Source organism: uncultured Aquabacterium sp. (assembly GCF_947366995.1).
Taxonomy (GTDB): Bacteria; Pseudomonadota; Gammaproteobacteria; order Burkholderiales; family Burkholderiaceae_C; genus Aquabacterium.
In genome coordinates this window covers 1-56,513 of record NZ_CANBCC010000019.1, presented here as the reverse complement: position 1 = coordinate 56,513, position 56,513 = coordinate 1, and the positions used below count along the sequence as shown (strand labels likewise).

49 protein-coding genes and 1 pseudogene (1 of these 50 running past the window's edge) are annotated in these 56,513 nt (G+C 67.9%); 25 read left to right on the top strand and 25 right to left on the bottom strand.

The features are described from left to right. On the top strand, nt 1-1,008 hold the 3' portion of the coding sequence (locus Q0Z44_RS07525) for a methyl-accepting chemotaxis protein (protein ID WP_298011535.1). 564 nt of this gene lie to the left of the window's left edge; only the last 1,008 of its 1,572 coding nucleotides appear in the window; its start codon lies off the left edge, out of view; it ends in the stop codon at nt 1,006-1,008. Here the strand turns inward: Q0Z44_RS07525 and Q0Z44_RS07520 are convergent. Beyond that, entirely contained in the window at nt 999-2,204 is a 1,206-nt protein-coding gene (locus Q0Z44_RS07520; RefSeq protein ID WP_298011534.1) for a nucleotide sugar dehydrogenase, read from the bottom strand. The two genes, Q0Z44_RS07525 and Q0Z44_RS07520, sit on opposite strands and share 10 nt — an antisense overlap. A gap of 148 nt (nt 2,205-2,352) precedes the next feature. Here Q0Z44_RS07520 and dapF point away from each other — a divergent pair, with 148 nt between their 5' ends. The 7 genes from dapF to Q0Z44_RS07485 all read left to right on the top strand — a co-directional run bounded on the left by dapF (nt 2,353) and on the right by Q0Z44_RS07485 (nt 10,471). After that, nucleotides 2,353-3,216: a diaminopimelate epimerase gene (gene dapF / locus Q0Z44_RS07515; RefSeq protein WP_298011533.1), complete on the top strand. Its 864-nt coding sequence runs from the start codon at nt 2,353-2,355 to the stop codon at nt 3,214-3,216. Nucleotides 3,217-3,229: 13 nt separating this feature from the next. Then, on the top strand, nt 3,230-3,922 hold the full coding sequence (locus tag Q0Z44_RS07510) for a DUF484 family protein (RefSeq protein WP_298011531.1): 693 nt from the start codon (nt 3,230-3,232) through the stop codon (nt 3,920-3,922). 2 nt (nt 3,923-3,924) lie between these two features. Then, nucleotides 3,925-4,905, top strand: a complete 981-nt coding sequence (locus Q0Z44_RS07505) for a tyrosine recombinase XerC (protein WP_298011530.1) — start codon at nt 3,925-3,927, stop codon at nt 4,903-4,905. Nucleotides 4,906-4,965: 60 nt separating this feature from the next. After that, nucleotides 4,966-6,168: a class I SAM-dependent methyltransferase gene (locus tag Q0Z44_RS07500; protein ID WP_298011528.1), complete on the top strand. Its 1,203-nt coding sequence runs from the start codon at nt 4,966-4,968 to the stop codon at nt 6,166-6,168. A 103-nt stretch (nt 6,169-6,271) separates the two neighbouring features. Next, on the top strand, nt 6,272-7,363 hold the full coding sequence (locus Q0Z44_RS07495; RefSeq protein ID WP_298011527.1) for an AraC family transcriptional regulator: 1,092 nt from the start codon (nt 6,272-6,274) through the stop codon (nt 7,361-7,363). Between the two features lie 131 nt (nt 7,364-7,494). Further along, nucleotides 7,495-8,322 (top strand): HDOD domain-containing protein, encoded by an 828-nt coding sequence (locus Q0Z44_RS07490; protein ID WP_298011526.1) that lies wholly within the window; start codon nt 7,495-7,497, stop codon nt 8,320-8,322. Between the two features lie 223 nt (nt 8,323-8,545). Beyond that, nucleotides 8,546-10,471, top strand: a complete 1,926-nt coding sequence (locus Q0Z44_RS07485) for an ATP-binding protein (RefSeq protein WP_298011525.1) — start codon at nt 8,546-8,548, stop codon at nt 10,469-10,471. On the opposite strand, the gene Q0Z44_RS07480 is transcribed toward Q0Z44_RS07485, so the two are convergent. The 3 genes from Q0Z44_RS07480 to Q0Z44_RS07470 form a co-directional block, all read right to left on the bottom strand. Then, a complete protein-coding gene (locus Q0Z44_RS07480; protein ID WP_298011524.1) occupies nt 10,461-11,036 on the bottom strand; it encodes a YceI family protein in 576 nt (191 codons plus the stop codon). The two genes, Q0Z44_RS07485 and Q0Z44_RS07480, sit on opposite strands and share 11 nt — an antisense overlap. A 79-nt stretch (nt 11,037-11,115) precedes the next feature. Beyond that, on the bottom strand, nt 11,116-11,718 hold the full coding sequence (locus tag Q0Z44_RS07475; RefSeq protein WP_298011523.1) for a YceI family protein: 603 nt from the start codon (nt 11,716-11,718) through the stop codon (nt 11,116-11,118). A gap of 24 nt (nt 11,719-11,742) precedes the next feature. Continuing rightward, complete coding sequence (locus tag Q0Z44_RS07470; RefSeq protein ID WP_298011522.1) at nt 11,743-12,294, bottom strand: cytochrome b; 552 nt, start codon at nt 12,292-12,294, stop codon at nt 11,743-11,745. Nucleotides 12,295-12,506: 212 nt separating this feature from the next. Here Q0Z44_RS07470 and Q0Z44_RS07465 point away from each other — a divergent pair, with 212 nt between their 5' ends. The 3 genes from Q0Z44_RS07465 (at nt 12,507) to Q0Z44_RS07455 (ending at nt 16,525) form a co-directional block, all read left to right on the top strand. Continuing rightward, the gene (locus Q0Z44_RS07465; RefSeq protein WP_298011520.1) at nt 12,507-13,652 is read left to right on the top strand and encodes a diguanylate cyclase; all 1,146 of its coding nucleotides are present in this window, start codon (nt 12,507-12,509) and stop codon (nt 13,650-13,652) included. A 5-nt stretch (nt 13,653-13,657) separates the two neighbouring features. Then, nucleotides 13,658-14,812 carry a diguanylate cyclase gene (locus tag Q0Z44_RS07460; RefSeq protein ID WP_298011519.1) on the top strand — a complete coding sequence of 385 codons (1,155 nt, stop codon included), beginning with the start codon at nt 13,658-13,660 and terminating at the stop codon, nt 14,810-14,812. 126 nt (nt 14,813-14,938) lie between these two features. Further along, on the top strand, nt 14,939-16,525 hold the full coding sequence (locus Q0Z44_RS07455; protein ID WP_298011518.1) for a PAS domain-containing hybrid sensor histidine kinase/response regulator: 1,587 nt from the start codon (nt 14,939-14,941) through the stop codon (nt 16,523-16,525). A gap of 18 nt (nt 16,526-16,543) precedes the next feature. Here Q0Z44_RS07455 and Q0Z44_RS07450 read toward each other — a convergent pair whose 3' ends face one another. Genes Q0Z44_RS07450 through Q0Z44_RS07435 form a run of 4 tightly spaced genes read right to left on the bottom strand, consistent with a single transcriptional unit; the run spans nt 16,544 to nt 19,691 of the window. After that, nucleotides 16,544-17,065, bottom strand: a complete 522-nt coding sequence (locus Q0Z44_RS07450; RefSeq protein ID WP_109038090.1) for a flavin reductase family protein — start codon at nt 17,063-17,065, stop codon at nt 16,544-16,546. A gap of 47 nt (nt 17,066-17,112) precedes the next feature. After that, on the bottom strand, nt 17,113-17,928 hold the full coding sequence (locus Q0Z44_RS07445) for a class I SAM-dependent methyltransferase (protein WP_298011517.1): 816 nt from the start codon (nt 17,926-17,928) through the stop codon (nt 17,113-17,115). Nucleotides 17,929-17,947: 19 nt separating this feature from the next. After that, nucleotides 17,948-18,859 carry a ParB/RepB/Spo0J family partition protein gene (locus tag Q0Z44_RS07440; RefSeq protein WP_298011516.1) on the bottom strand — a complete coding sequence of 304 codons (912 nt, stop codon included), beginning with the start codon at nt 18,857-18,859 and terminating at the stop codon, nt 17,948-17,950. Between the two features lie 46 nt (nt 18,860-18,905). Beyond that, nucleotides 18,906-19,691, bottom strand: coding sequence for a ParA family protein (locus Q0Z44_RS07435; RefSeq protein WP_298011515.1), 786 nt, complete (start codon nt 19,689-19,691; stop codon nt 18,906-18,908). 146 nt (nt 19,692-19,837) lie between these two features. Between Q0Z44_RS07435 and Q0Z44_RS07430 the strand changes: the two genes are divergently transcribed. Continuing rightward, nucleotides 19,838-21,397: a choice-of-anchor I family protein gene (locus Q0Z44_RS07430; protein ID WP_298011513.1), complete on the top strand. Its 1,560-nt coding sequence runs from the start codon at nt 19,838-19,840 to the stop codon at nt 21,395-21,397. Nucleotides 21,398-21,448: 51 nt separating this feature from the next. Here Q0Z44_RS07430 and Q0Z44_RS07425 read toward each other — a convergent pair whose 3' ends face one another. From Q0Z44_RS07425 to mnmG, 3 genes are all read right to left on the bottom strand, one after another. After that, on the bottom strand, nt 21,449-22,108 hold the full coding sequence (locus Q0Z44_RS07425) for a hypothetical protein (RefSeq protein WP_298011512.1): 660 nt from the start codon (nt 22,106-22,108) through the stop codon (nt 21,449-21,451). A gap of 157 nt (nt 22,109-22,265) precedes the next feature. Beyond that, entirely contained in the window at nt 22,266-22,907 is a 642-nt protein-coding gene (gene rsmG, locus Q0Z44_RS07420; RefSeq protein ID WP_298011511.1) for a 16S rRNA (guanine(527)-N(7))-methyltransferase RsmG, read from the bottom strand. Nucleotides 22,908-23,152: 245 nt separating this feature from the next. Continuing rightward, a complete protein-coding gene (gene mnmG / locus Q0Z44_RS07415) occupies nt 23,153-25,225 on the bottom strand; it encodes a tRNA uridine-5-carboxymethylaminomethyl(34) synthesis enzyme MnmG (protein ID WP_298011510.1) in 2,073 nt (690 codons plus the stop codon). Nucleotides 25,226-25,484: 259 nt separating this feature from the next. On the opposite strand from mnmG, the gene Q0Z44_RS07410 reads away from it, so the two are divergent. Next, nucleotides 25,485-25,775: a YkgJ family cysteine cluster protein gene (locus Q0Z44_RS07410; protein WP_298011509.1), complete on the top strand. Its 291-nt coding sequence runs from the start codon at nt 25,485-25,487 to the stop codon at nt 25,773-25,775. Here the strand turns inward: Q0Z44_RS07410 and Q0Z44_RS07405 are convergent. The 3 genes from Q0Z44_RS07405 to Q0Z44_RS07395 form a co-directional block, all read right to left on the bottom strand. After that, the gene (locus tag Q0Z44_RS07405) at nt 25,744-26,775 is read right to left on the bottom strand and encodes a sterol desaturase family protein (protein ID WP_298011508.1); all 1,032 of its coding nucleotides are present in this window, start codon (nt 26,773-26,775) and stop codon (nt 25,744-25,746) included. The genes Q0Z44_RS07410 and Q0Z44_RS07405 overlap by 32 nt on opposite strands. Nucleotides 26,776-26,895: 120 nt before the next feature. After that, nucleotides 26,896-27,315 carry a YchJ family metal-binding protein gene (locus Q0Z44_RS07400; protein WP_298011507.1) on the bottom strand — a complete coding sequence of 140 codons (420 nt, stop codon included), beginning with the start codon at nt 27,313-27,315 and terminating at the stop codon, nt 26,896-26,898. A 51-nt stretch (nt 27,316-27,366) separates the two neighbouring features. Then, nucleotides 27,367-28,347, bottom strand: a complete 981-nt coding sequence (locus Q0Z44_RS07395) for a hypothetical protein (protein WP_298011505.1) — start codon at nt 28,345-28,347, stop codon at nt 27,367-27,369. Between the two features lie 264 nt (nt 28,348-28,611). On the opposite strand from Q0Z44_RS07395, the gene Q0Z44_RS07390 reads away from it, so the two are divergent. Continuing rightward, on the top strand, nt 28,612-29,070 hold the full coding sequence (locus tag Q0Z44_RS07390; protein WP_298011503.1) for an RNA-binding protein: 459 nt from the start codon (nt 28,612-28,614) through the stop codon (nt 29,068-29,070). Nucleotides 29,071-29,262: 192 nt separating this feature from the next. Continuing rightward, nucleotides 29,263-29,688 carry a hypothetical protein gene (locus tag Q0Z44_RS07385; RefSeq protein WP_298011502.1) on the top strand — a complete coding sequence of 142 codons (426 nt, stop codon included), beginning with the start codon at nt 29,263-29,265 and terminating at the stop codon, nt 29,686-29,688. On the opposite strand, the gene Q0Z44_RS07380 is transcribed toward Q0Z44_RS07385, so the two are convergent. From Q0Z44_RS07380 to Q0Z44_RS07365, 4 genes are read right to left on the bottom strand one after another with little or no spacing between them, the layout of a single operon-like run. Then, nucleotides 29,682-30,473, bottom strand: coding sequence for an SDR family oxidoreductase (locus Q0Z44_RS07380; RefSeq protein ID WP_298011501.1), 792 nt, complete (start codon nt 30,471-30,473; stop codon nt 29,682-29,684). The genes Q0Z44_RS07385 and Q0Z44_RS07380 overlap by 7 nt on opposite strands. Further along, nucleotides 30,470-31,099 carry an LPS export ABC transporter periplasmic protein LptC gene (gene lptC, locus Q0Z44_RS07375; RefSeq protein ID WP_298011500.1) on the bottom strand — a complete coding sequence of 210 codons (630 nt, stop codon included), beginning with the start codon at nt 31,097-31,099 and terminating at the stop codon, nt 30,470-30,472. Before lptC ends, Q0Z44_RS07380 begins: the two co-directional genes overlap by 4 nt. Continuing rightward, a complete protein-coding gene (locus tag Q0Z44_RS07370; RefSeq protein ID WP_298011499.1) occupies nt 31,096-31,683 on the bottom strand; it encodes an HAD hydrolase family protein in 588 nt (195 codons plus the stop codon). Before Q0Z44_RS07370 ends, lptC begins: the two co-directional genes overlap by 4 nt. A 1-nt stretch (nt 31,684) precedes the next feature. Then, nucleotides 31,685-32,680, bottom strand: coding sequence for a KpsF/GutQ family sugar-phosphate isomerase (locus tag Q0Z44_RS07365; RefSeq protein WP_298011498.1), 996 nt, complete (start codon nt 32,678-32,680; stop codon nt 31,685-31,687). A gap of 84 nt (nt 32,681-32,764) precedes the next feature. On the opposite strand from Q0Z44_RS07365, the gene Q0Z44_RS07360 reads away from it, so the two are divergent. Beyond that, nucleotides 32,765-34,780 carry a monovalent cation:proton antiporter family protein gene (locus Q0Z44_RS07360; protein ID WP_298011497.1) on the top strand — a complete coding sequence of 672 codons (2,016 nt, stop codon included), beginning with the start codon at nt 32,765-32,767 and terminating at the stop codon, nt 34,778-34,780. Nucleotides 34,781-34,894: 114 nt separating this feature from the next. Beyond that, nucleotides 34,895-38,935, top strand: a complete 4,041-nt coding sequence (locus tag Q0Z44_RS07355) for a response regulator (RefSeq protein WP_298011496.1) — start codon at nt 34,895-34,897, stop codon at nt 38,933-38,935. A gap of 35 nt (nt 38,936-38,970) precedes the next feature. On the opposite strand, the gene Q0Z44_RS07350 is transcribed toward Q0Z44_RS07355, so the two are convergent. The 3 genes from Q0Z44_RS07350 to mnmE all read right to left on the bottom strand — a co-directional run bounded on the left by Q0Z44_RS07350 (nt 38,971) and on the right by mnmE (nt 42,101). After that, nucleotides 38,971-40,032: a two-component system response regulator gene (locus tag Q0Z44_RS07350; protein ID WP_298011495.1), complete on the bottom strand. Its 1,062-nt coding sequence runs from the start codon at nt 40,030-40,032 to the stop codon at nt 38,971-38,973. Between the two features lie 92 nt (nt 40,033-40,124). After that, nucleotides 40,125-40,628: a cyclic nucleotide-binding domain-containing protein gene (locus Q0Z44_RS07345; protein ID WP_298011494.1), complete on the bottom strand. Its 504-nt coding sequence runs from the start codon at nt 40,626-40,628 to the stop codon at nt 40,125-40,127. Nucleotides 40,629-40,652: 24 nt separating this feature from the next. Next, on the bottom strand, nt 40,653-42,101 hold the full coding sequence (gene mnmE, locus Q0Z44_RS07340; protein ID WP_298011492.1) for a tRNA uridine-5-carboxymethylaminomethyl(34) synthesis GTPase MnmE: 1,449 nt from the start codon (nt 42,099-42,101) through the stop codon (nt 40,653-40,655). A 155-nt stretch (nt 42,102-42,256) separates the two neighbouring features. Between mnmE and Q0Z44_RS07335 the strand changes: the two genes are divergently transcribed. Then, entirely contained in the window at nt 42,257-43,243 is a 987-nt protein-coding gene (locus Q0Z44_RS07335; RefSeq protein ID WP_298011491.1) for a sterol desaturase family protein, read from the top strand. 120 nt (nt 43,244-43,363) lie between these two features. Next, complete coding sequence (locus tag Q0Z44_RS07330; protein WP_281262557.1) at nt 43,364-43,492, top strand: hypothetical protein; 129 nt, start codon at nt 43,364-43,366, stop codon at nt 43,490-43,492. 96 nt (nt 43,493-43,588) lie between these two features. On the opposite strand, the gene yidC is transcribed toward Q0Z44_RS07330, so the two are convergent. The 4 genes from yidC to rpmH all read right to left on the bottom strand — a co-directional run bounded on the left by yidC (nt 43,589) and on the right by rpmH (nt 46,391). Further along, nucleotides 43,589-45,274, bottom strand: a complete 1,686-nt coding sequence (yidC, locus tag Q0Z44_RS07325; protein WP_298011489.1) for a membrane protein insertase YidC — start codon at nt 45,272-45,274, stop codon at nt 43,589-43,591. Beyond that, on the bottom strand, nt 45,271-45,606 hold the full coding sequence (gene yidD, locus Q0Z44_RS07320) for a membrane protein insertion efficiency factor YidD (protein WP_298011487.1): 336 nt from the start codon (nt 45,604-45,606) through the stop codon (nt 45,271-45,273). The genes yidC and yidD overlap by 4 nt, the downstream gene beginning before the upstream one ends. Further along, nucleotides 45,603-46,115 carry a ribonuclease P protein component gene (locus tag Q0Z44_RS07315; RefSeq protein WP_298011486.1) on the bottom strand — a complete coding sequence of 171 codons (513 nt, stop codon included), beginning with the start codon at nt 46,113-46,115 and terminating at the stop codon, nt 45,603-45,605. Before Q0Z44_RS07315 ends, yidD begins: the two co-directional genes overlap by 4 nt. Before the next feature lie 141 nt (nt 46,116-46,256). Further along, nucleotides 46,257-46,391: a 50S ribosomal protein L34 gene (rpmH, locus tag Q0Z44_RS07310; RefSeq protein ID WP_109038111.1), complete on the bottom strand. Its 135-nt coding sequence runs from the start codon at nt 46,389-46,391 to the stop codon at nt 46,257-46,259. Nucleotides 46,392-46,841: 450 nt separating this feature from the next. On the opposite strand from rpmH, the gene dnaA reads away from it, so the two are divergent. From dnaA to Q0Z44_RS07280, 6 genes and pseudogenes are all read left to right on the top strand, one after another. After that, nucleotides 46,842-48,356 carry a chromosomal replication initiator protein DnaA gene (gene dnaA / locus Q0Z44_RS07305; protein WP_298011538.1) on the top strand — a complete coding sequence of 505 codons (1,515 nt, stop codon included), beginning with the start codon at nt 46,842-46,844 and terminating at the stop codon, nt 48,354-48,356. Nucleotides 48,357-48,950: 594 nt separating this feature from the next. Beyond that, nucleotides 48,951-50,093 carry a DNA polymerase III subunit beta gene (dnaN, locus tag Q0Z44_RS07300; RefSeq protein WP_298011485.1) on the top strand — a complete coding sequence of 381 codons (1,143 nt, stop codon included), beginning with the start codon at nt 48,951-48,953 and terminating at the stop codon, nt 50,091-50,093. Between the two features lie 141 nt (nt 50,094-50,234). Then, on the top strand, nt 50,235-51,170 hold the full coding sequence (locus Q0Z44_RS07295; RefSeq protein WP_298011484.1) for a PEP-CTERM sorting domain-containing protein: 936 nt from the start codon (nt 50,235-50,237) through the stop codon (nt 51,168-51,170). Between the two features lie 145 nt (nt 51,171-51,315). Then, nucleotides 51,316-53,787: pseudogene (gene gyrB / locus Q0Z44_RS07290) on the top strand (DNA topoisomerase (ATP-hydrolyzing) subunit B); the annotation flags it as partial. 153 nt (nt 53,788-53,940) lie between these two features. Continuing rightward, entirely contained in the window at nt 53,941-56,079 is a 2,139-nt protein-coding gene (locus Q0Z44_RS07285; protein ID WP_298011482.1) for a class I SAM-dependent DNA methyltransferase, read from the top strand. Further along, entirely contained in the window at nt 56,076-56,492 is a 417-nt protein-coding gene (locus Q0Z44_RS07280; RefSeq protein WP_298011481.1) for a hypothetical protein, read from the top strand. Before Q0Z44_RS07285 ends, Q0Z44_RS07280 begins: the two co-directional genes overlap by 4 nt. The last annotated feature ends 21 nt before the right edge of the window (nt 56,493-56,513 follow it).

The following is a 56,513-nucleotide window of genomic DNA, read 5'->3' as shown; positions in this document are numbered from 1 at the left end:
GCCGACAGCGCCACCCACACCGTCATCCTGCTGTGGGTGCTGCTGCTGTCACCGGGCCTGATCTTTCTGCCGCTGATGGGCCTGACGATCGCCTCCATCACCGGCCCGCTGCGCCGCGCGGAAGAGATCACCGAAGCCATCGCCCATGGCGACCTGACCCGAGAGATCAACCCGAGGGGCAAGGACGAAATCGCCCACCTGATGCTGTCGATGCGCACCATGCAGACCGGCCTGCGCGACATGGTGGCTTCGGTGCGCAGTTCGTCGGAAAGCATGCTGACGGCCAGCACCGAGATCGCCGCCGGCAACCAGGACCTGTCGAACCGCACCGAGCAGACCGCGTCCAACCTGCAGGCCACGGCCTCGTCGATGGACACGCTGAGCAAGACCGTGGAACACTCGGCCGAATCGGCCGGCGTGGCCAACCACCTGGCCGACACCGCCAGCCAGCGCGCCGCGCAGGGCGGCGAGGTCGTCGAGAGCGTGGTCGCCCAGATGCAGCAGATCACCGAGGCCTCGCGCCAGATCGCCGACATCATCAGCGTCATCGACGGCATCGCCTTCCAGACCAACATCCTGGCGTTGAACGCCGCAGTGGAGGCGGCGCGCGCCGGCGAACAGGGCCGCGGCTTTGCCGTGGTGGCCGGCGAAGTGCGCTCGCTCGCGCAGCGCAGTGCCGAGGCCGCGCGCGAGATCAAGACGCTGATCGGTCAGTCGGTCGACCGCGTGGAGGTGGGCTCGCAGAAGGTGCGCGAGGCCGGCTCGGTGATGACCGAAATCGTCGAGTCCATCCAGCGCGTCTCGCAGGCGATGAGCGAGATTGCCGACGCCACGCGCCAGCAGTCCACCGGCATCGGCGTGGTCACGCAATCGGTCGGGCAGCTCGATCAGATGACGCAGCAGAACGCCGCGCTGGTCGAGCAATCGGCCGCCGCTGCCGACAGCCTGCGCCAGCAGGCCATCGACCTGTCGAAGACCGTGCAGCGCTTCCGGCTCGATCAGTCCTGACCGAACAGGTCGCGGCTGTAGACCTTGTCGAGCACGTCCTGCAGGTCGGCGCCGATGCGGTTGGCGACGATCACGTCCGAGCGGGCCTTGAACTCGGCGAGGTCATTGATGACCTTGGAGTTGAAGAACTCGTCCTGATCCAGCACCGGCTCGTACAGGATGACTTCCACGCCCTTGGCCTTGATGCGCTTCATCACGCCCTGAATGGAGCTGGCGCGGAAGTTGTCGCTGCCCGCCTTCATGATGAGGCGGTAGATGCCCACCACCTTCGGCTTGCGCGCCAGGATGCTGTCGGCCACGAAGTCCTTGCGCGTGGTGTTGGACGTCACGATGGCGCCGATCAGGTTCTGCGGCACGGCCGAGTAGTTGGCCAGCAGCTGCTTGGTGTCCTTGGGCAGGCAGTAGCCACCGTAGCCGAAGCTCGGGTTGTTGTAGTGCGTGCCAACGCGCGGGTCCAGGCACACGCCGTCGATGATCTCGCGGGTGTTCAGGCCGTGCGTCTGGGCATAGGTGTCGAGCTCGTTGAAGTAGGCCACGCGCATCGCAAGGTAGGTGTTGGCGAACAGCTTGATCGCCTCGGCTTCCGATGAGCCGGTCAGCAGCACCTGCACGTCGGGCTTGAGCGAGGCCTGCTTGAGCAGCGCGGCAAAGCGCTCGGCGCGCGCCGAACGCTCGCCCACCACGATGCGGCTGGGGTAGAGGTTGTCGTGCAGGGCCCGGCCTTCGCGCAGGAACTCGGGCGAGAAGATCACCTGGCTGGTGTTGAACTTGCGGTTGACCTCTTCGGTGTAGCCCACCGGGATGGTCGACTTGATCACCATCACCGCCTTCGGGTTGACGGCCAGCACGTCCTGGATGACGGCTTCGACGCTGCGCGTGTTGAAGCGGTTGGTGTCGGCGTCGTAGTCGGTCGGCGTGGCGATCACGACGTATTCGGCCTCGGCATAGGCCTCGGCGGCATTCGTGGTGGCACGCAGGTCGAGCTTTTCGGTCTGCAGGCAGCGGGTGATGTCGGCGTCTTCAATGGGCGAGACGCGGTTGTTGACCATCTCCACACGGGCGGGCATGACGTCCACCGCAGTGACCTGATTCTGGCGGGCCAGCAGCACGGCCATGGACATGCCGACGTAGCCGAGACCGACGACGGCGATCTTCGACGGAGCGTGTTGCGACGGGGTGGACGACGGATGGCTCATGTTGGCTCGGTGCAGCGGGTGCGGATGGACACAGCGCCGATGCTAACCGCCTTCCTTTGCTGCAGTGCGGCGAGCCCTGGACGCCCCCCCTGTTTCCCTCTGGGGTGCCCTCAAGCAGGGGGCGGGCGATGGGCGGATAATCGGGCGCATGAAGCTGCGTTTCACCAAGATGCACGGCGCGGGCAACGACTTCGTCGTGCTCGATGCCACCCGCGCCCCGATCGACCTGAGCCCGGCCCAGTACCGCTTTCTGGCGGACCGGCGCTTCGGCATCGGCGCCGACCAGATTCTCATCGTCGAGCCGGGCGACGCCGCCCGCGGCACCGACTTCACCTACCGCATCATGAACGCCGATGGCGGCGAGGTGGAACAGTGCGGCAACGGCGCCCGCTGCTTTGCGCGCTTCGTGCACGACACGGGGCTGACGTCGAAGGACGTGATCCGCGTGCAAACGCTCAAGGCCGTGATCGAGCCGCGCCTGCAGGCCGATGGCCGCGTCACGGTCGACATGGGTGCGCCCTTCCTGGTGCCCGCCGAGGTGCCCTTCGACGGCACGGGCCTCGCGCCGCGCCTGGAAAACGGCTGCGAGCTGTGGCCGATCGAACTCGCCAACCACCCGGTGGAAGTCGCCGTCGTCAGCATGGGCAACCCCCACGCCGTGATGCGCGTGGACAGCACCGAACACGCCCCGGTCGACGAGCTCGGCCCGCAGATCGAAGGCCACCGCCGCTTTCCGCGCCGCGTGAACGCCGGCTTCATGGAGGTGGTGAACCGCGGCCACATCCGCCTGCGCGTGTACGAACGCGGCTCGGGCGAGACGCTGGCCTGCGGCTCGGGCGCCTGCGCCGCCGTGGTGGCCGGCATCCGGCTGGGCTGGCTGGACGAGACCGTTGACGTCGACATGCCCGGCGGCCGCCTGACCATCCGCTGGGCCGGCCCCGGCACGCCCGTTCTCATGACCGGTCCGGCCGTCAAGGTCTTCGACGGCGAAATCGACGTCCCCGCACTCTGAACCCCTTCCCCTCATGACCCTGCAAGGCATCACCGAAGAAGAAATCGCCAACTACCTGGTGAACACACCGGCGTTTTTCGAACGCCACGCCCAACTGCTGGCCAGCATCCAGCTCAGCAGCCCGCACGGCAGCCGCGCCGTCTCGCTGCAGGAGCGGCAGATGGAGATGCTTCGCGACAAGATCCGCGGGCTCGAAAAGCGCATCATGGACATGATCCGCCTGAGCCAGGAAAACGAAGCCATCGTGCACCGCCTGCATCTGTGGGTGCGCAGCGTGCTGCTGTGCCACGACGATGCGGCACTGCCCGATGTCGTGGTCAGGGGCCTGCAGGACCAGTTCCTGATCCCGCAGGCGGCCGTCCGCATCTGGGGCACCACCACGCACCCGGTGCAGGCCACGCTGGCCGAGCGCGCCGGCGCCCTGCCGGCCATGCAGCCCGTCAGCGATGACGCCCGCAGCTTTGCCGGCAGCCTGAGCCAGCCCTACTGCGGCGTCAACGCCGGCTTCGAGGCCGCCAAGTGGCTGGACGACGCCAGCACCGTGGCCTCGCTGGCGCTGATCCCGCTGCACCGCGATGGCGCCTGTTACGGGCTGCTGGTGCTCGGCTCGCCGGATGCCACCCGCTACACGGCCGACATGGGCGTGGACTTCCTCGTGCAGGTCGGCGAGGTGGCCGGCGCCTCGCTCAGCCGCTTGCTGGACTGAGCATGGGCGACGCGCCGGGCCACACGCTGATCACCCAGCACGTGGCCTACCTGCGCACGCAGCGCCGGCTGGCCGAGCGCACGCTCGCGATGTACGGTGATGCCTTCGCCCGCCTGGAGGCGCTGTGCGAACCGGAGGGCCTCGCGCTCGACGCCCTGCGGTCGCACCATGTGCGCGGCTGGATTGCCCGGTTGCATGCCCAAGGGCTGGGCCCGCGCAGCCTGGCCATCACGCTGGCCGCCTGGCGCGGTCTCTTCAAATGGATGGGGCGCGAAGGCCTGGCGAAGGTCAACCCGGCCGATGGCATCAAACCGCCGAAGGCCGCCAAACCCCTGCCCAAGGCCTTGTCGGTGGACCAGGCCGTGCAGCTGGCCGAGCAGGCGCCGCGCCTCAGCCCGCCGACGGCGGCCTCCCCCGCCGCCGCAGCGCGTCAGGAACGGGAGGCCCCGTGGCTGGCCGCCCGCGATGCCGCGATGATCGAACTGCTCTACAGCAGCGGCCTGCGCAGCGCCGAACTGATCGGGCTGGATGTGGCCGCCAGCCCGCAGGCGGCTGGCTGGATCGACCTGCAGGCCGCCGAAGCGCACGTGCTGGGCAAGGGCCACAAGCGCCGCAGCGTGCCGGTCGGCAGCGCGGCCCTGCGGGCCCTGCGGCACTGGCTGGACGTGCGTGCGAGCCTGACGGCGCCTCAGGACAACGCCCTCTTCCTGAGCCGGCTCGGCACCCGCCTGACGCCGATGCAGCTGCGCAACCGGCTCAAGCAACTGGCCCAGTTGGCCGGGCTGCCCACGCACGTGCACCCGCACATGCTGCGTCACAGCTTTGCCAGCCACCTGCTGCAGTCCAGCGGTGACCTGCGCGCCGTGCAGGAGCTGCTGGGCCACGCCCACATCACGACCACACAGGTGTACACCAAGCTCGATTTTCAGCACCTGGCCAAGGTCTACGACGCGGCCCACCCCCGCGCGCGCCGCAAGCCTTGAGCCCCCTTGCCGCGGGGCACTGGGGGACAATCCGGGTTTTGCACCCACCCGGTTCCCACGATGAAGACGATCACGCTGCGCGATGGCAAAGAGCGCTCCCTGTTGCGGCAACACCCCTGGGTCTTCCAGGGCAGCATCGCCAAGGGCGGCGGCGATGCGGGTGAAACGGTGCGGGTGCAGGCGCACGATGGCCGTTTCCTGGCCTGGGCCGCCTTCAGCCCCAGCTCGCAGATCCGCGTGCGGGCCTGGAGCTTCGACGAGGCCGAACGCATCGACGCGGCCTTCTTCCTGCGCCGCGTGGCGCAGGCCGTGGCCCTGCGTCGCCGCCTGGGCATCGACTCCAACGGCATCCGCCTGATCCACGGTGAGGCCGACGGCCTGCCCGGCCTGATCGTCGACCAGTACGACGACCTGCTGAGTGCGCAGTTCCTGAGCACTGGCAGCGAACGCTGGAAACAGCAGATCGCCGATGCCCTGGTGGCCGCCACCGGGTGCCCGTATGTCTACGAGCGCTCGGACGCGAACGTGCGGGGGCTGGAAGGGCTCGAGCCCGTGACCGGCTGGCTGCGGCACCCGGAGACCCCGGACGGCAGCCGCCGCCCCACCGAAGTGACCATCCATGAGAACGGCTGGAAGCTAACGCTGGACGTGGCCGAGGGCCACAAGACCGGCTACTACCTCGACCAGCGGGACAACCGCGGGCTGTTTGCCCGCCTGGTGCGCGAACTGGGCTGCAAGACGGTGCTCAACTGCTACAGCTACACCGGCGGCTTCAGCGTGGCGGCCCTGGCGGGCGGGGCCACCGAGGTCACCAGCGTCGACTCGTCGGGCCCGGCCCTGGCGCGCGCCACGGCCCACGTCACCCTCAATGGCTTCAACGCCGGCGCCCACACCGCCTTGGATGCCGACGTGAACGGCACGCTGCGTCGCTTCATTCAAGAGGGGCGCACCTTCGACGCCATCGTGCTCGACCCGCCGAAGTTCGCGCCCAGCGCCGCCCATGCCGACCGCGCCAGCCGCGCCTACAAGGACATCAACCGCCTGGCTTTCAAGCTGCTGAACCCGGGCGGCCTGCTGCTCACCTTCTCGTGTTCGGGGGGCATCAGCGCCGACCTGTTCCACAAGATCGTGGCCGGCGCAGGGCTGGACGCCCAAGCAGACGGTTACCTTTTGCGGCGCCTGGAAGCCACAGCGGACCACCCGACCACGATCACGTTTCCGGAGGGCGAGTACCTCAAAGGACTGGCCATTGTCCGGAAATAGAAGACCGCTCGACTTTTAGTTAGGGTTATGTACAAATCCCGTCCGGCCCGGGGGGTAGACACCGCATAATCATTTGACTAAATCAGCGAGTCGTGAGTGTTTCATGAGTCAAAAAGCGGTAACAAAAGGGAACATCTGGGATTTTCGGCGCGGCGTTGCCACCGCGCGGGTCCTCACCCAGCTGGGTTTCGACCATGGGGTCGGGGTCGACGCCATGTTGCAGCACACGGGCATCACCCGAGCCGTGCTGGATGACCCGGCCGCCGAGATCGAGGCGCTGCAGGAAGTGCAACTGATCCGCAACCTGCTTCACGCTCTGCCCCACCTGCCCACGCTGGGCCTGATTGCCGGCACGCGCTACCACGTGACGACGTACGGGCTGTGGGGCTTCGCCCTGCTGAGCAGCCCGACGCTGGGGGCCGCCGTCAGCATGGCCTCGCGCATGCTGAACCAGACCTTCGCACTCACCACGAACAGCGTCGAGCAGCACGACCAGCTCGTGCAAGTCACCTATCACAGCGACCACCTGCCGCCCGACGTGCGCCAGTTCATCGTGGACCGCGACCGCGCCGCGGCCGTGACGCTGCAGCGTGAAATCCTGGGGCGCCCGCTGGCCTACCGCCGCATCCAGATGCGTCGCGCCGAGCCTGCGCCCGAGGTGGCCAACGCCTACGCCGAGCTGTTCGGAATCCGCCCCGAGTTCGGTCAGTCGCGTGATGCGGGCATCTTCGATGCCAGCCTGCTGCATGTGCCGCTGCCCCAGGCCGACACCCACACCATGCAGCTGTGCGAGCAGATGTGCCGCCGGCTGGTGGACTCGCGCAAGGCCCGCACCGGCGTGGCCGCCACGGTGCGAAACCGCCTGATGCGCACCCCTGGCCACATCCCCGACATGGAGGAGATCGCGGCCGAGATGCGCATGACCTCGCGCACGCTGCGACGCCACCTGACGGCCGAAGGTGCCACCTTCCGCGGGCTGCTGGAAGAAGTGCGCTCGACGTTGGCCGAGGAACTGATGGCCACCGCCGGGCTGACGCATGGCGAGATTGCCGAGCGCCTGGGCTATGCCGACGTCACGACCTTCATCGAGGCGTTCCGCCGCTGGAAGGGCGTGGCCCCCAGCACGTTCCGCCGCGCCCAGGGCCTGCCGCCCCCGTCGAGCGGCCAGCTGCGCCGCCGCTTCATTCCGCGCTGACGGGCGATGGGCCGACACGGCCCGCGCTTTTCACGCTGTGGCGAGAGATAGCGCACGTTTTACGTGCGATGTCCGGCTTTTTGCGTCGGGTGCGGCCGCCTAGACTGACCCGGTATCCACGAGAGCCCGCCATGTCCATCGCCCCTCAGCTGCGCAACCTGAACATCGACCTGCCCGCGTGCCCCAACACGCTCGTCAAGTTGTCCCTGCTGATGGCGGACGACGACAGCTCGGTCGACCAGCTGGCCGCCCTGATCGAGACCGACATGGCGCTGTCTTCGGCCGTGGTGCGCACGGTCAACTCGGCGCTGTTCGGCCTGCTCAAGCGGGTCGAAACCGTGCATGAAGCCATCCGCTATCTGGGCATGGCACAGGTGGCGGGCCTCACCTACGAAATCGGCCTGCGGGGCGCCTTCCCGCCCAGCCCGATCCTGCAGCGCATCTGGGATCGCGCCGGGGTGCGGGGCCTGGCCATGAGCCGCATCGCGCGCCAGCTCGACGTCGATCCCTGGCTGGCGCACACCGCCGGGCTGTTTGCCGAATCCGGGCGTGCCGTGCTGTATGTGTACGACAGCGCCCGCTACAGCGCGCTGGAGGCCTCGGCCGAGACCGACGACGAGGCGCTGCTCTGTGCGGCCGAGATCGAGTCCTTCGGCGTCAGCCATTCGGCGCTTGGGGCGGCCATGGTGCAGTCCTGGGGCCTTTCGCGCGACGTGGCCGACACCGTGCGGTCGCGGCCGCACAGCCCGACGCAGTGGACGCAGGAGCGCCCCACGGTGCAGCGCCTGCTCACCATCGGCTCGGCCGTCGACGAACTGCTGCTCAACCCGACCCGCACGCGCGGCAACGACGCCGTGTGGGCCGAGCTTGAGCCGGTGGCCGCCCAGGTGGGACTGCACTTCCAGGCTTTCCAGCTCGCCACCATGCGGGTGTGCGAGCGTCTGAACATGCAGGGCTGACCACCCCAGGCAGCCCGCAACAACAGGACGTGAGCGATTGCTCATGTCACGTTTCCGCGTTTCGCGGGCGCGTCCGGTGGGTCGGCGAAATGTCACTTGTCGCCTTTTGACCCCACCAGCGCGTGCTTCCCGACCGGTGAACAGGGGGGTTACAGGGTCTGCCATGAGTCCACCGCGCGCCGGAGCGGGGATAAATGTGACATCGCTGTTGCAATCCGCTCTCATGCTGTCCTCCACCGTCCTGACGCGCACCGCCTCGCAGGCCGACCCCGAGCTCGACACACTGGTCCACCGCGAACGGCTGCGCATGCTGATGGCCCCCACCCTGCCGGTGGCCCTGGTGAGCGCCGTCTTTGCCGTGGCGCTGGGCATGCTGATCGCGCCCGTCTGTGGCACCGACCGCACCGCGGCCTGGGTCGCGCTATGTCTTCTTGCCTCGGGGCTGAGGGTGGCGCTGGCCACCGCCTGGTCACAGCGGGCGCAGCCCAACAGCGCGGGCTGGCTCCATGCACTGACCGCCGGCTGCCTGTTCCATGGCCTGGTATGGGGCCTGGCCGGCGCCTGGCTGGCGCCCGTGCACGACCTGGTGACCAGCGCCGTCATCCTGGCGGTGCTGGTGGGGGCCTGTGCCGTCAGCACTTTCACGATGCAGGCCCACATGCTGCCCAACCTGGCGGCCAACCTGCCCATGCTGCTGCCCGCCGCCGCGGCCATTGCGATGCGAGGTGACCGCTACGGCGCCTTCGGCGGGCTCGGGCTGGTGGCCCTGCTGGCGCTGATGCTGTTCGAAAGCCGGCGGGCCGAACGCCGCATCACCGAACTGCTCCGACTGCGCTTCACCACCGACCGCATTGCCCGCGAACGCGCCGAGGCGCTCAAGCTGGCGTGGCGTCACAGCGCCGTCAAGGACCAGTTCCTGGCCACCATGAGCCACGAAATGCGCACGCCGCTGCACGGCATCCTGGGACTGGCCGGCCTGATCCGGCAGCGCCTGCCCCAGCGTCCCGGCGTGCTGACCGAATGCCGGCAGCAGGCCGAGCTCATCGAGCACGCCGGCGAACACCTGCTCACGCTGATCAACGACGTGCTCGACTTCTCGCGCATCGAGGCGGGCCACCTGCACATCGAGCGCGCGCCGTTCGACCTCGGCACGGTGGTGCACGAGGTACTGGGCCTGCTGCGCGTGACGGCGCAGGACAAGGGCATCGCGCTGCGTGCCCGCGTGGCCCTGCCCGCGCCGTGCTGGGTGGAGGGCGACGCGGCCCGTGTTCGGCAGGTGCTGCACAACCTGGTGGGCAACGCCATCAAGTTCACCGACCAGGGCGAAGTCACGGTGCGCGTGACGCGCCAGGGGGGCGGCACGCAGGCAGGCATGGTGTTCAGCGTGCAGGACACGGGCGTCGGCATTTCAGCCGACCAGATCGGCCTGATCTTCGAGGCCTTTCATCAGGCCGATGGCAGCTTCGGCCGCCGGCACAAGGGCACCGGTCTGGGCCTGACGATTTCGCGCGAGCTGGCGCGGGCCATGGGCGGCGACATCACCTGCGTGAGCGCACCGGGCAAGGGCTCGACCTTCGAGTTCACCGCGCCATTGCCGCCGGCCGATGTGGTGTCCGTGGACGTGCCCCTGCCGATGGACGACGGCGCCGACGCAGCCGCCTCACCCGACACGCTGCCACTGGTCGACTTCGGCGACACGGCACCGGTGGATGTGCCGATCGAGCCCGACACCACCGCCCGGCCGGGGCGGCGCGTGCTGCTGGCCGAGGACAACCCCGTGAACGCCATGGTGGCCGAAGCCACGCTGCACGCCATGGGCCTGCACGTCACGCATGTGGAAGACGGCGCAGCCGCCCTGGCGGTACTGACCCGCCTGCCCAGGTCGATCGACCTGGTGCTGATGGACTGCCAGATGCCGCAGATGGACGGCCTGGAGGCCACGCGACGCCTGCGCGACTGGGAGGCCCGTCACGATGTGCCGCGCATGCCGGTCGTGGCCCTGACGGCCAACGCCATGTCGGGCGACCGGGCGCGCTGCCTGGCCGCCGGCATGGACGACCACCTGCCCAAACCGTTCAGGCAGGTGGAGTTGCAGGCGGTGCTGATGCGGCAGCTCGAGGCCGACGAACCTCAGCGGCTCATTGCTTGATCGCTTCGATCTGGATGACCAGCTTCACATCGTCAGGGATGTTGGGCACGCCGTAGGTCATGCCGTAGGCGCTGCGCTGGATGGTGGTGGCGAAGTCGCCGCCGCAGACCTCGCGCTGGATGCGCGGGTTCTGGTAGCAGCCATAGCCTTCGGCCTTCAGCGTGACGGGCTGGCTCTTGCCCAGCAGCGTCAGCGTGCCTTCGACAGCGGTCACCTTCTCACCGTCGAACACCAGCTTGTCGCTCTTGAACGTGGCGGTCGGGAAGGCTTCGCTGTTGAAGAAGTCCTTGCTCTTCAGGTGGCCGTCGAACGGGGTCACGCCGGTGTTGATGGAACCGGTTTCGATCGTGATGTCGACCGTGCCCTTCCGCGCCTGCTTGTCCAGCACGATGGTGCCGCTCTTCTTGTCGAAGCGGCCACGGGCGGTGGAGGTGCCGAAGTGCTTGGCCTCGAAGGTCACGAAGGTGTGCGTCGGATCGATGTTGTAGGTGGCGGGGGCAGCCTGGGCCACCGAGGCCGACAGGGCGGCCACGGCGGCCAGGGTCGAGAGAGCGAGACGGGTCATGCAGGGCTCCTGAGAAGGGTGCGCGCGGCACCGTTGAACAAAAGGGTCGAGGGAAAAGGCCTGGGGGAAGTCGGCACGCTCACAGCGCGGGCACGCCCCTGAGGGTCAGCTTGAACTTCACCTGGACCTCGTTGGCGACGATGGAGGGATCCCCCCAGTCGCCACCGCCCACGTTGAAGTCCAGGCGCTTGAGGGTGAAGCCGCCGACGGCGGTGGTCAGGCCATTGGCCTGCGTCATCTGGACCGGCACGACGAGGTCGCGCGCCTGGCCCTTGATGCTGAGCTTGCCCGCCACATCGTAGCGGCCCGGGCCGGCGGGCTTGATCGCCGTCGACTGGAAGGTCGCCTTCGGGAAGCGGGCGGTATGGAACCAGTCGGGCTTGCTCAGCTCGGCATCGGTCTCGGCGTTGATGGCGACGCTGCCCAGGTCGATGCTGAAGGCGACCTGGCTGGTGGCCAGCGCCTTCGGATTGAAGGTGCTCTGCACGCTGAAGGCCTTGAAGCGGCCGTTGAGCGGCACGCCCAGCTGGCGGGCCACGAAGGTCACTTCGCTCTGGGCTGGCACCAGGGTCTGTGCAGTCGGCGCCGCAGTCTGGGCCCGGGCGGGCACCGACGCGGCGAGGGTCACGACGGTGGCGGCGGCCAGCGCCAGCGCGCCGGACAGTCGGAGGTAAGCGGTCATGAGGGGAAGTCCTTTCATCGGCATTCAGCGCCCGGGGCGCATGCGGTCGAGCAGGCCGTCGCGGTCGACGAACTGGTGCTTCAGTGCCGCCACCACATGCAGCGCCACCAGGCCGATCAGGCCCCAGGCGGCCAGCGCGTGCAGCGGCTTGAGCGCCTGGGCCAGCGCCTCGTCGACCGGCACCCAGTCGGGCAGCGGCAGCACGCCGAACCACACGATGGGGAAGCCCTTGGCCGAGCTGTAGGCCCAGCCCAGCAGCGGCACCGCAAAGAACAGCAGGTACATCAGGTGGTGCGTGCCATGGTGCGCCACATGCTGCCACACGGGCATGGCGGCGGCGATGCGGGCTGGCAGCGCGGGCGGGCGGTGCGTCAGCCGCCACAGCAGGCGCGCCACCGACAACGCCAGGATGGTGATACCGGCCCACTTGTGCCAGTTGATCAGCTTGAGCTTGGCGGGTGAGAAGGGCAGGCCGTCGAGGTACAGGCCCATGCCGAACGCGCCCAGGATGCCGGCGGCCAGCAGCCAGTGCAGCGCCATGGCGGTGAAGGTGTATCGATCGGTGGATGGCTTCATGGCGGTGATTTCAGACTACGGACGGCGCCCGCCCTGTGTACACAGTGTGCCCCGCACATCGTGAAATCGGTTGAGGCTGCTTCACGCCTGGCTTCAATATTTTTGAATTGAAGTCGCCTGATTGGCGGAGCGGGTCATCCCGCGTTAAAGCTGAGGGGGGAAACGTCCGAAAGAACCGATGAACCTCCGTCGGCCTCCCGGTCGGCCCTGCCATGAGCGGCCTCCTCCCTCTTCTTCTCAGCACGGACCCCAAGCAGCGACTGCGCATCCAGCGCTCGCTGCTGGCGGCCAGCGTGTTCATTGCCTGCATTGCCCTGCAGGCATACGCGTGCTGGGTCGGCCTCATGGTGCGCAGCGAAGCGGAAGCGCTGTCCGGCCTCATCGTCGCCAACGTGGTGTTCTGGTACGCCCTGCTGCGTTCGGGCCTCAACCTGCGCTGCCAGGATCCGGCCCTGACGTTGCCGCAGATCATCGCGGCGCTCACCATCATCGTGGGCGCCTATGCCACCACCGGCGCCGCCCATGGCGCGGTGATGATGCTGCTCACGCTCGTACTGGTGTTCGGCATCTTCAACCTCAAGCCGCGTGCCGCCCGCTTTGCCAGCGCCTACACGGTGGTGGCAATGGGGGTGGCCATTCTCTACAAGATCCAGAACGATCCGGTGAACTATCCGCTGCGACTGGAGGTGGTGCATTTCGCGCTGGTGATCGCCATCGTGCCGACCGTGTCGTCGCTGGCGGCCCAGCTGAGCAGCCTGCGCGCGCGCCTGCAAACACAGAAGAACGAACTGGCCCACGCGCTCACCCGCATCCAGATCCTCGCCACGCGCGACGAGCTGACGGGGCTGGTGAATCGCCGGCACATGATCGAGGTGATCAACCAGCACCAGAAGCGGCTGCAGCGTTCGGGCCACCACCGCTTCTGCCTGGCCCTGCTCGACATCGACCACTTCAAGCGCATCAACGACACGCATGGCCACAACGTGGGCGACGAGGTGCTGCGCCATTTCGCGCAGGTGGCCCAGCAGGCGCTGCGCGAGACCGACGTGCTGGCGCGCTGGGGCGGCGAGGAGTTTCTGGTTCTGCTCAACGACACCACGCCCGAGCTGGCGCAGGCGGGCATCGAGCGCATCCGTGAAGCCATGGCCGATGCGGAAGTCGCGCCCTCCGTACCTGAGCTCCGGCTCACATTTTCTTGCGGACTGACGGCCTACGGGAACGAAGAGCCGCTGGACCACTGCGTGGAACGCGCCGACCGGGCGCTCTACCAGGCGAAGGCGGCCGGCCGCAACCGCACCGTGCTGCACGCGGCCACGCCGCGCCTGGCCATCACGCGCCCGACGGCGGCGGAAGGGTGACGGCCATGCTTGCCTGCTGGCGCGCACTCACCGACCTCGTGCTGGGCGCCGATGCGCGCGTGCGCGGCCGCGTGCGGCTGTCGATGATCGCCGTGTGGGGCTACTCCATCAGTTCGGTGCTGCTGGTGTACGCCATGCACATCGGCCTGGTGGCGCGCGCACCGGGCGAGATGCTGCTGGCCTACATGTGGGTCGGCATGACGACGTTCTACCTGCTGGTGCGCACCGACTGGTCCACCCGGCTGGGCAGCCCCGGCATGGACCTTCCCCAGTGCCTCTACGCGCTGGTTGCCATCCTGTTTGCCTATGCCATCACGGGGCCCGTGCGCAGTTCGGTGCTGATGATGATCGCGCTGGTACTGGTGTTCGGCATGTTCACCCTGTCGGCGCGGCAGGTCTTCATCATGGGCGCGGCCACCGTGCTCGGGCTGGGCGTGGTGATGGCCACCCTCGTCCACCTCGATCCGGTCGAGTTCGACCCCAAGCTGGAACTGATCAAGTTCGTGCTGGCGGCCAGCACGCTGCCCGCCGTGTCGGCCGTCGCGTTCTATGTGGCACAGGTCCGTGGCCGGCTCGTGCAGCAGAAGGCCGAACTGCGCAAGGCGTTCGACCGGCTGCAGGACATCGCCACCCGCGACGAGCTCACCGGGCTGGTCAACCGTCGGCACATGCTCAGCCTGATCCAGCAGGCCATGCAGCGCCAGCAGCGTGCCGGTGAGGGCTTCTGCCTCGCGCTGATCGATCTGGACCACTTCAAGCGCATCAACGACCTGCACGGTCACCAGGCGGGCGACGCCGCCCTGCGCCACTTCGCCGACACCGCCCGCGCGGAACTGCGGCAGACGGACACGCTGGCGCGCTGGGGCGGCGAGGAGTTCCTGCTGATGCTACCCAGCCCCGATCCCGGGCCGGGCGGCGCCCTCCAAGCCCTGGGCCGCGTTCGCGAAGCGCTGCAAGCCCAGCCGCTGGCCGACGGGAGCCTGCGCCTCGGCTTTTCGGCCGGGATCACGGAGCACCCGGTGGGCGAGGCGCTGGACGTGACGCTGGAGCGGGCCGACCGAGCCTTGTACGCGGCGAAGGCCGCCGGCCGGCAGCGCACCGAGGTGCTGTCCGTGCCCGCACCGCGCGAACGCCCTCTGGCGAAGCCCGCACAAGTGTGAGACAGTGCGCTCGACACGCCGTTTCGGGGACCGCCACCTTCCCGCCTCGGCACCGGAGGACCGGCGATGCGGCGCACAGACGCGGCACACCGTGCGGGTGGCGGCCAGACCGACTCGCCCCCAGCCATGCTTTCCCCCAGCGCCGCACCGATCTTGTGTGACGGCGAACGCCTGACGGCGTCCGCCCCCTACCGGCAGATCTTCGAGGCCGCCGGCATCGGCATCGCGCGGGTGGCCCCCGACGGCCAGCTGCTGGAGGCCAACCAGCGCTTCGGCGAGATCGTCGGTCGCCGCTGTGATGCCCTCACCGGCCTGCACATCCTCGACCTCACGCACCCCGATGACGTGGCCGTGAGCACCGCCGAGATGGAAGCCACGCTGCAGGGCCTGCGCCCCCGCTACAGCCTGGAAAAGCGCTACCTGCGCCCCGATGGCGCGGTCGTCTGGGTGACGTTGAGCGTGGTGCTGATGCGGAACGCCAGCGGCGAGCCGGTGCAGTTCATCGCCGTCATCGACGACATCACCGAGCGCCGACAGCTGCAGGAAGCGATGGCCTCGGCGCGGGCCGCCGAGCGCGCCAGCCAGGCCAAGACCGAGTTCCTCTCGCGCATGAGCCACGAACTGCGCACCCCGCTGAACGCGATGCTGGGCTTCGCGCAGCTGCTGCGCGTCGACCCCCGCCATCCGCTCAACGAGACCCAGTCGCGCAGCGTGCAGCACATCGAGCGTGCCGGCGCCCACCTGCTGGCCATGCTCACCGACGTGCTCGACCTGTCGCGCATCGAGGCGGGCAGCATGCCGATCCATCTGGCTCCGGTCTCGGTGCAGCAGGCGCAGGAAGAGGCGCTCGCGCTGCTCAGCAACCAGGCCAGCGCGTCCGGGCTGGAGATCCGCTGCGAGCCCCCCGACCCGCCGCTGTGGGTGCACGCCGACCATGTGCGGCTGCGGCAGATCCTGGTGAACCTCCTTTCCAACGCCATCAAGTACAACCGCCCGGGCGGTTGCGTGCAGCTGGAGGCCATGCCCGTCGGGCCGGACATTGTGCTGTCCGTGAGCGACACCGGCCGGGGGCTGGACGCCGGGCAGATCGCCCATCTCTTCGAGCCCTTCAACCGGCTGGGCGCCGAGCGCACCGGCGTGGAGGGCACCGGCATCGGCCTGGTGATCGTGCACCGGCTGCTGGAGCTGATGGGGGGCCGCATCACCGTCAGCAGCCGGCCGGGCGAGGGCAGCGTCTTCCGGGTGTGGCTGCCCGCTGCCGAGCCCGCCGAAGACGCCCCCCGGGGCCGCTCGCAGTTCGGCCATCTGGACGGCGCGCCCGACGCCCCCCCCGAGCAGCGCACCTTCACGGTGCTCTACGCCGAAGACAACCCGGTGAACGTGGAGCTGGTGCGGCAGGTGCTGCGCATGCGGCCGCAATGGCACATCGAAGTGGCTCACACCGGCCGCGAAGCGATCGCCGCGGCCCGGGCCGCTCCACCCGATCTGCTGCTGCTCGACATGCACCTGGGTGACGCCAGCGGGCTGGAGATTGCCGACGCACTGGCCCACGACCCCGCCACCGCCGGCGTGCCGCGCGTGGCGCTGTCGGCCGACGCCATGCCGGATCTCATCAACGAAGCCCGCCGACGTGGCTTTGCCGATTACCTGACCAAGCCGCTGGATGTGGGCCGCTTGCTGAGGCTGCTGGACCAGTTGGCGGCCGGACGCTGAGGACCGCGCCAGCCCGGCTCAGATCGGCAGGTCAGTGAAGAAGCGGCCGCCGTGGTAGACCAGCGGCGCGGCGCCCACGCGCCGGTTGCAGTGCTCGACCTGGCCCACGAAGATGACGTGGTCGCCGGCATCGTGCCGGCCGTGGTGGCTGCATTCGAACGTGGCGACGGCGCCGTCGATCAGCGGCGCGCCTGTCAGGCCGGCCCGCCACGGCGTGCCCTCGAAGCGGTCGATGCCCTTGCGCGCGAACCGCTCGGCCAGCAGGCGCTGGTCGGCCGCCAGCACGTTGATCGCGTAGTGCGAGGCGCGCAGGAAACCGGGCATCGACGTGGACTGCCGCGACAGGCTCCACAGCACCAGCGGCGGTGTCAGCGACACCGAGTTGAAGGAATTGGCCGTCAGGCCGATCAGCTGCCCCTGCGGGTCCCGGGCCGTCACGATGGTGACGCCGGTGGTGAACTGGCCCAGCGCGGCACGGAACACCTCGGCGGTGAACGGCGGCTGGACGGCGGCGGGGGCGGAATCGGGCAGGGTCGACATGGCAGAGGGGTCGTTCAAGACCCCAGTGTAGTGGGCTGGGCCTGCCCTCAGGGCGCGACGGGCTGTCGGCCGTCGGCAATGCGGTAAACCCACACGGGGCGCCCCCCGGGCAGCGCCAGGCAGGCGTGGGGCGCCCAGGCCCGGCCCGCCTCGTCGCGCGCCTCGAACTCCAGGCTCACGAACCAGCTGCCCGCCGGCATCTCGGCACGGGCCTTGGCCATCGCGCGCGGCATGGTTTCAGGCCGTTGGAACAGGTAGAGCAGCGCACAGCCGGCCCAGTCGTCGGCCCACATGTCGCCGCGGCGCACGTGCGCAAAGCGGCAACGCAGCGCGGCCACCGCCCACCACAGCCAGCTCCACTCCACGCCTTCGATCCGGGCCGCCGGATAGGCAGCGCGCAATTCCCGCAGCCCGTCGCCGAGGCCGCAGCCCGCGTCCAGCACACGGCCCTGCGGGTCGGCCAGGGGGGCGCAGGCAGCCAGGTCCTTCAGCGCCCCGCGCGGGGTTGGGAAGACGGGCGCGTCACGCCAGGCGTTGACCGGGTAGGCCAGCAGCAGCACGGCCAGGGGCAGCAGCCAGAGCCAGCCCGGCAGCCCGGCCCCCTGCCCCAGCGCGATCACGCTGAGCGGGAAACCGGCGGCCACGAACACCCGGCGCCACGGCGTGGCGGCCACGGCAGGCCACAGGGCGATCAGCGCCCCCGCCGCGGTGGGCAGGCCCAGGAAGGCCCACGTCGGGGCGCTGGCCGCCTTCAAGGCGAGCGCCAGGACCCAGGCCCCACCCCAGGTGGCCAGGGCCGGCAAGGGCCACGTGCACAGCCGCCCCAGCTTCTGTCGGAGGCCGGAGCGTTCGGCGGGTGTCATGCGCTGCCTGGCGCGGGCGTCAGGCGGCCGGCGTCGCGCCACCGCGCAGCTTGTCGATCAGGCCGTTGAGCTCTTCCAGGCTGCCGAAGGCGATGGTGACCTCGCCCTGCTCGCCGCGCTTGGTGCGCTTCTTCACGTGGATCTGCACGGCCGCGGTCAGCAGGTCGGACAGCTCTTCTTCCAGCCGCAGCACGTCACGCGACTTCTCGCCCTTCACGCGCAGCAGCGGCGTCTGGCGGCCGGCAGAGCCCTGCACCTTGGCCACCAGCTTCTCGGCTTCACGCACGTTGAGCTTCTTCGCGATCACCTCGTTGGCCGTCGTGATCTGCAGCGCCTTGTCCAGCGGCAGGAGCGCCCGCGCGTGGCCCATGTCGATGTCGCCGGCCATCAGCATGGACTGCACCGGCTCGGCCAGGTTCAGCAGGCGCAGCAGGTTGGAGGCGGCGCTGCGCGAGCGGCCCACGGCCTGCGCGGCCTGCTCGTGCGTGAGGCCGAACTCGTGCGTCAGGCGCTGCAGGCCCTGCGCCTCTTCCAGCGGGTTGAGGTCTTCGCGCTGGATGTTTTCGATCAGCGCCATGGCGGCCGCGGCCTCGTCGGGCACAGCCTTGACCAGCACCGGCACCTCGTCGAGCCCGGCCAGCTTCGCGGCGCGCGAGCGGCGCTCACCAGCGATGATCTCGTAGCGGCCCTCGCCCACCGGACGCACCAGGATGGGCTGCATGACGCCCTGGGACTTGATGCTCTCGGCCAGCTCGTAAAGCGAGCCCTCGTCCATGCGCGTGCGCGGCTGGTACTTGCCGGGCTGCAACAGGTCGAGCTTGAGCACCGACGGATTGCCTTCGCCGGCCGGTGCGGGGGGGGTGTCGCTGACTTTGGGGCCCAGCAGGGCCTCCAGGCCCATGCCCAGGCCTTTGGATTTCTTGGTCGCCATGGGCGCGATTGTCCGCTGTTTCACGGCCCGTGCGCGCCCAGGCTGGTCACGCGGCCGAACGCAAGCCGCCCGTCACCCGCTGCACCACTTCCTGCGCGAAGGCCACAAAGGCCTGGGCGCCCTTCGAAGCCGGGTCGAACACGACGCCGGGCACACCGTAGCTGGGCGCTTCGGCCAGGCGCACATTGCGCGGGATCACCGTGTCGAACACCTTGTCGCCGAAGTGTCCCTTGAGCTGTTCGCTCACCTGCTGCTGCAGCGTGATGCGCGGGTCGAACATCACCCGCAGCAGGCCGATCAACTGCAGTTCGCGGTTGAGGTTGGCGTGCACCTGCTTGACGGTGTTGACCAGGTCGGTGAGGCCTTCGAGGGCGAAGTACTCGCACTGCATCGGCACGATCACGCCGTGGGCGCAGGTCAGGCCGTTGAGCGTGAGCAGGCTGAGCGAGGGTGGGCAATCGATCAGCACGAAGTCGTAGTCGGCCGCCGCGGCCTCGATGGCGGTCTTCAGGCGGCGATCACGGCGCTCGAGGTTGACGAGTTCGATCTCGGCACCCGAGAGCTCACGGTTGGCACCCAGCACGTCGTAGCCGCCCTTGGGGCTGCGCACGCGCGCGTCGGCAATGGCCGTGTGCTCCAGCAGGACGTCGTACACGGTGTGGGCCAGCGTCCGCTTGTCGACCCCGGAGCCCATGGTGGCGTTGCCCTGCGGGTCCAGGTCGATGATCAGCACGCGCTGCCCGATCTGGGCCAGGCCGGCAGCCAGGTTCACGGTGGTGGTGGTCTTGCCCACCCCGCCTTTTTGGTTCGCGATGCAGAAGATGTGCGGCATGGGGCCGATTATCGCCTGCGCCCTCTCCCTCAACCACGGGCCCGCCTTACCGTCCGCCGTCACGGCCGCGTCACCCGCCCTGCGCAAGCTGTCCGGCTCGTGCGGCCGCCTCTGCAGCCGCTTGGCAAGCCCTGCAGTCTCACCAAATGAAAAAAACCTGTGTTTCCCTGCTGGTCAGCACCGCGCTGACCGCCCTGTCCGCCCACGCCACCGCCGGCCTGCTCGATGGCGCTCGCCAGATCTGGACGCATCAGCACGCCGGTACCGACGGCTACCTCGCCGAGATCCTGAGCTTCGACGCCGGCCGCAACGAGATCTGGGTCTCGGGCGTGAGCGGCATCGACATTCTGGACGCCCGCACCGGCGCACTGCAGCAGCGCATCGACGTGAGCGCCTCGGGCAGCGTCAACAGCGTGGCGATCCACAACGGCGTCGCGGCGATCGCGCTAGAGCACCCGACGCAGCGCGAATTGCCCGGCGTCGTGCAGACCTACCGCACCGCCACACGCGCGCTGACCGGACAGTACACGGTGGGCGCCCTGCCCGACATGCTCACGTTCACGCCCGACGGCAGCCGGCTGCTGGTGGCCAACGAAGGCACGCCCAACAACACGAGCCAGAGCGGCGTGAAGGCAGCCAACAGCCACTACGGCCCCCTCACCTCGCCCACCGGGAGCGTTCCCCGCAGCTATGGCAACCATGCGCTGGATCCGGCCGGCAGCGTCAGCATCATCCACCTGGGCACCGGCACCGTGACAACGGTGGGCAACCTGGATGCCGCGCCCCGCACCGGCGGCCACCTGCGCGTCAATACGGGCATGAACTTCGAGCCGGAATACATCGCGGTGAACGCAGCCGGCACCAAGGCCTACGTGACCCTGCAGGAAGCCAACGGCCTGGCCGTGGTGGATCTGTCCAGCGGCACGGTGGACAAGGTCGTCGGTCTGGGTGCGAAGGATTTCGCCGTCGCCGGCCAGCGCATCGATCCGAAGAACGACGGCAGCATCGGCCTGGTGTCGGTCCACGCCAAGGGCCTGTACATGCCGGACGGCATCGCAACCTACAGCCGCGGCGGGCAGACCTTTCTGGTGATGGCCAACGAGGGTGACTTCCGCGAGGACGATGCCGATCGCAGCGCGGCCAGCAGCGTGGATCCGAGCCTGTCCGGCACCTTGCTGTCCAACCTGCGTGTGTCGAACACCGACTCGTCAGCGAGCGCCCTGTATGCGGCCGGCGCCCGGTCGTTCTCCATCCGGGATGCCGACGGCCAGCTGGTGTACGACAGCGGCGAGATCCTCGACCGGGAAGCGATCGCCCTCGGCATCTACGACGACGGCCGCAGTCGGGACAAGGGCGTCGAGCCGGAAAGCATCGAGCTGATGGAGATCGACGGCCGCACCCTCGCCTTCGTGGGGCTGGAGCGCACGAGCAAGGCCGCGGTTGCCGCGTTCGACATCACCGACCCGCACAACGTGACCTTCCTGCGCATGCTGGTCGCCGAAGGCAACGTGTCGCCCGAAGGGCTGAAGGGCTTCCGCCTGGGCAACGCGTACTACCTCGGCCTCTCCAACGAGGTCAGCAACACGACCACGCTGTTCCACCTGGCAACTGCCGCCGCGCCCGTTCCCGAACCGGGCAGCCTGGCGCTTGTCGCGGCGGGGTTGGGTGTGCTGACGGCCGCGCGCCGCCGCCGGCTCGGCCACTGAGCCGGCATCCGCGGGGCGAGAGCACGCCGCCTCGGGAGCGCCCCGCTGTGGTCAGCGGCGGGGCTTCTGCTGCACGGCCGGCACGGAGCCCTTGCGCGGCGTGCCCTTCTTCACCGCCGCCGGCTTGGCGGCCATCCCGGACTTCGGGCCTGTCGACTTCATTGAGGCGTGGGTGGCACGCGCGGGAGGCGTATGCGACGGCACCGACTGGCCGGCTCGCGCGCGCTGACGAGTCGCCGCCTTCGAGGTGGTCAGCTGGGGAGCAGGCCCTCGCCCTGCCTGGGCCTGCCTGCGGTGCACACCCGCCCGCTCGGTGGGCTCGGCCTTCACCGCCCCACTCCGCTGCACGGCCCTGCGCGGCGCCGGCTGCATGCCGTCGGCACGCTTGGCCACGCGCTGCGCGTGCGATGCCGCGGCCGTATTCCGGTCCGATGCGGGCCCACCCCGCAGATCGGCCCGCGCGACGGCCCGGCCTGCCTGTCGATGCCCCGGCTCACTGCGCGGCTTGTTCATGACGGTCCGGACGGGAGCCGAGCCTTTCTGCGGTCCAGCCTCGCGCGGCTCGGCCGCCGCTGAGGTGATCGCACGCGCAGCGGGCTTCCCCGCTTTCTCACTGCCCGGTGTGACCGAGCGCACGGGCGCCCCGCCCCGCGGCTCAGCTGCCCTTTTGCCACCGGTCACGGGCTCTTCTTCTGCAACGAACAGCGGCATGTCCGGCGTCCATCCCTTCGGAGGCGGCACCTCCACTGCCCGGCTGATGGCCGGCTGGGCTGAACACCGGCTGGCAGCACGGCCATGGCCCCGCCAGCCAGAAGCCCCGTGCACAAGGCCATACGACGCAGCCGGCCACCGGGTCGCTGAGGCGAGTTCATGCTGCGCTCCGCATCCACACCAGGCAGCGCTCCGCCTCCAACCGGGGAACAGTCAGTTGTTCCACGTGAAACACGGTGACTTCCCGGGGCAACGCCGCCTGCTCATCCTCGGGGCGCTTGCCTTTCATCGCCATCCATACGCCGCCGGGCGCCAGCAACGCCTGCGTCAGACCCACGAAGTCCGCCAACGAGGCAAACGCTCGTGAGGTGACCACATCAAATGAGGCCTTGAGCTGCTCTACGCGAGCGTGCTCGGCCTTCAGGTCGAGCAGACGAAGCTCCGCGGCCACCTGGCGGATGAAGGCCGCCTTCTTCCCCACTGTGTCAACACAGGTCACATGGACGTCGTCGCAGCAAATGGCGAGCACCACTCCGGGCAACCCGCCGCCGCTGCCCACATCGAGCACGCGAGCCGGCTGGGCGCCGCCAGCAGCACGACGCTCCGCCAGGTGCCGCCCCAAGGGGGGCAACACCGCCAAGCAATCGGCCAGATGGTGCGTCAGCATGTCCGGCGCGTCCCGCAGGGCGGTCAGGTTGTAGGTGCTGTTCCAGTGTTGCAGCATGCCCATGTACCGGGCGAGCAGCGTCTGGCGCTCGAGTGACAGACTCACCCCCAGGTCAGCCAGCGTCGGCTGCATGGCTTCCACCCATGCGTCAGCTGACCAAGTTACCGGGGGTCGGGCCCGGACCACCGGCGCAGTACGGATAGAGGTCGGCGAAGCCGGCGGACGTCGTGGGCCCTTGCCACGCGAAAACGAAGACATGAATACTCCACTCTGGTCTCGCCACTTCGCGAGACCGCCTGTCCATCATAGCCAGCGATACGGGGGTCGCGCGGATACACCGAACACTGCTGTTTCACGTGAAACAGCGGCATCAGCCATCACGCCGCCGCACCCGCCTCACCGTTGACCGCCTCGCCCTCCTGGCTTGTGAACCCCTTGAAGCGACCCTTTTTCAGGTGGATCAGCAACAAAGAGATCGCCGCCGGCGTCACCCCGGATAGGCGCGATGCCTGTCCCAGCGTTTCCGGTCGGTGCTTGCTCAGCTTCTGGCGCACCTCGAAGCTCAGTGCGGCCACCTGCATGTAATCCAACTCGGGCGGCAGCACCATGTTTTCGAAATGGGCAGCCCGCTGCACCTCCTCATTCTGCTTGGTGATGTAGCCTGCATACTTGATGCTGATCTCGACCTGCTCAATGACGGCCTCACCCACCGCATTGCCCAAATCGGCGCGCAGGGTCGCACGGGTCACGGGCGCCTTGAGGTCCGCCTGCCCTTCCGCCCCAGCATGGGCACGGAGTACCGCCTGCTCGCGCGCGGCAATCTCGTCGATCTCGTTGATCTGGTCGTAGCTGACGCCCGGGCGGCGCAGCAGGTCCGCGAGGTTGTATTCATGCTCCAGGGCCTTGCCGAGCAGGCGCTCCGCGTCGGCAGCGGGCAGCGTCGCGGGCCGCACCCACGTTGTCCGGAGCCGCTCTGTTTCACGTGAAACAGCATCCCGTTTGCGGTTGAAGGCATCCCACCGTGCGTCGTCGACCAGACCGATCTGGCGCCCCAACTCGGTCAGGCGCATGTCGGCGTTGTCCTCGCGGAGTTGCAGGCGGAACTCAGCGCGGCTCGTGAACATGCGATATGGCTCGGTCACGCCCTTGGTGATCAGGTCGTCCACCAGCACGCCCAGGTAGGCCTGGTCCCGGCGCAGCGTAAGGGGTGCTTCGCCCCTGGCCTGCAGCGCCGCGTTCACGCCTGCATACAGCCCTTGGGCTGCCGCCTCTTCATAGCCCGTCGTGCCGTTGACCTGCCCGGCAAAGAACAAGCCCTGTATGGCCCGGGTTTCGAAGGTCGACTTCAGTTCGCGTGGGTCAAAGTAGTCGTACTCGATGGCGTAGCCCGGGCGCAGCACGTAGGCGTTCTCCAGGCCAGGCATCGTGCGCAGGGCCGCGAGCTGGATGTCGAATGGCAGTGAGGTGCTGATGCCGTTCGGATAGAACTCGTTGGTCGTCAGGCCTTCCGGCTCAAGAAAGATCTGGTGCGAGTCCTTGTCGGCAAAGCGATTGATCTTGTCCTCGATGGACGGGCAGTAGCGCGGCCCCACCCCTTCGATGATGCCGGTGAACATCGGGCTGCGGTCGAACCCCGAGCGGATGATGTCGTGCGTCTGCTGGTTGGTGTGCGTGATCCAGCAAGGCAGCTGGGCAGGGTGCTGCTCGGGCGACCCGAGGAAGCTGAACACCGGCACACCCGGGCCCGTGGGTGCCGAAGCCCCCCACCGTCCAACCGGTGCCACCCCATCGCCAGGCTGCTCGCTGAGCTGGCTGAAGTCGATGCTGCGGCCGTCGATGCGTGGCGGCGTGCCGGTCTTCAGGCGGCCTTGCGGCAGCTTCAGTTCCTTCAGGCGCGCCGACAGCGACACCGCCGGCGGATCCCCCGCGCGGCCGGCGCTGTAGTTCTGCAGGCCGACGTGGATCTTGCCGTCCAGGAAGGTGCCGGCCGTCAACACCACCGCGCGCGCGCGGAAACGCACGCCCACCTGGGTCACGGCCCCCACCACGCGGTCGCCCTCGACCATCAGATCGTCCACCGCCTGCTGAAACAGCCAGAGCTTGGGCTGGTTCTCCAGCCGCTTGCGGATGGCCGCCTTGTAGAGAATCCGATCGGCCTGGGCACGGGTCGCGCGCACCGCCGGACCCTTGCTGGAATTGAGGATGCGGAACTGAATGCCGCCCTCGTCGGTGGCTTGCGCCATGGCACCGCCCAGGGCATCCACTTCCTTGACCAGGTGGCCCTTGCCGATACCGCCGATCGACGGATTGCAGCTCATCTGCCCCAGCGTTTCGATGTTGTGGGTCAGCAGCAGCGTGGCGCACCCCATGCGGGCCGCGGCCAGTGCCGCCTCGGTGCCGGCATGGCCTCCACCGACCACGATGACGTCAAATTCCTGGGGATAAAGCATGGCGGACCTCTGAAAGGAGCACGAGGCGACGCCTCACGGCGTGCCACATTTTTGAGCAACCTTCCATTGTACTGAAACCCGCCTGAGCCGGGGCCCGCCCGCCATCGCCCCGCCGCGGGCCGGGGTGTCTCCCCAGCCGCCTCAAGTTAGGGATGGGCATTGCCCGAGGCGTCGGCCTACAGTGAACTGGCAGTCGCTGTCATCACGACGATTATTCAAACGGGGTTGTTGCGAGAAGGGCCGGCGGCGACAATGCGGGATGGCCCAGACGCCCTTCCCGCCTGTCGCCGCTGCGCCGGCATGCCGCCCAGGCTGCGGCGCCTGCTGCACCGCGCCCTCCATCAGCTCGCCGATGCCCGGCCTGCCTCACGGCAAGCCCGCCGGCATGCCCTGCCCGCACCTCGACGCAGCCTTGCGCTGCCAGCTGTTCGGTCAGGCCACGCGGCCGGCCGTGTGCGGCTCGCTGCAACCCTCGCACGACATGTGCGGCAGCAGCCAGGCCCACGCCATGCTGTGGCTCACTGAACTGGAAGTGGCGACCCGCGGCTGACCTCGGTCGGCGCCTCACGCCCGTCCAGCATCCACTCGGGCGGCACCCCGGCCGCCTCGCCCGTCAACGCCTTCATCCGCGTACGCAGGTCGTCGGTGGTCAGGCCGCGCCCGTCCGGCGCCCAGCCCGGGGGCCCGAACAGGTAGCCCAGCAAGTGGGCGGGCCGGCGCGCTTTGAGCGCGTCTCGCGCCATGGCCGCCCACTCCGCCAGACAGATCCGCAGCGCCGTGTACGAGCGCTGCGGCTTGACCAGCCCGTAGCGGATCGGCACCCCGTCCTTCTCTTCCACATAGGTGCCGAACAGCCGGTCGAACAGCATGATGGTGCCGCCGTAGTTGCAGTCCAGGTATTCGACGTTGGCCGCGTGGTGCACCCGGTGCGCCGAAGGCGTGTTGAAAACCCCCTCCATCCAGCCCAGCTTCGGCACCAGGTCGGTGTGGATCCAGAACTGGTAGACCAGGTTCAGCCCGTAGGACATCAGCACGGCATCGGGGGAAAAGCCCAGCAGGCACTGCGGCGCAAAGAAGACGAAGCCGCCGCTGACCTTGCCGGTGATCGACTGCCGGAATGCCGCGGCCAGGTTGTATTCGTTGCCCGAGTGATGCACCTGGTGCGAGGCCCAGTACCAGCGAATGCGGTGGCCGGCACGGTGCAGCCAGTAATAGAAGAACTCGGTGGTGAAGAACATGGCGACCCAGCCCCATGCCGTGTCCATGGGCACGGTCCACAGCCGGTGCGCGTACATCCAGGCCCCGAAGGGCAGGGCCGCACCCAGCACGGCCCCCATCGGGATGGCCTCCACCACCACGCGCCAGCCGTTGATGCGCACCGTCGTCCAGAAGGCACGCCAGTCATACGCGCCGGCCCCCCGTCGTCGGGCAATCAGCACGCCTTCGGCGGCGGTCACCAGCACGGCCGACACGCCAAGCATGGCCATCATGATCTGGATGGTGTCGAGCCGCGCGAGCGCGTCGCTCAGGGAAGAGAGAGAGGACCACATGCGCCCACCATAAGGAGGCGCCCGCGCGGTGTCTGCCGGGGAAGCCCTTCCGCCCCCCATTTAACCCCGCGGATGGGGGCCTGCGCAGCGCAGCGCGGGGGATGTTCGGGCGTCAGGCGGTCAGGCGCCCTCGTCCAGCGCCTTCACGTAATACCAGCGTCCGCCCTCGCGTGCGAAATCGCTGACCTCCTCCAGCCGGTGGGCCCGACCGCCCAGCTTGCTGCGGGCCACGAAGTCCACCAACCCGCGATCGGGGCCCGTCATCGAAGTGCGGCGCACCGTCAGCCCCAGCCACTGCAGCCCGGGTTCGGGCGGCTCGATGCACGCCGGCCGGGTGTCGGGATGCCAGGTGGCCAGGAGGTATTCGCGCTCGTCCAGGACGAAGGCGCTGTACCGCGAGCGCATCAGCGACTCGGGATCCGGCGCCTGCAAGGCCAACGGGCCGGCATGGTAGCGCCCGCAGCACGACGCATACGGGGCGGGTCGCCCGCAAGGGCAGGGACGGGCATCGGCGGCAAGGGCGGGGGGACGGCGTGACATGGCCGCGATGATGGCACGGCCGCCGTCCGCCACGCTCACGCCATGCGGCGGTCAGGCCTGCTCGGCGCCGGCCTCCGCCACATCCGCCTGCTGCAGCGCCAGGAACACCTCGCACACCCCACGCAGGTAGACCACCGTGGGCAGCACCAGCGCCAGCGCGAACACCACGCCGCCACCCACCGTCGCGGCGCGGATGTAGGGCAGCGCGTCGGCCGGCACGGTCAGGTCGACCACACGCACGTTGTAGCCCATCAGGCCGGCCATCAGCATCTCGGGCTTGATGTCGACGCCGAGCACGAAAATCGACGCCTCGGCCATCACCCGGCCGCCCGCCATCACCATGAAGCTGGTGGCGGCCCCGGTCAGGCCGGTGACCAGGCTCAGCCCGCCCACCAGCACCGCCGACTGCAGCAGGCGTTCGCGCACCAGCCGCACCAGCGCCCGGCACGCCTGCCAGGACGAGGCGCCCGACCACACGACCGGCCCAGTCAGCGGGGCGATGACCGCCACCACCGACAACATGGTGAGGCCCAGCAGCAGCACCGTGGCCGGCACCACCAGCACGAACAACCACGGGCCCACCTTCGGCAGCCCGCTGAGCCAGTACAGCCCGGCCACCCCCGCCGCCAGCGTTCCGACCACCAGCACAGCAGCCAGCACCGCCAGCAGCATCCGGTGGCCCACACCCAGGCCGTCCTGCACGGCAGACCACCCGTCGCGCGGCACGACGCCCCGCGCGCGGTCCATCGACATGAGCCCGGCGGCGTTCGCCCCGTAGAACGCAATGAAGAGCGCGGCGGCGCCCTGCCCGATCGCCCAGTTCGTGTCACCCCGCCCCAGCGAGGCCTGGGCACTGGCAACCGCGAGGCCTGCGCCGGAGAAGGCGGCCAGCAGCACGTAGATCACCTGGCCGTCGCGCACGGCTTCGATGCTGGCGAGCACGCGCACCAGCGCCTGCCACCAGTCGAAACGGCGACGAACCGCCCGGGGGGCAGCGTTTTCGGGGGAAGGTGCAACAGACTCTGAGCTCATCAGGGTGGGATGTCGGGCGTTCAGCGGGGTTCCCCGCCGGGTCGATGATAGGGGCTAGCCCTGAGGCGGGCATGAAGCGCAGGCACAACAACGCACCCGGATGGTTGACACGCTGGCACAAATAAGGGTTGAAAATGCTGGCCGATCGTGCAGGCATCCACCATAATGGTTTCGTCTGTGTCTGGAAGCGGCACCGTCTTTGGAATGGGTCCTGATGGGTTGAAGCTCCACATGGTTACTTAGTTACTTGAAAGGGGCTCTCTCGTGGGCAACAAACTTTACGTGGGCAACCTGGCCTACAGCGTGCGCGATCAGGATCTGCAGGACGCTTTCTCGGAATACGGTGCCGTGAGCTCGGCCAAGGTCATGATGGACCGTGAAACCGGCCGCTCGAAGGGCTTCGGCTTCGTCGAAATGGGTTCGGATGCCGAGGCGCAAGCCGCCATCAACGGCCTGAACGGTCAGCCCGTGGCCGGCCGTGCCGTGGTCGTCAACGAAGCCCGTCCTCGTGAAGAGCGCCCGGCTGGCTTCCGCAGCCCGTACGGTGGCAGCGGCGGTGGCGGCGGCGGTTTCGGCGGCGGCCGTCGTGAAGGCGGTGGCGGCGGTTACGGCGGCGGCGGCGGCCGTGGCAATGGTGGCGGCGGCTACGGCGGTGGCCGTGGCAACGGCGGCGGTGGTTACGGCGGTGGCCGTGGCGACGGCGGCTACGGCGGCGGCTACTGATCGGCCCCTGCTCAGGCAAGAAGGCGGTGTCTCAAGGCACCGCCTTTTTTCTTGGGCGCTCGCTGCCGCACCACGATGCGGGCCCGGCGGCACATCTGGTCACAAGCGCGACACAGCCAGACACAGCCCCGCGAGCCCCCACGCGCACAATCGGGCCCTGGCCCGGCCTCGCCGGGCGCTCTGCAAAAGACCATGAAGAAGTACACCCTTCCCCGCCTGGCCGCCGTCGCTGCCCTGGCCTCGCTGGCCAGCCTGGCCTCGGCCCAGAACGTCGGCGTCAGCGTGAGCATCAACCAACCGGGCTTTTACGGTCGCGTCGACATCGGCGATACCCGTCCCGTGCTGGTCTACCCGCAGCCGGTGATCATTCACCAGGGCCCGGTGGCCGTGGTGCAACGTCCGATCTACATGCGTGTTCCGCCCGGGCACTCGAAGAACTGGGCGCGCTACTGCGGTCAGTACAGAGCCTGCGGCCAGCCGGTCTATTTTGTTCGTGACGACGGCGGCCCCAAGAAGGGCAAGGGCAACCGAGGCCATGACCATGACCACGACGGGCACGACCACCACGGCCACGACGACCACCCGGGTAAGGGCCACGGCAAAGGCCGGGGTCACTGACCGGCAGCAGGCCGGCGGCGCTTCTTTCGGTGCTGCTGGCCGCCCACGATGCGGTCGAACAGGCTGCGCGGCATCCACGTGAGCACCGCCGCGACCACGCCCATCTGCCAGGGGATGACGCGCCAGCGCACGCCAGCCGCGATCGCATCGACCGCTTTTGCCGCAAACACGTCCGGGGCCATCAGGAAGGGCATCGGGTAGTCGTTCTCGCGGGTCAGTGGCGTGTCGATGTAGCCCGGCGCGAGCGTGACCACGCGCACGCCATGCGCCTGCAGCTCGCCGCGCAGGGTTTCGCACAGCTGCACCACGGCGCCCTTGGCGGCGCAGTAGCCGGCATGTCCGGGCAGCCCCCGCACCGAGGCCACGCTGGCCACGCCCACCAGCGTGCCGCGCCCCCGCGCCTTCATCGGCGCGATGAAAGGCTGGAAGGTGGCGGCCACACCGATCACATTGGTCTCCAGCAGGTCACGCAGCACCGGCAGGTCTTCGGCCAGGGACAGGTCGATGCCGATGCTGATGCCGGCGTTGGCCACGACCACATCGGGCAGGCCCTGCTGCACCAGGCAGGCATGCGCCGCGGCCTGCATGGCGGCCTCGTCGCGCACATCGGCCGCATACACCGCCCACCGGTCGGCGGGCCAGCCCTGGGCGAGCACCCACTCACGCAGCAACTCGGCACGGCGCGCCACCAGGGCCACGCGCCAGCCTAGTGCCACATAGCGGGCGGCCAGGGCCTGCCCGATGCCGCTGGAGGCGCCGGTAATGAAGGCCAGCGGGGCCGTCACGGGCGGCTCGCCAGCTCGTAGCGGCCAGTCACCCGGCCTTTGAACTCGGTCACGCCGGTGCGCTCGTCATGGCGCATGGTGTTGCCGCGCACCACGCTGCCCGCCTGGTACAGCGTGGTGGGCTGGTCGGCGCTCAGCACGCGGGTGCGGCCGTCCATCTTCAGGCCCTCGCCCACCAGGCGCACGGGCGCGGTGCTGGCCATGCCTTGCTGCTTCGCCGTGCCCGGCACCGGCATCGCGGTCACGCGCACGGCCCCGGTCAGCGTGATGACCTCGGTCGTGCCAACCGCTTCGCCGCGGCGGGCCAGCGCGTGCACGCTGTCGCCCTCGTCACCGCGGGCGGAGAGTTCGAGCACGTCGATCTCGATGCGGTCGCCCTCGGGATAGTGCCGGATCACCTCGCCGTCGATCACGGCCTTGAGTCGGCCCTCTGTGTCGATGCGCGAGATGCGGGCGCGTTCGAGCGTGTAGTCGGGCACCGTGGGGGCGACTGCAGCGCGCCGCGCCGTTTCGGGCTGCGGAGACGACTGCACCAGCCACCAGGTGAAGCCGGCCAGCAGCCCGGCGGCCAGCACCGGCAGCCCGGCCTGGGCATACGACAGCCACTCCCAGCTGCGCGGCTTCATCGGCGGGCGCCTTCGGCGGTGGTGTCCAGCGTTTGCAGGTGACCGTGCAAGAGTGCGTCGTAGCGGCCGGTGGCCCACAACAGCAGGTCGCACGCCTCGCGGGCGGCGCCCTGCCCGCCCTGCAGCGCGCTCACGTGGTCGGCGATGGCCTTGACTTCGGGATGCGCGTTGGCCGGCGCGATGGCAAAGCCCGCCCGGGCCAGCAGCGGCAGGTCGGGCCAGTCATCACCCATCACGGCCAGCTCATGCCAGCCCACGCCCAGTTCAGCCAGCAGCGGCGTGGCCACGGCCAGCTTGTCGTGCGCGCCAAACACGGCGTGCTTCACACCCAGGTCAGCCAGGCGGCGACGCACCGCGGGCGAATCCCGACCGGTGATGACGATGGGCGTGATGCCGCCCTGGGCCAGCAGCTTCAGGCCATGGCCATCCAGCGCATGAAAGGCCTTGAGCGTTTCGCCGGCTTCGCTGATGTAGAGCGTGCCGTCGGTCAGCACCCCGTCCACATCGAAGATGGCGGCGCGGATGCCGCGGGCCTTGTCGCGCAGCGGCTCGGGAAAGGTCAACGTGGCGTGCAGCGGGCGCATGTCAGATCACCTTCGCGCGCATCAGGTCGTTGGTGCTGACGGCGCCCACCAGCGCGCCGGCGGCGTCGACCACGAGCAGGGTGTTGATGCGGTGCGCTTCCATCAGCGACACGGCCTCGGCCGCCAGCACGTCGTCGCGGATGGTGCGGGGGGCGGGCGTCATCAGCTCGGCGGCCGTCAGCCCGCGCAGGTCGACACCGGCTTCGATCTTGCGGCGCAGGTCGCCGTCGGTGAAGACGCCAAGCAGGCGCCCGGTGGCCTCGACCACCGCCGCGGCGCCCAGGCCCTTGGCGCTCATCTCGCGCATCAGCTCGCCGAATGGCGCTTCGGGGGCCACACGCGGCACGGCCTCGCCCGAGCGCATCACGTCGCGCAGGTGGGTCAGCAGGCGGCGGCCCAGCGAGCCGCCCGGATGCGAGCGGGCAAAGTCTTCGGCCTTGAAGCCGCGCGCTTCCAGCAGCACCACGGCCAGGGCATCGCCGAGCGCCATCTGCGCGGTGGTGCTGGCGGTGGGCGCCAGGTTCAGCGGGCAGGCCTCGACCGACACGGCGCTGTCGAGCACGATGTCGGCATGGCGGGCCAGCGACGAGGCGGGCTTGCCCGTCATGGCCACCAGCGGCACGCCGATGCGCTTGATGACGGGCAGCAGCGCGGTCAGCTCCTCGCTCTCGCCGGAGTTGGAGATCGCGATCACGACGTCGCCCGGCTGCACCATGCCGAGGTCGCCATGGTGCGCCTCGGCCGGGTGCACGAACATCGCCGGCGTGCCGGTGGATGCGAGCGTGGCGGTGATCTTGCGGCCCACATGGCCGCTCTTGCCCATGCCCATCACGACCACCCGGCCGCGGCACGCCAGCATGGTGTGCACCGCACGGGTGAAGGCAGCGCCGGGCTCGCCCTGCAGGCGGGCCTTGAGGTCGAGCAGCGCGCGGGCCTCGATGTCCAGGGCCTGGCTGGCCATCGCCACCACGGCGTCTTGGGAAGGAAGTGCAGACATGAAAGGAGAAAGCGTCGGAAGTCTGGCCCGGGCGGGCGCAACGGCACCCCTGCCCGGGTAGGATCGGGTGATTCTAGGGACAACATGGCCAGCACGCTCGACCTCACACTGCTCTATCTGTTTGCCGCCGTGATTGGCGTGGTGTTGTGCCGGCTCATCAAGCTGCCCCCGATGCTGGGCTACCTGGCCGTGGGGGTGGTGATCGGGCCGAATGCGCTGGCCCTGGCCAAGGACTCGGCCGGCGTGAGCTACCTGGCCGAGTTCGGCGTCGTCTTCCTGATGTTCGTGATCGGGCTGGAGTTCAATCTGCCCAAGCTCAAGAGCATGAAGTCGCTGGTGTTCGGGCTGGGCCTGAGCCAGGTGGGGCTGACGATGCTGGCCACGCTGCTCGGGCATCTGGCGCTGGGTGCCGGCCTGGCGTGGCTGGGGGTCGAGGGTGGACTGCTGGGATGGGGGCTGAGCTGGCAGAGCGCGTTGGCCCTGGGTGGCGCGCTGGCCATGAGCTCCACCGCCATCGTCGTCAAGCTGATGGCCGAGCGGCTGGAGCTGGAAAGCGAACACGGCCGACGCGTGATGGGCATCCTGCTCTTCCAGGATCTGGCCGTGGTGCCGCTGCTGGTACTGATTCCGTCGCTGGGAGACAGCGCCAGCGAGCTGACGCGCACGCTGGCACTGGCCGGCCTGAAGGCCGCCGCGCTGCTGACGGTGCTGCTGGCCGGTGGCCAGAAGGTGATGCACTGGTGGCTGGACATGGTGGCGCGCCGCAAGAGCGAAGAGCTCTTCATGCTCAACCTGCTGCTCGTCACCCTCGGGCTGGCCTGGCTTACCGAGCACTTCGGGCTGTCGCTGGCGCTGGGCGCCTTCGTGGCCGGCATGCTGATCGCCGAAACCGAATACAAACACCAGGTGGAGACCGACATCCGGCCCTTCCACGACGTGCTGCTCGGGCTGTTCTTCATCACGATCGGCATGAAGCTCGACTGGCACAGCCTGGTCAACCAGTGGGGCCTGGTGCTGCTGCTGGCCACGGTGCCGGTGCTGTTCAAGCTCGGGCTGGTGGCGGCGCTGGCCCGGTTGTTCGGCGCGCCCACCGGCGTGGCGCTGCGCACCGGCCTGTATCTGGCTCAGGCTGGTGAATTCGGCTTCGTGCTGCTGAACCTCGCCGCCGAGCAGAAGCTGCTGCCGCACCACGTGCAGAGCCCGCTGCTGGCCTCGATGGTGCTGTCGATGCTGGCCACGCCGTTCATCATCCACTACAGCAACTGGATCGTGATGAAGGTGTCGGCCACCGACTGGCTGATGCAGTCTCTGGCGATGACGAAGATCGCCTCGAAGGCCATCAACACCGAGAAGCACGTCGTGATCTGCGGCTACGGGCGCAGCGGCCAGAACCTGGCGCGCCTGCTGGAGCAGGAGCACATTCCCTACATGGCGCTCGACCTCGATCCCGACCGCGTGCGCCAGGCTGCGGCTGCGGGGCAGAACGTCGTCTTCGGCGATGCCACCCGCCTGCAGAGCCTGGTGGCCGCGGGCCTCACACGCGCTGCCGCGGTGGTCGTCACCTACCCCGACACGCCCACGGCCAACAAGGTGCTGCACCACGTGCGCGAGCACGCCCCCCATGTGCCGGTGGCCGTGCGCACGATTGACGACCAGTCGCTCGACGAGCTGCAGTCCGCGGGCGCCAGCGTGATCGTGCCCGAAGCCATCGAGGGCTCGCTGATGCTGGCCTCGCAGACGCTGGCCCTGGTGGGCGTGCCCATCCGCCGCGTGATCCGCCTGGTGCAGGACCAGCGGGTGGCGCGCTATGGTCTGCTGCGCGGGTATTTCCACGGAGCCGACGACGACAGCGTCGATGAACTCGAATTGCAGCGTCTGCAGTCGGTGACGCTGGAGCCAAGCTCGGTGTGCGTCGGACGGACGCTCGATGACAGCCTGGATCCGGCGGGCGTCGGCGTGACGGTGGTCTCGGTGCGCCGCGCCCAGGGGGCGGTGATGTCCCCGTCGCCGGGTCTGCTGCTCGAAGCGGGCGACACCCTGGTGCTGTCGGGCCGACCGCAGGATCTTGCACGTGCCGAAAGCGTGTTGCTCAAAGGCTGAAAATGTCGCGGCATCGGCTGGATGTCCCTCTAGGCCTGCGCAGCGACTCGCGGCACACTTTGCGCCAAAAGGCCGGGGCCCGCGCTCCCGCATCAGGCACCAGGAGAGCCCCGCATGGACGTGCTGTCCAACCCCGAGTCGACCGCTGCTTCCCCCCGTGACGACCGGTCCCGCTCGCCACGTCGGCTGAATCGCCGGCTCTGGCTGGCCGCCGGCGTGTGGACCGCGCTGGTGACGCTGAGCACCGCCGCCCTGGTCTACCGCCAGATCGACCACCACCGCGCCGAGCGCGTGACGGCCGCGCAGCACCGGCTGGACAGCCTGCACGGCTCGCTGGAAAGCCAGTTCCGCCAGCTTGCCGCCCTGCCCCGCGCCCTGGGCCGGCAGACGGCCGTCACCACCCTGCTGCAAGAGGTCGAGGTGCCCGGCTCAGAGCGCCTCACCGAGGCCGACCGCCCGCGCATGCGCGGCGTGCTCGAAAGCCAGCCCCCCGTGCGCCCGGCCAGCCTGCTGCTCCATGCCACCGCGCGCGACTTCGATGTCGAACAGATCTTCGTGCTCGACCGCTTCGGCACCAGCGTGGCCTTCAGCGAGATCGACAGCGCCGTCAACATCATTGGCGGCAACTACCGCGGACGGGCCTACTTTGCCGACGCCATGGCGCATGGCAGCGGCACGCAGTTCGCCGTGGGCCGTGTGTCGCGCTCGCCCGGGTTCTACTTTTCAGCGCGGATCGGTGACAGCGCCGCCCCGGCTGGCGTGGTCGTCGTCAAGCAGGGCGCCACCGTGCTGGGCCGTCTGTTCGACGACCCGTGGCGCAAGCTGCTGGTCACCGATCCCCATGGCGTCGTGCTGATGAGCAGCCAGGTGTCGGACGTGCTCGGCCACACGCCGCTGCAAGGCCCGATCAACCTGGGCACCAGCGCCATGAAGGACCTGTATCTGCGCGTGCCCAACGAACTGGGCTGGATGCTCGACACCGCGCGCGTGCGGGGCCACCGGATGACGGTGGTGCACCGCATGGACGGGCCGCACCTGGCCATCTCCCGGCCCTTGAGCTATGGCGGCCTGATCGCCTGGTCGCTGATTCCGCTGGAAGGCGAAACCCCCATCATCGCGGCCTGGGGGGGCGGTGCGGCGCTGCTGTGGCTCAGCGGCCTGGGCGTGATCCTGCTGGTGGGGCAGCGCCTGCGGCAATACGAACTGCAGGAACAGGCCCACCGCGACCTGGCCGACATGGCGCACGCGCTGCCGCTGACGGTGTTCCGATACCGCATCCCGGCCGGCGCACGGCAGGGGCATTTCACCTTCCTGGGCGCCGGCCTGCGCGAACTGATCGGCATCACGCCCGAAGACCTGAAGGAAGACCCGGAGCGCGTGTGGCGCCTGATCGACGCCGACCTGCGCGAGCCCCCGCAGACCCGCAGCGAGTTCACCGTGCGGCATTCCGGCCGCCCCTGGTGGATCGAATGCGAAAGCCAGTGCACGACGGCAGCCGATGGCACGCGCACCTTCAATGGCTACTGGACGGACATCAGCGAGCGCAAGCAGGTGGAAGCACGCACGCAGGCGGTGTTCGCCAACGCACCGCTGGCCTTCTTCTTCTCCAACAGCCAGGGCAGCATCACGCGTGTGAACCCCACGGCGCTGACCATGTTCGGCGCCGACCACCCGACAGCCTTGATCGGCCTGAAGCTGCACGAGGCGCCGCTGACCTCCCCTCACCTGCTCAAGCAGCCCGAGGTGCTGGCCGTGGCCCGGGCCGTGCACGACCACCTGCTGGCCGGCAAACCCTACCGCTTCGAGTGGAGTCACACCCGCTTCGACAGCGTGCCCTTCGAAGCCGAGGTCGTCGCCATCCCCTTCGAGCACGACGGCGAGCGGCAGGTCTGCGCCATCCTGCGCGACATCACCGAGCGCAAGCGCGCCGAGACCGCGTTGCGGGCCGCACAGCAGGCGGCGCAGGCGGCCACCGAAGCCAAGTCCCGCTTCCTGGCCAACATGAGCCACGAGATCCGCACCCCCATGAACGCCATCATGGGCATGACCCACCTGGCGCTGATCGACGAGCTGCCCGCCAAGGCGCGCAACTACATCACCAAGGCCCACGGCGCGGCAGCCAACCTGCTGCAGATCCTCAACGACGTGCTCGACGTCTCGAAGATCGAGTCGGGCAAGCTGGAGCTCGAGCGCACGCCGTTCCAGCTGGAGACGGTCGTCAGCCACATGGCCGACGTGCTGGGCGTGCGCGCCGAGGAAAAGGGGCTGGAGCTGCTGTTCACCGCCCCGCCCGACATCCCGACGGCCCTCATCGGCGACCCGACCCGACTGGGCCAGGTGCTCATCAACCTGGGCACCAACGCGGTCAAGTTCACCGAGCACGGCGAGGTCATCATCGGCTGTGAGGTGCAGCGGCTTGACGCCTCGGAGGTGACCCTGCACTTCTGGGTGTCCGACACCGGCATCGGCCTGTCGCCCGAGCAGCTCGACCGCCTGTTCCTGCCGTTCACCCAGGCCGACAGCTCGACCACCCGCCAGTACGGCGGCACCGGCCTCGGCCTGGCCATCAGCCGACAGCTGGTCGACATGATGAACGGCCGCATCTGGGCCCACAGCCAGCCCGGCGAAGGCAGCACCTTCCACTTCACCGCGCGCTTCGGCCTGCAGACCCAGCCGCTGGCGCGCCGTGCCCTGCTGGCCAGCGAACTGCAGGGCAAACGGGTGCTGCTGGTCGACGACAACGCCTCGGCCCGCGAGGTGCTGGGCGACATGGTGCGCCGCCTCGGTCTCGATGTGGACGTGTGCGACAGCGGCGAGCACGCGCTCGAGCGCCTGCGCGAAGCCATGCAGGCCGGCCGCCCGCACCACCTGCTGCTGACCGACTGGAAGATGCCCGGCATGGACGGCATCACCTTCGCGCGCCACGCCCTGTCCATGCCGCCCGAACAGCGCCCTTGCGTGCTGCTCGTCACCGCCTTCGGCCGCGAAGAGGCGCTGCAGGCCGCCGAGGGGCTGGAGCTCGCCGGCATCATCCACAAGCCGGTCACGCCATCGACGCTGGTCGACACCCTGGGCCGCGTGCTGGGCGAAGACCTGGCCGCCCCGCCGGGGCCCCGTGCCGCCAACCGCGTGCTGCAGCAGGCCCAGCGCGACCTGGCCGGCGCGCGCGTGCTGCTGGTGGAAGACCAGCCGCTCAACCGCGAACTGGCCTGTGACCTGCTCGAGCGGGCCGGCATGACGGTCGTCGTGGCCACCAACGGCCAGGAGGCGCTCGACCGCCTCAACGCCGACGGTGCGTTCGACGGCGTGCTGATGGACTGCCAGATGCCCGTGATGGACGGCTACACCGCCACCGAGCACATCCGCGCCAACCCGGCGTGGGCCCATCTGCCGGTGATCGCGATGACGGCCGGCGCCATGGCCGGTGACCGCCAGCGGGTGCTCGATTCGGGCATGAACGACCACATCACCAAGCCGCTCGACCTCAACCAGATGTTCGCCATCCTGGCCCGTTGGATCAAGCCGAGTCAGGTGCTGTCCTCGCCCCCGGCGCCCGAGGCACTCGAGCCCGCACTGCCCGACATGGCCGCGCTCGACATGGCTGATGGCGTCGCGCGCTGCATGGGCAATGTCGACCTCTACCGCCGCCTGCTGCGGGGCTTTGCCCGCAACCATGCGGAGTTCGCCACCGAGTTCGCCGCGGCCACCACCGCGCACCAGGCCACCGAGGTGGTGCACGGGCTGAAGGGCCTGGCCGGCAACATCGGCGCGCGCACGCTGTTCCAGCACTGTGTGGCACTGGAAGGTGCGCTGCTTCAAGGTGGGCCCGACACACCGGCCGTCCAGGCAGAGGCCCAGGCCACCGTGGCGGCACTCGACGCCGTGCTCGCTGACATCGCCCAGCTGTCCCAACCCTCGGTGCCGCAACGGGCACGCCAGGAAGCCGCCCTGCGCGACCCGGGCACCCAGCCGCTGTGGGCCCGTCTGCGGCAGCTGGTGGCCGACAACGATGCGCAGGCCCGCGAGGTCATGGCGGATCTGCTGGAACTGCGCCCCGAACTGGCCGATCACCCCGAGGCCGTGGCAGTGCGCCGCGCGCTCGATCAGTACGACTTCGAGGCCGCGGCCGAGGCGCTGCGCGCCATCCCGGTCTGAACCGGGGAGCCCCGGCGGGGCCCGCGTTCACCCTCTCAGGCGGCGTCGCTCACCGTGCCGCGCTCGTCCGCGTACAGGTTCATGATGCGCAGGATCTCGAACTGCTGCGCAAAGAAGCAGTCCAGCAAGGTCGGGTCGAAGTGCTTGCCGCGCTCGTCGGCCATGATGGCCAGCGACTGCTGCGCGCTGAACGCCGGCTTGTAAGGACGTCGCGTCATCAGCGCATCGAACACATCGGCCAGCGCCACGATGCGCCCGAAGATCGGAATCTGCTCGCCCTGCAGCCCCTGGGGGTAGCCCGTGCCGTCCCAGCGCTCATGGTGGGTCAACGCAATGGTGCGGGCCGCCGCCAGCAGTTCGTTGTCGTGCTTGCCGAGGATGTCCGCGCCGATCTGCGGGTGGCGGCGCATGATCTGGCGCTCTTCGTCGGTCAATGGGCCTGGCTTGAGCAGGATGTGGTCCGGCACGCCGATCTTGCCCACGTCGTGCATGGCCGCGGCCTGGAAGACCAGCTGCACCGCCTCGGGCCCCATGCCGGCCTGCTGCGCCACCAGCCGCGCGATGTGGCTCATGCGCACCACGTGGTTGCCGGTCTCGTTGTCCTTGTACTCGGCGGCGCGGCCCAGCCGGCGGATGATCTGCTGGCGCGTGGCCACCAGCTCGCTGGTGCGCTGCGCCACCATGCGCTCGAGCTCGCGCGACTGGTCGTACAGCGCCAGATGCGTGCGCACCCGCGCCTGCACCAGCGGCGGGCTGATCGGCTTGGTGATGTAGTCGACGGCGCCCAGGCTCAGACCCAGCGCCTCGTCCTCGATGGTGCTCATCGCCGTCACGAAGATGACCGGGATGCGGCGGCGGTCCGGGTTGGCCTTCATCCGACGGCACACCTCGTGGCCACTCAGGTCGGGCATCATGATGTCGAGCAGCACCAGGTCGGGTGGCTCGTCCGAGTAGACGATCTTCAGCGCCTTGTCACCCGAGGTCGCCACCTTGATGCGGTAGTCCTGCCCCAGCACCCTGGACAGCAGCTCGATGTTCTGGGGCGAGTCGTCCGCCACCAGAATGGTGGGACGCCGCAGGGCCGGAAGGGGGGACATCCTTGTTCACTCCACTGAAACCGTTGCTGTTTTCTTGATTTGTGATCTTGGACAGCCCCAGGCCCGGCTGTCGAGGCGAATGCGGCGCAGTCTCAGGCGGCCGGCACCTGGCGGCTCAGGTTGCTGCGCTGACGCACCACCATGACGTTGCCCGCCGCACGCAACACTTCGGCCGCGACCAGCGGCACGCGCGCCATCAGCTCTTCGAAACGCGGCAGCCGCAAGGCAAACACCACGCAGGGCGTCATGGCCTCGACGTTGGCCGAGCGCGGCACATCGGCAAACACCGCCGGCTCGCCACACATGGCCCCGGGCCGAAGGATGGCAATGCGGCTCGCCCCGGGTGCCGCACCGGTCACAAAGACCTGCAGCGACCCCTGCCCCAGAAAATACACCGTCCGTTCCCGGTCACCCTGCTTGATCAGCAGGTCACCTGCCCGCAATTCGTGGCGGGTCAGGTACTGCACAAAGGTGCGCCATTGCTGGGGATCCAGACGCGGCCGGAACGCATCGTCCGTGTTCAGCGTCTGAATGGCCTGAATCAGTTCGTTGCCGTCCATCTTGTCCTCGTTGCCACCGTGCGGTTCAGCGCGCACCGACCGGCATCGTCCAGGGCTGCGTCATTTGCCAATGCAGAAGCGGGTGAAGATTTCACCGAGCAGGTCATCGGCCGAGAAGGCGCCGGTGATGGCGCCCAGGGCATTGTGCGCCAGGCGAAGTTCTTCCGCCAGCAAATCGAGGGCCCCATCCCGCAGTGCGGCATGGGCTTGCGCCTGTTGCAGATGCGCCCGCGCGACACGCAGCGCCTGCACGTGCCGCTGCCGGGCGATGAAGACATCCTCGCCGCCGGCCTGCCAGCCTGCCAGGGCCAGCAGGCGCTCACGCAGGCCGTCCAGCCCGGTGCCCGTGCGCGCCGACAGCGCCACGGCCTGCTCACCTTCGGCCTGGCGGGTGCCCAGCCAGGTCTGCATGCGCAGCCCGGCGTCATCGGCGCACGCATCGGCCTTGTTGAACACGTGCACCACCGGCACACCGTCGGGCAGCCGGCCGGCGATGTCGGCATCGATGGCCGCATACACCGCGTCGTCCACCCGCGTCAGGTCGTGCAGGAACAGCACGGCATCGGCCTGGGCGATGGCCTCCCAGCTGCGCGCCATGCCGATGCGCTCGACCTCGTCGGCCGCCTCGTGCTCGGCACGCAGCCCGGCCGTGTCGATCACGTGCAGCGGCACGCCGTGAATCTGGATGGTTTCGCTGACCTTGTCGCGTGTCGTGCCGGCGATCGGCGTGACGATGGCCAGTTCGGCCCCGGCCAGGGCATTGAGCAGCGAGCTCTTGCCCGCATTGGGCTGCCCGGCCAGCACCACCTGCATGCCCTCGCGCAACAGGGCGCCCTGCCGCGCCTGGGCCAGCACCGCCTCCAGCGCGCCCAGCAGGCCATCGAGCTTGCCGCGCGCGTCGGCCTTTTCCAGAAAGTCGATCTCTTCTTCCGGAAAATCGAGCGTGGCTTCCACCAGCATGCGCAGGTTCACCATCCGGTCGCGCAGCGCGTTCACCTCGCGCGAGAACGCACCGCCCAGCGACCGGCTGGCCGAGCGCGCCGCCGCCTCGGTGCTCGCGTCGATCAGGTCGGCAATCGCCTCGGCCTGGGCCAGGTCGATCTTGTCGTTCAGGAAGGCGCGCTGGGTGAACTCGCCCGGCTCGGCCAGCCGCAAGCCGGGCAAGCGGGCCTGCCCAGTGGCCGCGTCCCGTTCTTCCGCGGCTTCCAGACACCGCGCCAGCAACAGCTGCATCACCACCGGGCCGCCGTGGCCCTGCAGTTCGAGCACGTCCTCGCCGGTGTAGCTGTGCGGCGCCGGAAAGTAGAGCGCCAGGCCATGGTCGATCGCGTCGCCCCGCGCGTCGCGGAAAGGTCCGTAGGTGGCCACCCGCGGCGCGAGCGCCCGCCCGCACAGCGCCTGCGCCAGCGCGTCCAGACCCCGGCCCGACACCCGCACGATCCCCACTGCACCGCGCCCCGCCGCCGTGGCCACCGCCACAATCGGGACCTGACCCTGCGTGTTCACCATCTCCGCTTCCATCCTTTGCCTTGCTGCAGCCCGCGTGTCGCTGGGCCGCCCGCCATTGTCACCGGCAGTCCCCCCGATCCAAGGGCTGCGCCGCGCAAACCCCGATGACGGCCCTTGCCGCCCCTCCTAACCTGAGGGTGAATGGAGGTCGTTGCATGGTTCGTCACTGCGTCAGCTGGCTCTTTCTTTTCGGCTCGGTCGCGCTCGGCATCGCCACGGTGCTGCATTTCGATTTCGACCCTACGCCGATCGCAACGCACTTCCTCTTTCCCTATTACGCGCTGTGCACGGGCCTCCAATACGTGTGGCCAGAAACGCCGAACCGCTTCGAGCCGGGTGAGGTGCGTACCGATGTGCTGCACAACCTGATGCTGATCGCCGTCACCGGCTTCCAGAACTTCGTCATCCACGCGCTCGTGGCGCTCACCGGCACTGGCCTGCTCTTCCAGTACGGCGTGCTGCCCGACACCTGGGCCGCCCACCACCTGCCGCTGTGGGGCCAGGTGCTGGTGGCCTGGCTGGTGTTCGACTTCATGTTCTACGTCACCCACCGCATCGGGCACGAGGTCGACTTCTTCTGGCGTCTGCACAGCGTGCACCACTGCGCGCACCGCCTCAGCGTGCTCAACGCCAGCCGCGCCCACCCGCTCGACCTGATCTGGCGCCGCATCGTGCCCGTGTTCGTCACCTTCCAGACCGGGGTCAGCCAGGAGGCCTTCATCCTCAGCGGCGTGATCGGCAGCGTGCTGGCCACGATCACGCACATGAACGTGCGCTTTCGCTTCGGCTGGCTCAACTACCTGATCGGCACCAACGAGATCCACCGCTGGCACCACTCCAACCGCATCGACGAGGCGAAGAACTACAGCATCGTCATGCTGTGGGACCACCTCTTCGGCACCTTCGTCTACCCGCAGGGCCGCCGCGCGCCCGAGCGGCTCGGCCTGTTCGACGAACGCCATTACCCGCTGCACGGCTTTCTGGGCCAGCAGCTGGTGCCGTTCACCTGGGCCCACATGAAGGCGCGCCGAGCCCGCGAGGACGCAAGCCCGGCGCAAGCGGGAAGCAGCATGGCCTCGGCCCCGGCCCCCGGCGGCCTCGCGCACCCCGCTGGCGCGCCCCAGCCCACGGCCGCGCCCTGAACTGGCGCACGCCCCGCCATCTCGCGGTGCAAGGTGTGTCATCACCGCGTCATTGCGGGTTTCCACCATGGCATCATTGTTGCGTTGCAACAAGAACCAAACCCCTCGGAGGAAACCGCCATGTTTGACCTGATTCAGGATCTCCTGCGGCTCGGCGTGCCCGACAACCAGGATCCCTCGCTCTGGACGCTGGGCCTGGCTGCTGCCGGCGCCGCCCTGCTCATGAGCCGCCGCCAGAAGCGCGACTGACCGCGCGTCCCCTCGTCTGCAGCGCCGCCCGCGCTGCATGAAAAAAGCCGCCTGGCATTGCTGCGCAGGCGGCTTTGTCTTTTCAGACCGGGGCGATCAGTTCTGCACGCCCAGTTGCTTGTTGATCATCCACTGCTGGGCAATCGACAGGATGTTGTTCGTCAGCCAGTACAGCACCAGGCCGGCCGGGAAGAAGAAGAACATCACCGAGAACACCAGCGGCATGATCCACATCATCTTGGCCTGGACCGGATCCGGCGGCGTCGGGTTCAGCCAGGTCTGCAGCAGGGTCGAGGCCGTCATCAGCAGGGGCAGCACGAAGTACGGGTCCTTCACCGACAGGTCGGTGATCCAGCCGATCCACGGCGCGTTGCGGATCTCCACCGACGACGACAGCACCGAGTACAGCGCGATGAACACCGGGATCTGGATCAGGATGGGCAGGCAGCCGCCGATCGGGTTGACCTTTTCCTCGCGGTAGATCTTCAGCATCTGCTGCTGCATCTCCTGCGGCTTGTCCTTCAGGTTCTCGCGCAGCTGCTGGATGCGCGGGTTCAGCGCCTTCATCTTGGCCATCGATCGGTAGGCGCTCGCATTCAACCAGTAGAAGGCGGCCTTCAGCAGCACCACCAGTGCCACGATGGCCCAGCCCCAGTTGCCCAGGATGCCGTGCAGCTTGTCGAGCAGCCAGAACAGCGGCGCAGCCATGATGTGGGTCCAGCCGTAGTCCTTGGTGTACTCCAGGCCTTCGGCCAGCGCCTTCAGGCGGTTTTCTTCTTGCGGGCCCACGAACAGCGTCGACTCGAAGGCCTTGCTCTGGCCTGCGGCGACCTCACCGAGGCTGAACAGCATGCCGGTGGCGTACAGGCCGGTGCCGATCTTCTTGCCGAAGAACTCACGCTCCACCGGCTCATTGTTCAGCCAGGCCGAGGCGAAGTGGTGCTGCACCATGGCCACCCAGCCGCTCTTGTCGGTCTTCTCGAACGCGGCCTTGCCGCTGTCCAGATCATCGAACGACAGCTTCTGGTACTTGCCCTTCTCGTTGTAGACCGCCATGCCGGTGTAGGCCACCGGCCCGCCCAGGAAGGCCGGGCCAGCCGCCGCCGCCGGGTCGCTGCGGTCACGCGTGAGCTGCAGGTAGACCTGCGGGTGCACGGCCACCGCCGAGGCGTTGACCACTTCCTGCTTCACGCCGATGGCGTAGTCGCCGCGCTTGAAGGTGTAGGTCTTGACCAGCTTGACGCCATTGACCGGCTGCGATGCCAGCGTGAGGGTCAGCGCATCGGCGCCATCGGCCAGCGTGCGGTTGCCCGGCTGCACCGTGAACGGCGTCGTGTGGTTGGGCAGGGTCTCGCCGGCGCGCTGGCCCACCAGCCCTGTTTCGGCCACATAGGTGTGGGTGGCCGTCTTGTCCAGCACCACCATGTTGCGGCCACTTTCGTGCTGGTCGCTGTGCTTGAGCAGCTCAACCTTCACCAGGCTGCCGCCCTCGGTGTCGACGGTGGCCTTCACCACATCGGTGGTGATGGTGACCAGCTCGCGCGGCACGGCTGGCGCGGAAGCCTCGGCCGAGGCCGCTGCTGCCACAGTAGGTGCCGTACCGGGCAGGGCGGCGGCGGTGGGCACCGAACCCTGGCTCGCTGCCGACGCGGGGGCCGTCGCCACAGCTGGCGCAGGCGCAAACAAGGACGGCTGGCCGGTGTGCCGCAGCCAGCCATCCCACAACATCAGCAGTGAGACGGCAAACACCGACCACAGCAGGGTGCGACGCAGATCATTCATGAGCGAGGTGAATCCGACGAAGGGTTGCAAAGACGGGAAAACAGGCCCGGCGCCCGATCGGGCACCGGATCATGGCCACCGGCACAGGCCGGATGGCAACGCAGCAGGCGACGGGCCGCGAGGTAGGAACCGGCGGCCGGCCCGTGGCGCTCGAGCGCCTGCAGCGCGTACTGAGAACAGGTGGGTGTGAACCGGCAGGCCGATCCCAGCCAGGGGCTGAGAAAGAAGCGGTAGGCCCGCACCACACCGATCAACACCCCGTTGATCCCCCGGCTCACCAGGGCGCACACGCGGTGGACCCATGCAGCCAGGGATGCAACGCCGGTCATCATGCCCCAGCTTCCTTGCCGCTTGAAGCGGCGGGGACGACAGGCGGGGCAGAACGGGCGGGTTTGAGCAGATGAGACCAGAGCTGGTCGAGTTCGGCGCGCACGGCCGCACCCAGCGCAGCCGAGGCGGCACTGGGAAACTGCTGGCGATCGAACGGTGCCTTCAGACGCACCACCCAGCCCTCGGCACCCTGGGCGCAGGCGGCTGCCCCGACCAGGGGACCATACCGGCGCAAGGCATCGCGGGCCTGATGGCGAATGAGGGAGCGCGTCACGGAGCGCCGAGCCTGCTTCTTCGGCAGGACCATGCCCAGCCGCCACGGGGTCACGATGCCGATGTCTTCCACAGCCTCGAACCCCGAAGGCAGCGAGGGTGTTGACAACTCACCCGGACCCGGGCAGCCGACAGGCTGGCGCGGCAGCACATGCAGCACGAAGTGCGCCGTGCGCGAGACCGGACGTGTTCCAAAAGCCCTGTGAAAATCAGTGGCTTTCAGGCTGGGTGCACGCACGGTATGAGGGGGTGTCAAGTCGCAACAAAGCCGGGCAATGCCCGGCCTCGTTCAGACCACGCTCCCGGTGCGGACCGCACCGGGTTCATGGCAGGCGGACCGGGCCACAGGCCGGCGCCGCTCGCGTGGGGCCCGTCAGGCTCAGACAGCCAGACGCTTGCGGCCCTTGGCGCGGCGGGCGTTGATGACCTTGCGGCCACCCTTGGTCTTCATGCGCACCAGGAAACCGTGGGTGCGGGCGCGGCGGGTCTTGGAGGGCTGGTAGGTACGTTTCATGGTGGTCCTTCATCAGGCCTGAAAGCCCACACCTGCTGCTCTGCCCCGGAAAACATCCGGGCCGGACAACCAATGCGGGGCGCTTGCGGCCCAGGGTTCTGTTGTTGACTCGTTGAACCCACACGATGCAATTGCCGTGGGGGTGACGCCGGCGGAAAAAGCCCCAGCCGGACGAACCCGCGATTACAGCAGTTTTATGCCCGATGGTCAACCGAAGAAGCGAAATCCGGCGCAACCCGATGTACGCCGGCCCGGCGATTGCATGCCTCGCCCGCTTGCACCACGGAGGGGCAGCCCACCGCAAAGCACATGCTTGAGCTGGGTGAAAATCTGTGGATAACCTGTCCGCAACCTCGCCCGGGGCGCTTAGAATTCGCACCCCAAGAAGGACTTGTCCACAACATGAGCGCCGCCGACCTGCCTGCCCCCGCCCACGACCTGGGAGCAGACATGACCCCTTCCTCTGCTTCCGACCCTGCCACGCTGTGGGCGCGCACCTGCGCTCGCCTGGCCATGGAACTGCCGGAGCAGCAGTTCAACACCTGGATCCGTCCGCTGCCTCCGGCCGACGTCGCCCAGGACGGCGGCGTGACCCTGGTCGGCGTGCGGGTGCCCAACCGCTTCATGCTGGACTGGATCCGCACGCAGTACAGCGCCCGCATCGAGGCCATCCTGGCCGAACTGCAGCCCGGTGAAGTGCGCATGGACATCGCCCTGGCGCCGCGCGCGGCCCTGCCCGTGGGTGGCACCGGGGTGCGTCCCGGCATGGTGCTGCCCGGTCGAGCCCTGCCCCCCAACGCGCCGGCCGCGGCATCGGGCCACGCCACGCCGGTGCAAGGCGGGCCGGCCATGCTGACCCCGCAACAGGCGAGCCAGGTCAACGCCCAACTGCAGCAGCACGCCGAAGCGGCCGCCGCCAGCCAGGCGGGCCGGGGTCACCCGCGCGTCATGGGCCTGAACCCGGCGCTCACCTTCGACAACCTCGTGCCCGGCCGCGCCAACCAGATGGCGCGCACCGCCGCGCTGCACGTGGCCGGTGCGCCGGGCCAGATGTACAACCCGCTGTTCATCTACGGTGGCGTCGGCCTGGGCAAGACCCACCTGATGAACGCCGTGGGCAACGCCCTGCTGGCCGACAAGCCCGACGCGCGCATCCTCTACCTGCACGCCGAGCAGTTCATCTCTGACGTGGTGAAGAACTACCAGCGCAAGACCTTCGACGAGCTGAAGGCCAAGTACCACCAGCTCGACCTGCTGCTGATCGACGACGTGCAGTTCTTCGCGGGCAAGGACCGCACCCAGGAAGAATTCTTCAACGCGTTCGAGGCCCTGCTGGCCAAGAAGGCGCACATCATCATGACGAGCGACACCTACCCCAAGGGCCTCGCCAACATCGATGAACGCCTGACCTCGCGCTTCGACTCCGGCCTGACGGTGGCCATCGAGCCACCCGAGCTGGAAATGCGCGTGGCCATCCTGATCAAGAAGGCCGCCCAGGAAGGCATCGACATGCCGGAAGACGTGGCCTTCTTCGTCGCCAAGAACGTGCGCGCCAACGTGCGCGAGCTCGAAGGTGCGCTGCGCAAGGTGCTGGCCTTCGCCCGGTTCAGCCACAAGGAGATCACGATCAACCTGGCGCGCGAGGCCCTGAAGGACCTGCTGTCGATCCAGAACCGCCAGATCTCGGTGGAAAACATCCAGAAGACGGTGGCCGACTTCTACAAGATCAAGGTCGCGGACATGTACTCGAAGAAGCGCCCGGCCTCGATCGCCAAGCCGCGTCAGATCGCCATGTACCTGGCCAAGGAACTGACGCAGAAGAGCCTGCCCGAGATCGGCGAGCTCTTCGGCGGCCGCGATCACACCACCGTGCTGCACGCCGTGCGCAAGATCGCGGGCGACCGCGCCAAGGACACGGAGCTCAACCAGCAACTCCACGTGCTGGAGCAGACGCTCAAGGGTTGAGGCCCACCTGGCATCCGTCCTGCATGGATCCAAGAGGCTTCGGCCTCTTTTTTTTTGCCTGTCAAGCCAACAACGCTGTGGACAAGAAAAGGACAAGTCCGTGGTTGTCCACAGGGTCGACGGTTTTGCAAAGGTTGTTGTCATGCCGTGCACCTGGCAACCGGTGCGCGCTCCACACGCTTTTCATGAAGGCAAGTGCTTGTCGCCCTTGGCAAAATCCGGCTTGTGCACAGAACAGGCCGCCCTCTACTACAACCACTACCTTTGAAACTGAAGTCATTGGTGTAGATAACAGCCATGCGTGTTTTCGAAAACCGGCGCACGTTCAACCCGCTTCGAACCCCGACCGAAGCGCCCTGCACGCACAATGCTCACGCTGTCAAGCCAACAAGCTTGTGGACAGAAAAAGGACAACTGTCCGCTTGTCCACAGGGTGTCGCTTCGCGCCGGAGTTGTTGTCTGTTTCCCATGCGGCGTTCCCGGGTACGATGCACAGGTTTGTCCGTGGCGTAAGGGCTTGATCGGTCAGGACAAAACAGCGTTGTTCACAGAAAAAGTCGTCCTCTACTACAACGACCAATTTGAAAGACTGAGATGATTGTGTTGAAAGCAGCCCAGGAAAAAGTCCTCGCCGCCCTGCAGTCGGTGGGGGGGATCGTCGAGCGGCGCCACACGCTACCCATCTTGGCCAACGTGCTGATGCGCAAGCGCGGCCCTGAGCTCGAGCTGATCACCAGCGACCTGGAGATCCAGATCCGCACCACCGCGCAGCTCGACGGCGACGAAGGCGACTACGCCATCACCGTGGGCGCCAAGAAGCTGGGCGACATCCTCAAGAGCCTGCCGTCCGACCAGATCGTCTCGCTGACAGCCAACCAGAACAAGCTGACGCTGCAGGGGGGCAAGAGCCGCTTCACGCTGCAGACCCTGCCGGCTGAAGATTTCCCGCTGGTGCAGGAAGCGGCCGACTTCGGCCCCGCCTTCAGCGTGCCGCAGAAGACCTTGAAGATGCTGATCGGTCAGGTGCACTTCGCGATGGCCGTGCACGACATCCGCTACTACCTCAACGGCATCCTCTTCGTGGCCGAAGGCAACAGCCTGACGGTGGTGGCCACCGACGGCCACCGCCTGGCGCTGGCCCAGGCCACGCTCGATGTCGACATGCCCAAGCAGGAGGTCATCCTGCCGCGCAAGACCGTGCTGGAACTGCAGCGCCTGCTGAAGGACGACGGCAAGGGCAAGGAAGGCAGCAATGGGGACAGCGGCGAGCCGATGATCGAGATGCGCTTTGCCGGCAACCAGGCGAAGTTCAGCTTCGGCGGACTGGAGTTCGTCACCAAGCTGGTCGAGGGCAAGTTCCCCGACTACAACCGCGTCATCCCCAAGAACCACAAGAACCACATCACGCTGGGCCGTGCCACGCTGCTGGCCTCGCTGCAGCGCGCGGCCATCCTGACGTCCGAGAAGTTCAAGGGCGTGCGCATGAACTTTGCGCCTGGCGTGCTGGGCATCGCCTCGAGCAACGCCGAGCAGGAAGAGGCCAAGGAAGAGCTCGAGATCGACTACGGCGGCGACAGCTTCGAGATCGGCTTCAACGTGGGCTACCTGATGGACGTGCTGGCCAACATGAGCCAGGACATGGTGACCGTGTCGCTGCAGGACGCCAACAGCTCGGCGCTGATCACGAATCCGGAATTCGAGGGATTCAAGTACGTCGTGATGCCGATGCGCATCTGATCGCGCGCCTGTCCTGTTTTCAGGGGCCATTCGCTGCCGTCCTGCGGCTTTTTCGAGCGATGTCCCCCGGTGGGTTGATTGCGCCCGGCCCTCCGTGCCCCCTAGGCTCGAGCCATCATGAAAACGGACAGGAGGGGATCCATGCGCATGCGTCTATGGGCGGCTGCGGCTGCTGCATCGATCGGGATGGCGTTGCCGGTGTCGGCTGCCTTGTATGTGAACGAAGGTGCGCTCACGGTGAGTGGGCTGAATTACCGGCTCATCGACCTCGATCCCGACGATGGCATTGCCCCGTGGGTGCAGTTCAACAGCCTGAGCAGGATCGAAATCGGCTACAGCGTGAACCGTGGCGAGCCGGTGGTGTCGCCCGTTGCAGGAGGTCTGTTCAGCACGCAGAACGGTGGCCTCAGCAGCCCGGACGGATCCGTCGAGCTGCTCGTGAGCAATTCGGGGCTGTCTGTCCGCACGGCACTGACAACCGAAGCCTATGTACCCGGAACGGAACCCGATCTGCTCGCCGCGGCGGGGCTGGCCTACTGGCCGGACGACTTCTCCGTGCCGGTGCAATCGTATGGACTGACGTTGTCTGCCAGGACGGCGCTCGTGATCGAGGCCGAAGCGACCGCCATGGCGACCGTGAACACCGCCCTCCTGTCGGGCTCGGCGTTCAGCCAGGCCTTCACGGAGGACCAGGATGTCTACATCGAACAGCGAGCGCTGACTTTCCTGTCTTTCTGGTCCGGTGGTTTCAACGATGTACCGGATGATTTCGCCTTGCAACACGGTCTGGTGGACACGGTGGACGCGTACACGTCGGTGCTGCTGAGCGCCTCGGACACCGACACCCAGTCGATGAGCAAGACGCTCTCCATTGGCTACTACAACGGCGGCGCCGAGTCGGTGGAATTGGTGCTGGAGTTTGCGATGCAATCATGGGCGAGCATTTCCGTCTTGACGCGCTGGACGCCCCCACCCGTCGAACCTGGCAACCCGCCCGCGGTGCCCGAAGCCGGCACCCAGGCGCTGATGCTGCTGGGTCTGGGCGGGTTGGCGCTGGTGGCGCGCCGCCGCCGTTGAACACTGTGGTCCGGGCGCACCACAGCTCGGACTAAAATGTCAGAGCCCTGTCGAGTCAGCCAGGGCTCTTTTTCATTCCCAGGGCCATTCCATGAGCGACGTGACGCCTTCTCCCGACCAACAACCAGCCGTGACCGCCGCGCAGGCCGACACCGGCTATGGCGAAGGCAGCATCCAGATCCTCGAGGGCCTGGAGGCGGTGCGCAAGCGCCCCGGCATGTACATCGGTGACACGTCGGACGGCACCGGCCTGCACCACCTGGTCTTCGAGGTGGTCGACAACTCCATCGACGAAGCCCTGGCCGGCCACTGCGATGACATCGTCGTCACCATCCACACCGACAACTCGATCTCGGTGGTGGACAACGGCCGCGGCATCCCGACCGGCGTGAAGATGGACGACAAGCACGAGCCCAAGCGCTCGGCGGCCGAAATCGCGCTGACCGAGCTGCACGCTGGCGGCAAGTTCAACCAGAACAGCTACAAGGTCTCCGGTGGCCTGCACGGCGTGGGCGTGTCGTGTGTGAACGGCCTGTCGAAGTGGCTGCGCCTGACGGTGCGCCGCGATGGTCATGTGCACCAGATCGACTTCAAGCAGGGCATTCCGCAGGACCGTTTGCTCGAAGAGCGCGATGGCGTGATGACGAGCCCGATGCGCATCACCGGCGAGACCGAGAAGCGCGGCACCGAGGTGCACTTCCTGCCCGACACCGAAATCTTCCAGCAGAACAACGAGTTCCACTACGACATCCTGGCCAAGCGCCTGCGCGAGCTCTCGTTCCTGAACAACGGCGTCAAGATCCGCCTGATCGACGAGCGCAACGGCAAGGAAGACAACTTCGCCTACGCCGGCGGCGTCAAGGGCTTTGTCGAGTTCATCAACAAGGGCAAGAGCACGCTGCACCCCAACATCTTCCACGCCATCGGCGACAAGGTGTCGGAACAGGGCACGAACGTCGGCGTGGAAGTGGCGATGCAGTGGAACGATTCGTTCAACGAGTCGGTGCTCTGCTTCACCAACAACATTCCGCAGCGTGATGGCGGCACCCACCTGACGGGCCTGCGCGCTGCGATGACTCGCGTCATCAACAAGTACATCGACGACAACGAGTTGGCCAAGAAGGCCAAGGTCGAGATCGCCGGTGACGACATGCGCGAAGGCCTGGCCTGCGTGGTGTCCGTGAAGGTGCCCGAGCCCAAGTTCAGCAGCCAGACCAAGGACAAGCTGGTGTCGAGCGAGGTGCGGGCGCCGGTGGAAGACATCGTCAGCCGCCTGCTGACCGACTGGCTGCTGGAGAACCCGACCGACGCCAAGATCATCTGCGGCAAGATTGTGGAAGCGGCCCGCGCCCGTGAAGCCGCCCGCAAGGCCCGTGAGATGACGCGCCGCAAGGGCGTGCTCGACGGCCTGGGCCTGCCCGGCAAGCTGGCCGACTGTCAGGAAAAGGATCCCGCGCTGTGCGAGATCTACATCGTGGAGGGTGACTCCGCCGGTGGTTCGGCCAAGCAGGGCCGCGACCGGAAGTTCCAGGCCATCCTGCCCTTGCGCGGCAAGATCCTGAACGTCGAGAAGGCCCGCTACGAGAAGCTGCTGACCAGCAACGAAATCCTCACGCTGATCACGGCGCTGGGCACCGGCATCGGCCGCGGTGCGGGCGGCGACGACTTCAACCCGGACAAGCTGCGCTACCACCGCATCATCATCATGACCGACGCGGACGTGGACGGTGCCCACATCCGCACGCTGCTGCTGACCTTCTTCTTCCGTCAGATGCCGGAGCTGGTGGAGCGTGGCCATATCTACATCGCGCAGCCGCCGCTCTACAAGGTCAAGCATGGCAAGCAGGAGCAGTACCTGAAGGACGCACACGCGCTGGATGAGTACCTGACCAAGGTGGCGCTGGATGGCGCGGTGGTGGAGCCTGGGAAGGGCAAGCCGGCGATCGCTGGTGAGCAGCTCAAGGAGCTGGCCGATGCCTACGTGACGGCCAACAGTGTGGTCGAGCGCCTGGGCAACTGGATGGACATCGAGGCGTTGCGTGCCATTGCGAATGGCCTGACGCTGAGCCTGGACACGCTGGAAGACGCCGAGCAGAGCGCCGCCGCGCTGAAGGCCGCACTGCACAACGCCGAGGTGACGGCGGAGTTCGACGCCCGCAGCGACAAGCACATCCTGCGCATCAGCCGCATCTTCCACGGCAACACCAAATACAGCATCCTCACGCCCGACTTCGTGCACGGTGCCGACTACGAGGCGCTGGCCAAGGCTGGCACCACCTTCAAGGGCTTGCTGACGGACGAAGCCGTGGTGCGCCGTGGTGAAGGCGAGAAGGCCAAGGAAGCGAAGGTCGTGGACTTCCGCGCGGCCATGGCCTGGCTGATGCAGCAAGCCGAGAACTCGGTGGGCCGCCAGCGCTACAAGGGCCTGGGTGAAATGAACCCCGAGCAGCTGTGGGAGACGACGATGGACCCGAACGTGCGCCGTCTGTTGCGTGTGCAGATCGAGGATGCCCTTGAGGCGGATCGCGTGTTCACGATGCTGATGGGCGACGAGGTCGAGCCGCGGCGCGACTTCATCGAGACGAATGCGTTGAGGGCGACGAACATCGACGCGTGATGCTGTAGGTTCTCATTGAATTTGCAAAGATTCGCACTTCCTGCAAATCGTCTTTGACGAAACGCCCGGCTTGTCCGGGCGTAGTCATTTCTGTGCTTCGCGGACATATACGACCAGACCACGTCTCGTCAACGCTCCGATACGATTTGAACCATGAACCGAGAACAACTCAAAAAGCTGGAGCGCGACCTCTGGGCCGCTGCCGACAAGCTGCGCGCCAACTCCGACCTCAAAGCCAGCGAATACAGCACGCCCGTGCTGGGCCTGATCTTCCTGAAGTTTGCAGACAACAAGTACCGCCAGCACGAAGACGCCATCCTGCAGGCCTACAACAAGCTCAAGGGCACCCGCCGCGAAAAGCCGCTGGACGAGATCGCCATCGAAAAGTGCGGCTTCTTCCTGAAAGACTTCGCACGCTACGACTACCTGCTCAAGCTGCCTGAGAAGGAAGACATCGCCAAGGCCATTCGCCGCGCCATGGCCAGCATCGAAAACAGCAAGCCCGAGCTGTTGGGCGTGCTGCCCCAAGAGGAATACGACCGCTTCACCCGCAGCCCCAAGAACAAGCACATCCCCAAGGACTTGCTCAAGTTGTTCTCGGACATCCCGGTGGATGCAACAGGCGATGTGTTCGGCCAGATCTACGAATACTTCCTGGCCAACTTCGCGCTCAGCGAAGGCCAGGGCGGTGGCGAGTTCTTCACCCCGCGCTCCGTCGTCAAGCTGATGACCGAGGTGATCGAGCCCCATGGCGGCAAGGTCTACGACCCGGCCTGTGGCTCGGGCGGCATGTTCGTGCAATCGGCCGAATTCATCCAGCGGCACCAGGCCGACAAGGCCGCTGACCTGGACGTGTTCGTGTGCGGCACCGAGAAGACGCTGGAAACCGTCAAGCTGGCCAAGATGAACCTGGCCGTGAACAACCTTCGCGGCGACATCAAGCAGGCCAACACCTACTACGAAGACCCGTTCAACGCCTATGGCGCGTTCGACTACGTGATGGCCAACCCGCCCTTCAACGTGGACGACGTGGCCTTGGATGGCGTGGAGCACGACCAGCGCTTCAACACCTACGGCGTGCCGCGCAACAAGACCAAAGCCAAAGGCAAGGCCAAAGAGCAAGACAAAGACGGCAAAGAGAGAGCCGTCGAGACGGTGCCCAACGCCAACTACCTGTGGATCAACCTGTTCGCCACCTCGCTCAAACCGGGTGGCCGGGCGGCCCTGGTCATGGCCAACTCGGCCTCAGACGCGCGGCACTCTGAAGCCGACATCCGCCAGACGCTGATCGAGCAGAACCTGATCTACGGCATGCTCACCCTGCCGTCCAACCTGTTCTACACCGTCACCCTGCCCGCCACGCTGTGGTTCTTCGACAAGGGCAAGGCGGACGACAAGGTGCTGTTCATCGACGCCCGCAACATCTTCACCCAGGTGGACCGGGCACACCGCGAGCTGACCGACGAGCAGATCCAGAACATCGCCATCATCCCGCGCCTGCACAAGGGCCGCCGCCAGGAGTTCGTTGACCTGGTGGACCGCTACCTGCACCAAGGCATGGCGCAACTGCACGAAGCTGCCGACCACCTGCCGGGCTTGAGCAAGCGCCTGCTGGCCGTGTTGGCCGAAGAAACGGATGAGGCCGATCCACACACCACCCAGGCTGCACGCGACGCCATTGCCGCCCTGCAAGCCCAGTGGGCGCAACTGGCCGACCTGAAGCAGGCCCAGGCCAAGCATGAGCACGCCAAGGGCCAGAAGCAGACGATTGAAGGTCGCAACACAGCCCAGCACGCACTGCGTAAGACTTTCACGCCCTTCTTCGATGGCCTGCATGCCGCCGTGAAGGCGCTGGACAAGGCCATTCGTGAGATGGACAAGCGCAAGGCCGATGCCGCCAAGGCCGAGGGCAAGCGCGCCGCGGCCAACCGCCAGACCAAGGCCGTGAAAGAAGCCGTGCAGGCCCTGCACGACGAGCTGAAGGCCGCTGAACTGTACTACCAGCACGTGAGCTGGTTGCAAGAGCGCTTCCCCAAGGCCAGCTATGAAGACGTGACCGGGCTGTGCAAGCTGGCCAGCCGCGACGAGATGGCCGAGCAGGATTGGTCGCTGAACCCCGGGCGGTACGTGGGGGTGGTGATTGAGGAGGATGGGAAGACGGAAGCAGAGTTTCTGTCTGACTTGGCCGAGTCGAGAGATCAGCTCCAGACACTGAACAGCGCAGCATTGGTGTTGCAGCAGGCAATTGGGGCCAACGTTGCCGCGCTCCTTGGCGAGGAGCAGCCGAAGTGAAGCAAGCCCCGATTCTGTTTTCAGATCTACTGCTTGAAACCAAAGATGGTGAATGGGGAGAAGGCCAAGAGGCACCTGGGCATGTGTTGTGCGATGTGATTCGTGGCACCGACTTCGCAGACTTGAACAGCCCGGGCATTGAGTTGCCCAGGCGATGGATCCCTGAGCATTTGGTAGAGCGCAAGGCGCTGCAAGCCAACGACATCCTGCTGGAAACAGCCGGCGGTACAGCCAAACAATCAACGGGTCGGACAGCTCTGGTGACCGCTGAGTTCTTGGCCTCTCGCGAAGGTCGACCGGTGCTGTGCTCGAGCTTTGCCAGACACTTGCGCGTGGACCGCAGCAAGGTAGATCCGGTCTACCTGTACTACGTACTGCAGGCTGTTGAATCACGAGCAAAACTGAGCCACTAAAGGGCATCCGTCACGCCCAAT

Excerpts from the sequence above, each read along its gene's own strand:
- Q0Z44_RS07295 (WP_298011484.1), top strand. The coding sequence starts at position 50,235 with ATGCGCATGCGTCTATGGGCGGCTGCGGCTGCTGCATCGATCGGGATG.
- Q0Z44_RS07485 (WP_298011525.1), top strand. The coding sequence starts at position 8,546 with ATGCTGTCCTCCACCGTCCTGACGCGCACCGCCTCGCAGGCCGACCCC.
- yidC (WP_298011489.1), bottom strand. The coding sequence starts at position 45,274 with ATGAATGATCTGCGTCGCACCCTGCTGTGGTCGGTGTTTGCCGTCTCA.
- mnmE (WP_298011492.1), bottom strand. The coding sequence starts at position 42,101 with ATGGTGAACACGCAGGGTCAGGTCCCGATTGTGGCGGTGGCCACGGCG.
- Q0Z44_RS07405 (WP_298011508.1), bottom strand. The coding sequence starts at position 26,775 with ATGTGGTCCTCTCTCTCTTCCCTGAGCGACGCGCTCGCGCGGCTCGAC.
- Q0Z44_RS07480 (WP_298011524.1), bottom strand. The coding sequence starts at position 11,036 with ATGACCCGTCTCGCTCTCTCGACCCTGGCCGCCGTGGCCGCCCTGTCG.
- Q0Z44_RS07435 (WP_298011515.1), bottom strand. The coding sequence starts at position 19,691 with ATGCCGCACATCTTCTGCATCGCGAACCAAAAAGGCGGGGTGGGCAAG.
- dapF (WP_298011533.1), top strand. The coding sequence starts at position 2,353 with ATGAAGCTGCGTTTCACCAAGATGCACGGCGCGGGCAACGACTTCGTC.
- Q0Z44_RS07395 (WP_298011505.1), bottom strand. The coding sequence starts at position 28,347 with ATGAGCTCAGAGTCTGTTGCACCTTCCCCCGAAAACGCTGCCCCCCGG.
- lptC (WP_298011500.1), bottom strand. The coding sequence starts at position 31,099 with ATGAAGCCGCGCAGCTGGGAGTGGCTGTCGTATGCCCAGGCCGGGCTG.
- Q0Z44_RS07455 (WP_298011518.1), top strand. The coding sequence starts at position 14,939 with ATGCTTTCCCCCAGCGCCGCACCGATCTTGTGTGACGGCGAACGCCTG.
- Q0Z44_RS07385 (WP_298011502.1), top strand. The coding sequence starts at position 29,263 with ATGAAGAAGTACACCCTTCCCCGCCTGGCCGCCGTCGCTGCCCTGGCC.
- Q0Z44_RS07460 (WP_298011519.1), top strand. The coding sequence starts at position 13,658 with ATGCTTGCCTGCTGGCGCGCACTCACCGACCTCGTGCTGGGCGCCGAT.
- rsmG (WP_298011511.1), bottom strand. The coding sequence starts at position 22,907 with ATGCAGCCGACGCTGGCTGACCTGGGGGTGAGTCTGTCACTCGAGCGC.
- Q0Z44_RS07365 (WP_298011498.1), bottom strand. The coding sequence starts at position 32,680 with ATGTCTGCACTTCCTTCCCAAGACGCCGTGGTGGCGATGGCCAGCCAG.
- Q0Z44_RS07335 (WP_298011491.1), top strand. The coding sequence starts at position 42,257 with ATGGTTCGTCACTGCGTCAGCTGGCTCTTTCTTTTCGGCTCGGTCGCG.
- Q0Z44_RS07470 (WP_298011522.1), bottom strand. The coding sequence starts at position 12,294 with ATGAAGCCATCCACCGATCGATACACCTTCACCGCCATGGCGCTGCAC.
- Q0Z44_RS07330 (WP_281262557.1), top strand. The coding sequence starts at position 43,364 with ATGTTTGACCTGATTCAGGATCTCCTGCGGCTCGGCGTGCCCGACAAC.
- Q0Z44_RS07425 (WP_298011512.1), bottom strand. The coding sequence starts at position 22,108 with ATGCCGCTGTTCGTTGCAGAAGAAGAGCCCGTGACCGGTGGCAAAAGG.
- Q0Z44_RS07445 (WP_298011517.1), bottom strand. The coding sequence starts at position 17,928 with ATGACACCCGCCGAACGCTCCGGCCTCCGACAGAAGCTGGGGCGGCTG.
- Q0Z44_RS07370 (WP_298011499.1), bottom strand. The coding sequence starts at position 31,683 with ATGCGCCCGCTGCACGCCACGTTGACCTTTCCCGAGCCGCTGCGCGAC.
- Q0Z44_RS07490 (WP_298011526.1), top strand. The coding sequence starts at position 7,495 with ATGTCCATCGCCCCTCAGCTGCGCAACCTGAACATCGACCTGCCCGCG.
- Q0Z44_RS07360 (WP_298011497.1), top strand. The coding sequence starts at position 32,765 with ATGGCCAGCACGCTCGACCTCACACTGCTCTATCTGTTTGCCGCCGTG.
- yidD (WP_298011487.1), bottom strand. The coding sequence starts at position 45,606 with ATGATGACCGGCGTTGCATCCCTGGCTGCATGGGTCCACCGCGTGTGC.
- Q0Z44_RS07510 (WP_298011531.1), top strand. The coding sequence starts at position 3,230 with ATGACCCTGCAAGGCATCACCGAAGAAGAAATCGCCAACTACCTGGTG.
- dnaA (WP_298011538.1), top strand. The coding sequence starts at position 46,842 with ATGACCCCTTCCTCTGCTTCCGACCCTGCCACGCTGTGGGCGCGCACC.
- Q0Z44_RS07465 (WP_298011520.1), top strand. The coding sequence starts at position 12,507 with ATGAGCGGCCTCCTCCCTCTTCTTCTCAGCACGGACCCCAAGCAGCGA.
- Q0Z44_RS07505 (WP_298011530.1), top strand. The coding sequence starts at position 3,925 with ATGGGCGACGCGCCGGGCCACACGCTGATCACCCAGCACGTGGCCTAC.
- Q0Z44_RS07430 (WP_298011513.1), top strand. The coding sequence starts at position 19,838 with ATGAAAAAAACCTGTGTTTCCCTGCTGGTCAGCACCGCGCTGACCGCC.
- Q0Z44_RS07400 (WP_298011507.1), bottom strand. The coding sequence starts at position 27,315 with ATGTCACGCCGTCCCCCCGCCCTTGCCGCCGATGCCCGTCCCTGCCCT.
- mnmG (WP_298011510.1), bottom strand. The coding sequence starts at position 25,225 with ATGCTTTATCCCCAGGAATTTGACGTCATCGTGGTCGGTGGAGGCCAT.
- Q0Z44_RS07285 (WP_298011482.1), top strand. The coding sequence starts at position 53,941 with ATGAACCGAGAACAACTCAAAAAGCTGGAGCGCGACCTCTGGGCCGCT.
- Q0Z44_RS07475 (WP_298011523.1), bottom strand. The coding sequence starts at position 11,718 with ATGACCGCTTACCTCCGACTGTCCGGCGCGCTGGCGCTGGCCGCCGCC.
- Q0Z44_RS07410 (WP_298011509.1), top strand. The coding sequence starts at position 25,485 with ATGGCCCAGACGCCCTTCCCGCCTGTCGCCGCTGCGCCGGCATGCCGC.
- Q0Z44_RS07450 (WP_109038090.1), bottom strand. The coding sequence starts at position 17,065 with ATGTCGACCCTGCCCGATTCCGCCCCCGCCGCCGTCCAGCCGCCGTTC.
- Q0Z44_RS07520 (WP_298011534.1), bottom strand. The coding sequence starts at position 2,204 with ATGAGCCATCCGTCGTCCACCCCGTCGCAACACGCTCCGTCGAAGATC.
- rpmH (WP_109038111.1), bottom strand. The coding sequence starts at position 46,391 with ATGAAACGTACCTACCAGCCCTCCAAGACCCGCCGCGCCCGCACCCAC.
- Q0Z44_RS07350 (WP_298011495.1), bottom strand. The coding sequence starts at position 40,032 with ATGTCCCCCCTTCCGGCCCTGCGGCGTCCCACCATTCTGGTGGCGGAC.
- Q0Z44_RS07500 (WP_298011528.1), top strand. The coding sequence starts at position 4,966 with ATGAAGACGATCACGCTGCGCGATGGCAAAGAGCGCTCCCTGTTGCGG.
- dnaN (WP_298011485.1), top strand. The coding sequence starts at position 48,951 with ATGATTGTGTTGAAAGCAGCCCAGGAAAAAGTCCTCGCCGCCCTGCAG.
- Q0Z44_RS07355 (WP_298011496.1), top strand. The coding sequence starts at position 34,895 with ATGGACGTGCTGTCCAACCCCGAGTCGACCGCTGCTTCCCCCCGTGAC.
- Q0Z44_RS07495 (WP_298011527.1), top strand. The coding sequence starts at position 6,272 with ATGAGTCAAAAAGCGGTAACAAAAGGGAACATCTGGGATTTTCGGCGC.
- Q0Z44_RS07440 (WP_298011516.1), bottom strand. The coding sequence starts at position 18,859 with ATGGCGACCAAGAAATCCAAAGGCCTGGGCATGGGCCTGGAGGCCCTG.